General features: G+C 64.1%; 59 protein-coding genes, 1 tRNA gene and 2 pseudogenes (1 of these 62 running past the window's edge). 33 read left to right on the top strand and 29 right to left on the bottom strand.

Going from position 1 to position 54,348, the window contains the following annotated elements; translation table 11 throughout:
- Window positions 1–465, bottom strand: the 5' portion of a protein-coding gene (locus QQL24_RS05205) for a hypothetical protein (RefSeq protein WP_284310842.1). Its footprint begins 420 nt before the window's first position; only the first 465 of its 885 coding nucleotides appear in the window; it begins with the start codon at window positions 463–465; its stop codon lies beyond the left edge, outside the window.
- A 353-nt stretch (window positions 466–818) separates the two neighbouring features.
- Here QQL24_RS05205 and QQL24_RS05200 point away from each other — a divergent pair, with 353 nt between their 5' ends.
- The 3 genes from QQL24_RS05200 to QQL24_RS05190 are packed head-to-tail and all read left to right on the top strand — an operon-like array spanning window position 819 to window position 2,918.
- Window positions 819–1,808 (top strand): phospholipase D-like domain-containing protein, encoded by a 990-nt coding sequence (locus QQL24_RS05200; RefSeq protein WP_284310841.1) that lies wholly within the window; start codon window positions 819–821, stop codon window positions 1,806–1,808.
- Complete coding sequence (locus tag QQL24_RS05195) at window positions 1,801–2,367, top strand: chromate transporter (protein WP_284310840.1); 567 nt, start codon at window positions 1,801–1,803, stop codon at window positions 2,365–2,367. The genes QQL24_RS05200 and QQL24_RS05195 overlap by 8 nt, the downstream gene beginning before the upstream one ends.
- A complete protein-coding gene (locus QQL24_RS05190; RefSeq protein ID WP_284310839.1) occupies window positions 2,364–2,918 on the top strand; it encodes a chromate transporter in 555 nt (184 codons plus the stop codon). The genes QQL24_RS05195 and QQL24_RS05190 overlap by 4 nt, the downstream gene beginning before the upstream one ends.
- A 63-nt stretch (window positions 2,919–2,981) precedes the next feature.
- Here the strand turns inward: QQL24_RS05190 and QQL24_RS05185 are convergent, their stop codons facing one another.
- Both QQL24_RS05185 and QQL24_RS05180 read right to left on the bottom strand, forming a co-directional pair.
- Window positions 2,982–3,638 (bottom strand): outer membrane protein, encoded by a 657-nt coding sequence (locus tag QQL24_RS05185; protein WP_284310838.1) that lies wholly within the window; start codon window positions 3,636–3,638, stop codon window positions 2,982–2,984.
- A gap of 358 nt (window positions 3,639–3,996) precedes the next feature.
- Window positions 3,997–4,575: a 2-hydroxyacid dehydrogenase gene (locus tag QQL24_RS05180; RefSeq protein WP_284310858.1), complete on the bottom strand. Its 579-nt coding sequence runs from the start codon at window positions 4,573–4,575 to the stop codon at window positions 3,997–3,999.
- Between the two features lie 213 nt (window positions 4,576–4,788).
- Between QQL24_RS05180 and QQL24_RS05175 the strand changes: the two genes are divergently transcribed.
- The 3 genes from QQL24_RS05175 to QQL24_RS05165 all read left to right on the top strand — a co-directional run bounded on the left by QQL24_RS05175 (window position 4,789) and on the right by QQL24_RS05165 (window position 5,634).
- Window positions 4,789–4,932, top strand: coding sequence for a hypothetical protein (locus QQL24_RS05175; RefSeq protein ID WP_284310837.1), 144 nt, complete (start codon window positions 4,789–4,791; stop codon window positions 4,930–4,932).
- 105 nt (window positions 4,933–5,037) lie between these two features.
- The gene (locus QQL24_RS05170; protein WP_284310836.1) at window positions 5,038–5,322 is read left to right on the top strand and encodes a hypothetical protein; all 285 of its coding nucleotides are present in this window, start codon (window positions 5,038–5,040) and stop codon (window positions 5,320–5,322) included.
- Window positions 5,323–5,508: 186 nt separating this feature from the next.
- Window positions 5,509–5,634 (top strand): hypothetical protein, encoded by a 126-nt coding sequence (locus QQL24_RS05165; protein ID WP_284310835.1) that lies wholly within the window; start codon window positions 5,509–5,511, stop codon window positions 5,632–5,634.
- A gap of 801 nt (window positions 5,635–6,435) precedes the next feature.
- On the opposite strand, the gene QQL24_RS05160 is transcribed toward QQL24_RS05165, so the two are convergent.
- Window positions 6,436–8,133 carry a heparinase II/III family protein gene (locus QQL24_RS05160; RefSeq protein WP_284310834.1) on the bottom strand — a complete coding sequence of 566 codons (1,698 nt, stop codon included), beginning with the start codon at window positions 8,131–8,133 and terminating at the stop codon, window positions 6,436–6,438.
- A gap of 374 nt (window positions 8,134–8,507) precedes the next feature.
- Window positions 8,508–9,833, bottom strand: coding sequence for an RsmB/NOP family class I SAM-dependent RNA methyltransferase (locus tag QQL24_RS05155; RefSeq protein WP_431310641.1), 1,326 nt, complete (start codon window positions 9,831–9,833; stop codon window positions 8,508–8,510).
- A 131-nt stretch (window positions 9,834–9,964) separates the two neighbouring features.
- On the opposite strand from QQL24_RS05155, the gene QQL24_RS05150 reads away from it, so the two are divergent.
- A complete protein-coding gene (locus QQL24_RS05150; RefSeq protein WP_284310857.1) occupies window positions 9,965–10,441 on the top strand; it encodes a YaiI/YqxD family protein in 477 nt (158 codons plus the stop codon).
- Between the two features lie 214 nt (window positions 10,442–10,655).
- On the top strand, window positions 10,656–12,017 hold the full coding sequence (locus QQL24_RS05145; RefSeq protein ID WP_284310832.1) for an ABC1 kinase family protein: 1,362 nt from the start codon (window positions 10,656–10,658) through the stop codon (window positions 12,015–12,017).
- Between the two features lie 199 nt (window positions 12,018–12,216).
- Here QQL24_RS05145 and QQL24_RS05140 read toward each other — a convergent pair whose 3' ends face one another.
- A complete protein-coding gene (locus QQL24_RS05140) occupies window positions 12,217–12,492 on the bottom strand; it encodes a hypothetical protein (RefSeq protein WP_284310831.1) in 276 nt (91 codons plus the stop codon).
- Between the two features lie 346 nt (window positions 12,493–12,838).
- Between QQL24_RS05140 and QQL24_RS05135 the strand changes: the two genes are divergently transcribed.
- The 6 genes from QQL24_RS05135 to QQL24_RS05110 all read left to right on the top strand — a co-directional run bounded on the left by QQL24_RS05135 (window position 12,839) and on the right by QQL24_RS05110 (window position 20,143).
- Window positions 12,839–13,636, top strand: coding sequence for a chorismate mutase (locus QQL24_RS05135; protein ID WP_284310830.1), 798 nt, complete (start codon window positions 12,839–12,841; stop codon window positions 13,634–13,636).
- A 262-nt stretch (window positions 13,637–13,898) separates the two neighbouring features.
- Window positions 13,899–14,990, top strand: coding sequence for a histidinol-phosphate transaminase (gene hisC, locus QQL24_RS05130; protein ID WP_284310829.1), 1,092 nt, complete (start codon window positions 13,899–13,901; stop codon window positions 14,988–14,990).
- Window positions 14,991–15,069: 79 nt separating this feature from the next.
- On the top strand, window positions 15,070–15,774 hold the full coding sequence (locus tag QQL24_RS05125) for a glutathione S-transferase N-terminal domain-containing protein (protein ID WP_284310828.1): 705 nt from the start codon (window positions 15,070–15,072) through the stop codon (window positions 15,772–15,774).
- Window positions 15,775–15,986: 212 nt separating this feature from the next.
- Complete coding sequence (locus tag QQL24_RS05120; RefSeq protein WP_284310827.1) at window positions 15,987–16,913, top strand: prephenate/arogenate dehydrogenase family protein; 927 nt, start codon at window positions 15,987–15,989, stop codon at window positions 16,911–16,913.
- Window positions 16,914–17,102: 189 nt separating this feature from the next.
- Window positions 17,103–18,011 (top strand): methyltetrahydrofolate cobalamin methyltransferase, encoded by a 909-nt coding sequence (locus QQL24_RS05115; RefSeq protein WP_284310826.1) that lies wholly within the window; start codon window positions 17,103–17,105, stop codon window positions 18,009–18,011.
- A 125-nt stretch (window positions 18,012–18,136) separates the two neighbouring features.
- Window positions 18,137–20,143 carry an ASKHA domain-containing protein gene (locus tag QQL24_RS05110; RefSeq protein ID WP_284310825.1) on the top strand — a complete coding sequence of 669 codons (2,007 nt, stop codon included), beginning with the start codon at window positions 18,137–18,139 and terminating at the stop codon, window positions 20,141–20,143.
- Between the two features lie 19 nt (window positions 20,144–20,162).
- Here QQL24_RS05110 and QQL24_RS05105 read toward each other — a convergent pair whose 3' ends face one another.
- Window positions 20,163–21,245 (bottom strand): DmpA family aminopeptidase, encoded by a 1,083-nt coding sequence (locus QQL24_RS05105; protein ID WP_284310824.1) that lies wholly within the window; start codon window positions 21,243–21,245, stop codon window positions 20,163–20,165.
- 201 nt (window positions 21,246–21,446) lie between these two features.
- Here QQL24_RS05105 and QQL24_RS05100 point away from each other — a divergent pair, with 201 nt between their 5' ends.
- The 3 genes from QQL24_RS05100 to QQL24_RS05090 all read left to right on the top strand — a co-directional run bounded on the left by QQL24_RS05100 (window position 21,447) and on the right by QQL24_RS05090 (window position 23,240).
- Window positions 21,447–22,154, top strand: coding sequence for a DUF2461 domain-containing protein (locus QQL24_RS05100; RefSeq protein WP_284310823.1), 708 nt, complete (start codon window positions 21,447–21,449; stop codon window positions 22,152–22,154).
- Between the two features lie 640 nt (window positions 22,155–22,794).
- On the top strand, window positions 22,795–23,025 hold the full coding sequence (locus QQL24_RS05095) for a BrnA antitoxin family protein (protein WP_284310822.1): 231 nt from the start codon (window positions 22,795–22,797) through the stop codon (window positions 23,023–23,025).
- Window positions 23,026–23,163: 138 nt separating this feature from the next.
- A tRNA-Arg gene (locus QQL24_RS05090) sits at window positions 23,164–23,240 on the top strand.
- 49 nt (window positions 23,241–23,289) lie between these two features.
- Here QQL24_RS05090 and QQL24_RS05085 read toward each other — a convergent pair.
- Window positions 23,290–24,174 carry a LysR family transcriptional regulator gene (locus QQL24_RS05085; protein WP_284310821.1) on the bottom strand — a complete coding sequence of 295 codons (885 nt, stop codon included), beginning with the start codon at window positions 24,172–24,174 and terminating at the stop codon, window positions 23,290–23,292.
- A 230-nt stretch (window positions 24,175–24,404) separates the two neighbouring features.
- Between QQL24_RS05085 and QQL24_RS05080 the strand changes: the two genes are divergently transcribed.
- Entirely contained in the window at window positions 24,405–24,866 is a 462-nt protein-coding gene (locus QQL24_RS05080) for a VOC family protein (RefSeq protein ID WP_284310820.1), read from the top strand.
- Window positions 24,867–24,910: 44 nt separating this feature from the next.
- On the top strand, window positions 24,911–25,744 hold the full coding sequence (locus tag QQL24_RS05075) for an oxidoreductase (RefSeq protein ID WP_284310819.1): 834 nt from the start codon (window positions 24,911–24,913) through the stop codon (window positions 25,742–25,744).
- A gap of 172 nt (window positions 25,745–25,916) precedes the next feature.
- On the opposite strand, the gene QQL24_RS05070 is transcribed toward QQL24_RS05075, so the two are convergent.
- Window positions 25,917–27,464, bottom strand: coding sequence for an FAD-dependent monooxygenase (locus QQL24_RS05070; protein ID WP_284310818.1), 1,548 nt, complete (start codon window positions 27,462–27,464; stop codon window positions 25,917–25,919).
- Between the two features lie 233 nt (window positions 27,465–27,697).
- Window positions 27,698–29,671 carry a BTAD domain-containing putative transcriptional regulator gene (locus tag QQL24_RS05065; RefSeq protein ID WP_284310817.1) on the bottom strand — a complete coding sequence of 658 codons (1,974 nt, stop codon included), beginning with the start codon at window positions 29,669–29,671 and terminating at the stop codon, window positions 27,698–27,700.
- 146 nt (window positions 29,672–29,817) lie between these two features.
- Between QQL24_RS05065 and QQL24_RS05060 the strand changes: the two genes are divergently transcribed.
- The 4 genes from QQL24_RS05060 (at window position 29,818) to QQL24_RS05045 (ending at window position 31,883) form a co-directional block, all read left to right on the top strand.
- Window positions 29,818–30,090 (top strand): DUF4242 domain-containing protein, encoded by a 273-nt coding sequence (locus QQL24_RS05060; protein WP_284310816.1) that lies wholly within the window; start codon window positions 29,818–29,820, stop codon window positions 30,088–30,090.
- 233 nt (window positions 30,091–30,323) lie between these two features.
- Window positions 30,324–30,794: a YHS domain-containing (seleno)protein gene (locus QQL24_RS05055; protein WP_284310815.1), complete on the top strand. Its 471-nt coding sequence runs from the start codon at window positions 30,324–30,326 to the stop codon at window positions 30,792–30,794.
- Between the two features lie 291 nt (window positions 30,795–31,085).
- Window positions 31,086–31,277: a hypothetical protein gene (locus QQL24_RS05050; RefSeq protein ID WP_284310814.1), complete on the top strand. Its 192-nt coding sequence runs from the start codon at window positions 31,086–31,088 to the stop codon at window positions 31,275–31,277.
- 195 nt (window positions 31,278–31,472) lie between these two features.
- Window positions 31,473–31,883, top strand: coding sequence for a (R)-mandelonitrile lyase (locus QQL24_RS05045; protein ID WP_284310813.1), 411 nt, complete (start codon window positions 31,473–31,475; stop codon window positions 31,881–31,883).
- 41 nt (window positions 31,884–31,924) lie between these two features.
- On the opposite strand, the gene QQL24_RS05040 is transcribed toward QQL24_RS05045, so the two are convergent.
- Window positions 31,925–32,464, bottom strand: a complete 540-nt coding sequence (locus tag QQL24_RS05040) for a GNAT family N-acetyltransferase (protein WP_284310812.1) — start codon at window positions 32,462–32,464, stop codon at window positions 31,925–31,927.
- A 432-nt stretch (window positions 32,465–32,896) separates the two neighbouring features.
- On the opposite strand from QQL24_RS05040, the gene QQL24_RS05035 reads away from it, so the two are divergent.
- The 6 genes from QQL24_RS05035 to QQL24_RS05010 all read left to right on the top strand — a co-directional run bounded on the left by QQL24_RS05035 (window position 32,897) and on the right by QQL24_RS05010 (window position 37,922).
- On the top strand, window positions 32,897–33,556 hold the full coding sequence (locus QQL24_RS05035) for a methyltransferase family protein (protein WP_284310811.1): 660 nt from the start codon (window positions 32,897–32,899) through the stop codon (window positions 33,554–33,556).
- A 77-nt stretch (window positions 33,557–33,633) separates the two neighbouring features.
- Window positions 33,634–34,638 carry a LacI family DNA-binding transcriptional regulator gene (locus QQL24_RS05030; protein WP_284310856.1) on the top strand — a complete coding sequence of 335 codons (1,005 nt, stop codon included), beginning with the start codon at window positions 33,634–33,636 and terminating at the stop codon, window positions 34,636–34,638.
- A 77-nt stretch (window positions 34,639–34,715) separates the two neighbouring features.
- A complete protein-coding gene (locus QQL24_RS05025; protein ID WP_284310810.1) occupies window positions 34,716–35,507 on the top strand; it encodes a 3-methyl-2-oxobutanoate hydroxymethyltransferase in 792 nt (263 codons plus the stop codon).
- Between the two features lie 11 nt (window positions 35,508–35,518).
- The gene (locus QQL24_RS05020) at window positions 35,519–36,532 is read left to right on the top strand and encodes a sterol desaturase family protein (protein ID WP_284310809.1); all 1,014 of its coding nucleotides are present in this window, start codon (window positions 35,519–35,521) and stop codon (window positions 36,530–36,532) included.
- 10 nt (window positions 36,533–36,542) lie between these two features.
- A complete protein-coding gene (locus tag QQL24_RS05015) occupies window positions 36,543–36,857 on the top strand; it encodes a MocE family 2Fe-2S type ferredoxin (protein WP_284310808.1) in 315 nt (104 codons plus the stop codon).
- A gap of 99 nt (window positions 36,858–36,956) precedes the next feature.
- Window positions 36,957–37,922: a DMT family transporter gene (locus QQL24_RS05010; protein ID WP_284310807.1), complete on the top strand. Its 966-nt coding sequence runs from the start codon at window positions 36,957–36,959 to the stop codon at window positions 37,920–37,922.
- A 75-nt stretch (window positions 37,923–37,997) separates the two neighbouring features.
- Here QQL24_RS05010 and QQL24_RS05005 read toward each other — a convergent pair whose 3' ends face one another.
- The 14 genes and pseudogenes from QQL24_RS05005 to QQL24_RS04940 form a co-directional block, all read right to left on the bottom strand.
- Window positions 37,998–38,336: a restriction endonuclease subunit S domain-containing protein gene (locus QQL24_RS05005; protein ID WP_284310806.1), complete on the bottom strand. Its 339-nt coding sequence runs from the start codon at window positions 38,334–38,336 to the stop codon at window positions 37,998–38,000.
- Window positions 38,323–38,763 carry a hypothetical protein gene (locus QQL24_RS05000; RefSeq protein WP_284310805.1) on the bottom strand — a complete coding sequence of 147 codons (441 nt, stop codon included), beginning with the start codon at window positions 38,761–38,763 and terminating at the stop codon, window positions 38,323–38,325. Before QQL24_RS05000 ends, QQL24_RS05005 begins: the two co-directional genes overlap by 14 nt.
- A gap of 19 nt (window positions 38,764–38,782) precedes the next feature.
- Complete coding sequence (locus tag QQL24_RS04995; protein ID WP_284310804.1) at window positions 38,783–40,405, bottom strand: phage tail protein; 1,623 nt, start codon at window positions 40,403–40,405, stop codon at window positions 38,783–38,785.
- Entirely contained in the window at window positions 40,405–40,998 is a 594-nt protein-coding gene (locus tag QQL24_RS04990) for a phage connector family protein (protein ID WP_284310803.1), read from the bottom strand. Before QQL24_RS04990 ends, QQL24_RS04995 begins: the two co-directional genes overlap by 1 nt.
- A gap of 160 nt (window positions 40,999–41,158) precedes the next feature.
- Window positions 41,159–41,989, bottom strand: coding sequence for a hypothetical protein (locus QQL24_RS04985; protein ID WP_284310802.1), 831 nt, complete (start codon window positions 41,987–41,989; stop codon window positions 41,159–41,161).
- Window positions 41,986–42,186 carry a hypothetical protein gene (locus tag QQL24_RS04980; protein WP_284310801.1) on the bottom strand — a complete coding sequence of 67 codons (201 nt, stop codon included), beginning with the start codon at window positions 42,184–42,186 and terminating at the stop codon, window positions 41,986–41,988. The genes QQL24_RS04985 and QQL24_RS04980 overlap by 4 nt, the downstream gene beginning before the upstream one ends.
- A 157-nt stretch (window positions 42,187–42,343) precedes the next feature.
- Window positions 42,344–42,643, bottom strand: coding sequence for a hypothetical protein (locus QQL24_RS04975; protein ID WP_284310800.1), 300 nt, complete (start codon window positions 42,641–42,643; stop codon window positions 42,344–42,346).
- Between the two features lies 1 nt (window position 42,644).
- Window positions 42,645–43,088 carry a Bbp16 family capsid cement protein gene (locus QQL24_RS04970; protein WP_284310799.1) on the bottom strand — a complete coding sequence of 148 codons (444 nt, stop codon included), beginning with the start codon at window positions 43,086–43,088 and terminating at the stop codon, window positions 42,645–42,647.
- Between the two features lie 318 nt (window positions 43,089–43,406).
- Window positions 43,407–44,408, bottom strand: coding sequence for a major capsid protein (locus tag QQL24_RS04965; protein ID WP_284310798.1), 1,002 nt, complete (start codon window positions 44,406–44,408; stop codon window positions 43,407–43,409).
- A 24-nt stretch (window positions 44,409–44,432) separates the two neighbouring features.
- Entirely contained in the window at window positions 44,433–45,266 is an 834-nt protein-coding gene (locus QQL24_RS04960; protein ID WP_284310797.1) for a hypothetical protein, read from the bottom strand.
- Window positions 45,266–45,592: a Bbp19 family protein gene (locus QQL24_RS04955; RefSeq protein WP_284310796.1), complete on the bottom strand. Its 327-nt coding sequence runs from the start codon at window positions 45,590–45,592 to the stop codon at window positions 45,266–45,268. Before QQL24_RS04955 ends, QQL24_RS04960 begins: the two co-directional genes overlap by 1 nt.
- 9 nt (window positions 45,593–45,601) lie before the next feature.
- Window positions 45,602–45,829 carry a hypothetical protein gene (locus QQL24_RS04950; RefSeq protein ID WP_284310795.1) on the bottom strand — a complete coding sequence of 76 codons (228 nt, stop codon included), beginning with the start codon at window positions 45,827–45,829 and terminating at the stop codon, window positions 45,602–45,604.
- 94 nt (window positions 45,830–45,923) lie between these two features.
- A pseudogene (locus QQL24_RS04945) lies at window positions 45,924–46,343 on the bottom strand (phage terminase large subunit family protein); the annotation flags it as partial.
- Window positions 46,282–46,650 (bottom strand): hypothetical protein, encoded by a 369-nt coding sequence (locus QQL24_RS04940; protein WP_284310794.1) that lies wholly within the window; start codon window positions 46,648–46,650, stop codon window positions 46,282–46,284. The gene QQL24_RS04940 and the pseudogene QQL24_RS04945, both read right to left, overlap by 62 nt.
- Window positions 46,651–47,325: 675 nt before the next feature.
- Here QQL24_RS04940 and poxB point away from each other — a divergent pair.
- Together poxB and QQL24_RS04930 are read left to right on the top strand one after the other, a co-directional pair.
- Window positions 47,326–49,059 carry a ubiquinone-dependent pyruvate dehydrogenase gene (gene poxB, locus QQL24_RS04935; protein ID WP_284310793.1) on the top strand — a complete coding sequence of 578 codons (1,734 nt, stop codon included), beginning with the start codon at window positions 47,326–47,328 and terminating at the stop codon, window positions 49,057–49,059.
- Window positions 49,060–49,255: 196 nt separating this feature from the next.
- Window positions 49,256–50,056 carry an endonuclease/exonuclease/phosphatase family protein gene (locus QQL24_RS04930; protein WP_284310792.1) on the top strand — a complete coding sequence of 267 codons (801 nt, stop codon included), beginning with the start codon at window positions 49,256–49,258 and terminating at the stop codon, window positions 50,054–50,056.
- Between the two features lie 43 nt (window positions 50,057–50,099).
- Here the strand turns inward: QQL24_RS04930 and copC are convergent, their stop codons facing one another.
- Complete coding sequence (gene copC / locus QQL24_RS04925) at window positions 50,100–50,471, bottom strand: copper homeostasis periplasmic binding protein CopC (RefSeq protein WP_284310791.1); 372 nt, start codon at window positions 50,469–50,471, stop codon at window positions 50,100–50,102.
- 87 nt (window positions 50,472–50,558) lie between these two features.
- Complete coding sequence (locus tag QQL24_RS04920) at window positions 50,559–50,933, bottom strand: hypothetical protein (RefSeq protein WP_284310790.1); 375 nt, start codon at window positions 50,931–50,933, stop codon at window positions 50,559–50,561.
- A gap of 181 nt (window positions 50,934–51,114) precedes the next feature.
- Here QQL24_RS04920 and QQL24_RS04915 point away from each other — a divergent pair, with 181 nt between their 5' ends.
- Window positions 51,115–52,164, top strand: coding sequence for a HoxN/HupN/NixA family nickel/cobalt transporter (locus QQL24_RS04915; RefSeq protein WP_284310789.1), 1,050 nt, complete (start codon window positions 51,115–51,117; stop codon window positions 52,162–52,164).
- Window positions 52,165–52,181: 17 nt separating this feature from the next.
- Here the strand turns inward: QQL24_RS04915 and QQL24_RS04910 are convergent, their stop codons facing one another.
- Entirely contained in the window at window positions 52,182–52,769 is a 588-nt protein-coding gene (locus QQL24_RS04910) for a hypothetical protein (protein WP_284310788.1), read from the bottom strand.
- Between the two features lie 896 nt (window positions 52,770–53,665).
- Here QQL24_RS04910 and QQL24_RS04905 point away from each other — a divergent pair.
- A complete protein-coding gene (locus QQL24_RS04905) occupies window positions 53,666–53,905 on the top strand; it encodes a hypothetical protein (protein WP_284310787.1) in 240 nt (79 codons plus the stop codon).
- A gap of 237 nt (window positions 53,906–54,142) precedes the next feature.
- Here the strand turns inward: QQL24_RS04905 and QQL24_RS04900 are convergent.
- Window positions 54,143–54,348, bottom strand: a pseudogene (locus QQL24_RS04900) (hypothetical protein); the annotation flags it as partial.

Here is a 54,348-nt window from a genome sequence, read left to right as displayed (position 1 = left end):
AACGTGCCGGAAGGCAGCGGGTTTGAAGTAGATCCGGATACCGCCCCCCTCCGCGTCCGTCTTCAGCAGGGTCTGCGCCGTCGGCTCATCCCATGTCGGAGGAATGATGTATATTTTCGGATCCGGCTTCATCATGCCCAGCAGCTTGTTTCCGATGCTGGTATGCGAAATTATTCTCAAAATATGGTCGACGGTCGATTCGTATTGGTGGATTTCCTTCCGGTATTTCGGATCCAGGTCCTCGATGAGCTGCCATTGCATAATGGCACTGATCTGATCGTCCTTCTGCTGCGCGATCTGCTGGAATCTCTTCATAGCCTCCAAATGGTGTTTCTGAAGCTGATCTTTGGCATTGTCCTGCGCCCTTTTCATTTCCGAATAATATTGGCTCCACAGGGGATCGACGGCCTTCTGCCGGTGCAGGGAATACAGGATGTAGATTGGGAATTTCTGGAACTGAAGCATGAACGAGAGCTTCCTTGCTAAAGCGTTTTGCGATTTGCCGGACTTGGCAAGAATCGCAAAGACGCGTCGAAACAATGAGTTAGAGCAAGGCAGCGTTTGCGCCTAAACGCGCTTTGCTCTAGCGATCAAATCCGGCCAACGGTTACCAGAGGCGCCCTGCAGCCCTACGGTTGGAGCTGGCCCGATAAACCGCGCCGTGCGACGCGGCCGCCCAGCTTGCATAGGGGCCGTAGAGCCGTTGTGACGCCGCAGGCTTACCATGCGGGCCCTGCCGGCGGCGACAGCATGCGTCGCTAAAGCATTGTCAACGCGCTCTGAAAGTACTACTGGACATTAAAACTTGCGAGTTCCCCATGTCGAAAGCTATTGGTCACCTCATTGTCCAGCCTAACGATGGTATCGCGCCCGTCGTCGACCTCATTAGTCGCGCCAATCGCTCACTTTACATCAAGCAATTCAGCTTTACCGCGCCCTCGATTCAGCAAGCGGTGATCGCCCGCGCCAAGGCAGGCGTCGATGTTCGCGTGATGCTGAATCCGCAGCGATCGTCGGGCAGCCGCGCCAATGACGAGGCCTTCAAGCTCCTGGAGGCCGCCGGCATATCGGTGCGCTGGGCGAGCCCGCATTTTGCGGTCACGCACGAGAAATCGATCGTCGTGGACGAGGCCGTGGCGCTCGTCGCCACCTTCAACCTGTGCGAAAAATACTTCACGCTGACGCGCGACTATGGCGTGATCGTCGAGAATGCCGCCCAGGTCGCGCAGATCGTCGAAGGCTTCAACGCCGACTGGGAGCAGAAGATCTGGCACCCGGCGCCCGACACCGGGCTCCTGTGGAGCAATACCAATTCCCGCCAGCTGATGTCGGACTTCATCGATGGGGCGGAGGAAACGCTGGACATCCAGCATCCCAAATTCGTCGACGCCACCGTCACCGAGCGCATTGCGGCTGCCGCGCAGCGCGGTGTGCATGTGCGCGTGCTCTGCGGCGGCAAGCACGGCATCAGCGAATGGGACATTCTCGATACGTTTTCATCGCTCCGCCTCCTGCATTATCTCGGCGTGCACGTGCACAAGCAGAAGGACCTGCGGCTCCACGCCAAGCTGATCCTGGTCGATGGCAAGCGCGCCCTCGTCGGCTCGATGAATATCGACCGCAGCGCCTTCGACCTGCGCCGCGAACTCGGAACCACGCTGGCCGACCGCGAGATCATCGCCGGGCTTTCGCAGGTCTTCGAATCGGATTGGGCCCTTTCGCACAAATACGAGCCTCCTTTGCCGTTGAGCGCGTTCCACCACGTGGAGGACGACTTCCCGCACGATCCGGACCTGGACCATGAGTGACGAGGCAGCCCAGGAGCGGCCCGGGTTGCTGGAACTGGCCTTGACCTTCAACAAGATTGCCCTGGCGAGTTTTGGCGGCGGGCTCTCGGCCTGGTCGCGCGAGATCGTGGTCGTCGAGCGCAAATGGATGACCGAGGAGGAATTCCTCAGCGCGCTCACCATCTGCCGCATCCTGCCGGGTGCGAACCAGATCAACCTCGCGGTGTTCGTCGGTGTGAAATTTCGCGGCATCGCGGGCGCGGTCGTCTCCTGCCTCGGCCTCATCTTCGTTCCCCTGCTCATCGTGCTGGCCATGGGCTGGTTCTATTTCGCCTACAGCAAGGTGCCGGCGATGAAGGACGTGCTGCATGGCGTGACGCCGGCCGCGGTCGCCATGACCTTTGCCATGGCCATCAAGACCGGCCAGAAATGCCTGCGGGCCCCGATGGCGATCGCCCTGTTCGTGGCGATCTTCGTGCTCAGCGCGATCCTGCGCATGCCGCTCCTGGCGGCGCTGGCAATCTGCGGCCCCGTCGCCTTCTGGTGGGGCTGGCCGCGCAAGCCCAGGGAGCCGGCATGAGCCTGGACAATCTGTGGAAGATCGTCTCGCTGTTCGGCATGCTCTCGATCCTGTCGATCGGCGGCGGCAACACCGTGGTCCCCGAAATGCACCGCCAGGCCGTGAGCTATGGCTGGCTCGACGGCAAGCAGTTCGCGGATCTCTTCGCGATCGCGCAGGCCGCGCCGGGACCGAGCGTGCTGCTCGTCAGCCTCGTCGGCTACAAGGCCGGCGGCGAAGGCCTGGGCGGCATCATCGGGGCGCTTCTCGCCACCATCGCGATGGTGGCGCCGGCCGGCCTCCTGGTCTATTTCACCGCGCGCTTCTGGACGGCGGCGAAAGAGGCGCCCTGGCGCCGCGCCATCGAAGTCGGCTTCGCGCCGCTCACCGTCGGCCTCGTGCTGGCGAGCGGCGTGATCGTGGCAAAGTCCGCCGACCACGGCTATCGGGAGTGGGCCCTCACGGCCGTGGCGACGATCATCTTCACCGCCACGAAGATCAATCCCCTCATCGTGGTCGGCATCGCGGGCGTGATCGGCTGGCTGGGCTGGCTGGGTCCGGTGCCGATGTGAGGCGGGGTCGGCGGTGATGGCAGGTCAATGACGAAGGACCGGGCCATCTGCCGATCCGCGAGATCAGAACCTGTAGCTCACGCCCAGCGTCGCATTGACGGAATCAAAGCTGGTTTTGACCCTCACTGCCCCCGGAACGATCGAGCCCTTCTCTCCAAGATCGACGTAGCGCACTTCGCCGCGTACCAGCCAATTCTGGTCGATGGCATATTCGAGACCGCCACCGACCGTCCAGCCGACGCGGGTGTCGCTGATCGCAGTAACGCCATTGCTGACGAATTTCACGTCACCAAACGCAACGCCGCCTGTCACATAGGGTAGAAGATTGCCGAAGGCATAGCCGGCACGAGCGCGGACAGAGCCCTGCCACTCGTTTTTGAAATTGACCCTCGACCCGATATTCCTGGTTTTCGACAGGCTTGAATAATCGATGTCCCCCTCGACACCGAGAACAAAATCCCCGTCGAATTGTTGATTATATCCAACATGGGCGCCGCCGAGGAAACCCGTTCCACTGAACGTGGCATGAATCGGGACGATAGGCACTTTGACCTTGGCCGAGCCGAAATCGGCCCCGGCATGGAGGCCGACATAAAAGCCGGTCCAGCTGAATGGCAGGACCACCGGGGCAGCCGGTTCGGCGGCCTGCGGTGCCAAGTCAGCGGCAAATGAACTGGAAGATATTGCGAAGAAAGCAGCAGCAAGCAGAAGATTTTTCACAAGCACTCCCCCCGAGTGAGCGAATCAGTATTGATATACCCAACCGCCCAATAAAGCTGTTACTGCCTGGCAACACGTTCAATATATTTTGATTGTTCGTCGAGGCGCAGGGAATGGCGACGTTCAAACCTGGCGATGCGGAAATAGTAGAAAGCCAAAGACAATTGCGATCTGCCCCGTGGAATTACGGCGACAGTTTACCAATTGCATGCTGCCCCTATGTTCCCGCGCATGCTGCTGAGGTGGCTTTGATTCCACATCCTGCCGATCAAGTTATTCCGTGGAGGAAGGCATGGTTAAGTAGACTGTCGCCGTAATGCCGTAATTCAAAATTCCAAGCCGGCAGCGGACCTCGCCATCACCCGACGATGTTGGACACCGCGCGTCCATCAAGAAATTCTCCGATTGAGCGCATGGCATAAAGCTGCGCTTGGAGGTCCGCCTCGAAGGTCCGCCAGCCAATATGGGCCGTGGTCAAAAACCTGTCAGGACCAAGCTCGAGGATGCTGCGTTCCACGGAGCTCAACTGGCGCGTGCCATCGCCATAAAATCCATCGAAGGCCGCATAGGCCAGCCGGCCCGAAGATAGCGCCCAATATAGCGCCTCCGCATCGACGAGTTGCGAACGCGCCGTGTTGATGAGAATCGCACCCGGCTTCATTCGCTCGAATTCGGATCGATGGAGTATGACGCCCGCGTCCTGTGGAAGGTGAAGAGAGATCAGGTCGGATTCTGCGATTAGATCTGCTTTGTCCACATAGCGAATTCCAAGTGTCTGTTCGAACCCTGGCTTGCTACTCCGCGACCAGTAGTTCACCTCGGCGTCAAACCCGAGCCGCAGGAAGCTCGCAACAAGTTGGCCAATGTGGCCCATGCCAATCAAGGAATTGCGGTGACAGTTTACCAATTGCCTGCAGCTCCATATGTTCCCGCGCATGTTGCTGAGGTCGCTTCGATTCCTCATCCCGTCGACCGTGTTACTCTGTACGGGAAGGCATGGTTAAGTAAACTGTCGCCATAATTCAGGAAGGAGATCGTGGCCGCATACTTGCGTGCGGTCTCCACCTACGCGAAGCACCTGGCCCGGGCCGTCGACCCACGCCTGGACGCTCTACCTCCACGTTAATGACACCAACGTCCGAAGACGATCATGGCCGAATACAACGTCATCCTGAAAGATCGCGACGGCTATGAAACCGTAAACTACCCAATTGGTGGGATGTCAGCCTCGAGAAAGCATGCGAAATACCTGCTGAGTGAAGAATTCGCCAAAAGCTTCGGGTTCAGACCATGACACACGCCGCATCCATAAGGTCGAAGTCCAGGCCGTCCACACAGGCGAGGGCCTATGGGACGCTTTGCGCCAATTCCGCCAACCTCCCCACCGGTAAAGTCTGCAATGCCCAAGACATCATCTCAAACCGACCTGCTGCTCCGTAAAGGCACCCTGGCGTTGAAGGCAATCGGTGGCGCACTCGACAGCGTCGCCCATGCGTTATCTCCAACGACGGGCCCTAATGCAGCCGGCGCGTTCCTTGACGGCGCCGAGCTGTCGCTCAAGCGCGCAATCTCACTGATCGCAGAGGCTGACGATCTCGCTCCTCATAAGCGACTTGATGACGATCACGCCTGCCCGATGACAGAGGCGTTGAATTGCGTTGAACATAGAATGAACAGATCTTGATTTTTATTCGGTCCCATGCTTTGATCCCTCTTGGAACGAAGCGTCAGCGGCCGGCGAAGGAACAACCCGGCTCCGAACGCCTCCATCCACCCCGAGAGCCTATCCAAGCGATAGGTGCGCGGCGGTCCTGCTTCTCTCGAAGCCGGCTGCCAGGGTGACGAGCGGGACAGACGGGATCGGCACCCCATGGAAGTGCCCTATGATCCCTGGACGGAGCGTGAAGGGCTTGAGCCCGGCAGCGCCTTCGTCCCATCTCCCGCCGATGCGGTGAAGACGGTTCATGCCACTGTCCGGCCAGGACTGCAGCGCTGAGCCCCTTGACCGAGCCGGCTGGTCAGGTTCGGATGGTCCGTGCCGTCCGCTCCCGGCCCGCCTCCGCCCTTCAATAGGCGGAAAAACAGGTGGCCTTGCGCGCCTTGTCAGCGCGCCAGGCAACCGGAACGGGGCGATGGCGGCCTGCACCGACAGTGCGGCCTGCATCTTCCATGATCCTGCTTTCACGGCTGCTCCGCAGCCGCCATCGCCCGGTTTCTCCTCATCAACCCAGCCGGAAAGGGCGTGGGAACGAGAGCGTTTGCGCATTGTGGTGAGAAGGCGGTGCAGGCGAGAGAGCCTGGCGCTGGGGGCGCTGAGAAATCAGTGCTTGAAGCGCGACGCGAGCATCTTCCCTCTCCTTGCGGCTATCGGGTTCACATATCCCAGCTCGAGAAGAATAGACGCAAGTCATTCGGCTGAGCGAGATGAGACGGTTGAGGATAGAACGCGCCGTCGAAGTCCCCTCGCCCCGTTCTTACGGGGAGAGGATAGAGGTGAGGGGCTGCGCAACGATCTGAGATCAGCGTTCTACAAGCCACGACGATCTGGGTGGCGGTTCGTTGTCTTACTGTATCCATTTGATTTATTTAAGAAAATAGTCCTGTCCAAGTCGCGCTGCCCCTCACCTCTATCCTCTCCCCGTAAGAACGGGGCGAGGGGGCGCAATCGGCTCTTCCTTTTCTCAAACCGACTCTTCTCGCCCGACTGCCGAGTGTAATCCGCTCAATACCGAAATGTGTGGATCATACACCCGTCTGCGGGGAAGGATACGCGCGCCCATCCAAGCAGCCCCGCACCTCACACCGGATCCGCCGGCAGGAAGGCCCAGCTCATCGTGTGCTCCCCATCCGGCAGCGTCATCACGATCTGCACCGAGCGCCGCGGCCCTTCCGGGTTCGCCAGATGCGCCGTCTCCGCCAGCGTGAAGGGCACGTCCGCCAGGAACAGCCATTCCTTGCCGTTGGGCAGGGTGATCACGATCTGGGTGTCGCCATTGGCGGGGCGCGCGGCCACCGCCGGGTGGAGGTGGAAGCGCAGCAGCGCGGGGTAACGGCCGAGCCAGGGTTCGTTCCTGGAGTCGAGGAAGCTGTCGCGGCCTTCCAGGGCGCCCGTGATCTGGCTCAGCGTCAGCTCGCGCTTGTGGATCAGGCCGAAATCGTGGCGGTAGCCGTCATGGCTCGCCGTCAGCGTCACGGCGGTGGGCGTGGTGTCGCGTGCTACCTCCACATGCTTGGGGCCGGAGAGGATGGCCCGTCCCCCCATGCCGGGCTTGCGGGTGCCGCCGGCGAAATGGCTGGAGGAGGCGTCGTTGACGATCGCGGTGGAATGGGCGCCGGTGGAGCGGGCGAGGTGGCGCCAGTTCTCGCGGCCGGCCGCGGGGGCGCCGCAATTGACCACGATGCGGAAATTGTCGGCCGAGAACTCGAAGGAGAGCGTGCCAGCATGGGCTTCCTGCGAGACGCTGATCGGCGGCGGCGTGCCGGTATCGACCAGCAGCACGGCGCCATGGCCCTCGACGCGCTGGTAGCCGCCATGGGGGGCGTTCTGCACCGGCTTGCCGCGGGCATCGTCATAGGCGAGCAGGGTGGCGATCAGATGGCTCTGCGTGTAGCCCATACCGTTGAAGGCGGCGAAGGCGCCGTCCGCGTGGCGGAAGAAGCGCAGCATCGGCATCATGCGGTCGATGGCGCCGAGAAGTTCGGGCGGGGCCACGGCGTTGCGTGCCGAGAAGGATTGGCGCAGCGGCAAGAGGTCGAGCAGCAGCTCGATATTGGCCTGCGGGTTGCGGCTGATATGGATGCCGTCCGAGAGGATCTGGCGGGTGAGCTCGCTGATCAGCCAGCGCTGGGCCGGGCGGCGCAGACTGACCTTGTCCGTCAGGCACAGGCTCACCTGCATCACCGCCACGGCGCAGAGCAGGCGGGGCATGCCGTCGGTGGTGTTGCGCCCGGCATGCAGGAGATAGCTCGCCTGCCAGGCGATGGCGCGGATGAAGGCCTTGTAGAAGCCGCGGTCAGCGCCATCCAGCACCATCGGCGCCATGCTCACCCAGGAGAGCAGGCGGCGGGCCGTGAGCAGCGGGTCGAGCGCCTCGGGCTGGAAGCGCAGGTTCGAGCGCACGAAATCGGAGACCAGACGGCGCGCCGCCTGCTTGCCGGCCAGGCCGTCGGCGGCGCGCAGGTGCCTGAGCCAGGTGAAACCGAGCAGCGTCTCGCGCCAGGCCGGGGAGGGCGGGGCCACCGCGAAGGGCGAGACCTCGTTGAGCACGATGGTCTTGCCGGCGAAGGTGTAGCGGCCCGCGACGAACTCAGCGGCGCGGGTGGGATCGGAGGCGCGCAGGTCCTGCGGCGCCAGCACGAGCTTTTCCGGCTCGCTGCGCCCGAAGCGCCAGCGCATGAAGGGCGAGAGGTAGACACGCGTCAGCAAGGCGCGGCCGGTTTCGCCGGCTGCATGCATGGAGAGACGGAGCTTGGGGCCCAGAGTGCCTCGGCTCATCCTTGATGCATACCTCCAGGAAAGAGACGGGGCAGGCGCCCGCCTGTCTACAACTGCCCCTTGTTGAACGTTGCACGAGCTTCGCGCAAGCCTTTGGCGGTGAAAACGGGCGGTTGGGTTAAGTTTTGGGGGGAGGGAGAGGGGGGACGTATGGGGAACTGCCAAGCGGAGCAGAGCGCGACAACCTCCCCCACGAAGCTGGGGGAGGTGGCCGAACGAAGTGAGGTCGGAGGGGGTGTGGGCGGAGTGGAGCGCGAGAAACGGGTTCAAAAGCTATGGTTCCGGTACTTTATCCTGACCACACCCCCTCCGTTACGACTTCGTCGTGCCACCTCCCCCAGCTTCGTGGGGGAGGCTGGCGCCGCGCTCTTCACCTACCCCAGATACCGCAGCCGCGCGGCGAAGAATCCGTCCATCCCCGCCATCGCCGGATCCTCGTCCGGCAGCAGGCTCGGCAGCGTGCGCAGCGCGCCCTCCGGCGTTACCGCGCCCTCGAGCCCGCCGATCTCCGCCGCCGTCACCGGCTCCAGGCGGAAGCGGTCGTTCCTTTCCAGGAACTGCGCGATCTGCTGCTCGCCTTCCTCCGCTTCCAGCGAGCAGGTGCAGTAGACCAGCAGGCCGCCGGGCTTCAGCAGTCCCGCCATGCGGGAGAGCATGCGGCGCTGCAGGTCGGCCACCGCGCCGATGTCGTGGGCCGACTTGCTCCAGGCCACGTCCGGATGGCGGCGGATGGTGCCGGTGGCGCTGCAGGGGGCGTCGAGCAGGATGGCGTCGAAGGGCTCCGCCTTCCAGGCGAGCACGTCCGACACCACCACCTCGGCGGAAAGATCGAGACGCTTGAGATTCTCGGTGAGGCGCTGCAGGCGGGCCTCCGACCTGTCGACGGCCGTGACCCTCGCGCCGGCCGCGGCAAGCTGCGCCGTCTTGCCACCCGGCGCGGCGCACAGATCCGCGACGCGCAGGCCCTCGACCGTGCCGAGCAGGCGCGCGGGCAGGGCTGCGGCGGCGTCCTGCACCCACCAGGCGCCCTCCTCATAACCCTCCAGCGCCCGGATCGGGCCGGCATGGGACAGGCGCAGCGACTCCGTCGGCAGCACGCGACCGCCGAGACGCGCGGCCCAGCCGGCGGCATCGGCCTTCACGGTGAGGTCGAGAGCCGGCTCGACGCGCTGGACGGCGATGATGGCCTGCGCCGTCGCCTCGCCATAGTGCCGGCGCCAGCGCTCGAACAGCCAGGCGGGGGTGTCGGCCTCCGCCGGCAGCGCGGCGAGGCGCTCCTCCTTGCTCGCCGAGACCTTGCGCAGCACCGCATTGGCGAGGCCCGAAAAGGCCTGGGCCCGGTCGTCCTGGCGGGCGAGGCGCACGGCAAGATCGACGGCGGCATGGTCGGGCACGTCGAGGAAGAGGATCTGCGCCGCGGCGGTGATCAGGATCGCCTCCAGCGGCCCGGATTTGCGCGGCATGCCCCGGGCGAGCAGGCTGTCGAGGATGGTGCCGATGCTGCCATAGCGGCGCATGGAGACGCCGGCGATCATGCGCGCCAGCGCCAGGTCGCGCGGCTCCAGGCTGGCGCCCTCGAAGGCGTCTTCCAGCGCGATGTCCTGGCCGAGCACGCCGTCGACGGCCTTGACGGCAAGCGCGCGGGCGGCAAGGCCGGGGGCTTCGAGGCGGGCGGCCGCGGCGCCGCGGCGCGTGGGAATGGGAGGTGTGTTCAAGGTTTCAGCAATCCAATGTCGCCGCCTGCATAAAGGATTTTGCCATAAGCGGGGAATTGTTTTTGGGAAAGTGCTGCCATGCGCCTGCGCCGCGAGGGCTCGCTTCCAGCGTGCCGATGCGCTATCGCCTCGCCATGACCATCGAAATCTTCGTCGACGCCGACGCCTGCCCCGTCAAGGACGAGGTCTACCGCGTGGCCGGGCGGCACGGGCTGAAGACCCATGTCGTCGCCAACAGTTTCATGCGCGTGCCGCGCGACCCCCTGGTGGAATTCGTGCTGGTGAGCGCCGGCCCGGATATCGCCGATGACTGGATCGCCGAACGCGCCTCGCCCGCCGGCGTGGTCGTCACCAACGACATCCCGCTCGCCGCCCGCTGCGTGAAGGCCGGTGCGAGCGTGATCTCGGCCACCGGCAAGCCCTTCACCGAAGCCTCGATCGGCATGGCGCTCGCCACCCGCAACCTGATGGACGAGCTGCGCTCCACCGGCGAGATCACCGGCGGTCCCCGGCCGTTTTCCCAGAAGGACCGCTCGGCCTTCCTGCAGGCGCTGGAGACGGTGATCGTCAGGCTGAAGCGGGCGGGGATGTAGCCTGGGAGCGCAGGCGGCATTCGGTGTGCCGGCGCCGGATAACCAACCGCTTCCAAGAGCGGACGGGACGTCCGCGCTCCCAGGTGCGCCACCGCGCCGCTTTGCACTTCGCCCGCGCCGCCCTATCTACAGTGCGCAACCAGGGCGTTCTAGCGTCGGATCAAAGCGCCGGGAATCGCAAAATGCCACCGCATTTTGCTTGAGGGAGTGCAGCATGGCCGAGCGTGATGATGAGGCGAACCGGCTTTCGGCGCGGGCCAGGCGGTATGCCAAGGTGGGCGTGAATGTCGGCGGCGTGGCGGCGCGCATGGCCGGCGCAAGGCTGGTGGGAGGCGGCTCCTCCGGTTCCAACGCGGCGGCGCTGGCGCAGGCGCTCGGCGGGCTCAAGGGGCCGCTGATGAAGGTCGGCCAGCTCTTGTCCACCATTCCCGATGCCCTGCCGCCCGATTATGCCGCCGAGCTCTCCAAACTGCAGAGCCAGGCCCCGCCGATGGGCTGGGCCTTCGTCAAGCGGCGCATGATCGCCGAGCTCGGTCCCGCCTGGGCGGAGCGCTTCGGCAGCTTCGAGCACGAGCCGGCGGCGGCCGCCTCGCTCGGCCAGGTGCACCGCGCCACCGCCAAGGATGGCACGCCGCTCGCCTGCAAGCTGCAATATGCCGACATGCAGTCCGCCGTGGAGGCGGATCTTTCCCAGCTCCAGGTGCTGTTCGCGCTGCACCGGCGCTTCGATGCGGCCATCGACACCCGCGAGATCTATCACGAGATCAGCGAGCGCGTGCGCGAGGAGGTCGATTATCGGCGCGAGGCCAAGCACACCGCGCTCTACCGCAACGCCTTCGCCACGCTCGGCATTTCGGACGTGCGCGCGCCGCGCGTGTGGCCGGAGCTTTCCACCGGGCGCCTGCTCATCATGGACTGGCTTACCGGCGAGCGCATCCTCGCTTTCAAGGATGCGGAGCTCGCCGTGCGCAACCGCCTCGCGGCAGCGATGTTCGGCGCCTGGTGGCAGCCCTATGCCCATGTCGGCATCATCCATGGCGACCCGCATCTGGGCAATTACACGGTGTTCAGCGAGGGCGGCGAGGCGGCGGGCATCAATCTCCTGGATTATGGTTGCATCCGCATCTTCCCGCCCGCCTTTGTCGGCGGCGTGGTCGATCTCTACCGCGGGCTGTTGCAGGGCGAGCCGGAGCGCATCGTCTCCGCGTATGAGACCTGGGGCTTCCACAACCTCTCGAAGGATTTGATCGAGACGCTGAATGTGTGGGCGCGCTTCATCTTCGGCCCCCTGCTCGACGACCGCGTGCGCACCATCGCCGACGGCGTTTCGCCGGCGGAATATGGCAGACGTGAGGCGTACACCGTGCACCAGGCGCTGAAGGCGAAGGGCCCGGTGACCGTGCCGCGCGAATTCGTCTTCATGGACCGCGCCGCCATCGGCCTCGGCGGCGTGTTCCTGCATCTCAAGGCCGAGCTCAACTTCCACCACCTGTTCGAGGCGGCGATCGAGAATTTCTCGACCGAAGAGGTGGCCCGGCGGCAGAAGGCAGCGCTGGCGGAGGTGGGATTGGAGTAGGGGAATGCGCTCTGGATTGCCCGCGCCTCCTCTTGCCGGTGTTCGACGGCTGCCCCATGGACAAGATTTCCGTGTCATGCCTTCCATAGCAAATGTGGCCCCGCTCCCCACAAAAAAGCGCCCCGCAGGGCGCTTCATTTTGCTCAACAAAAAGGGGCGGCACAAGTCTCCGCCCCCCCAAGCTCCATGAGGCTCGATATCAGCCGTGGGTCGGCTCGATCACCTTGCCGTGGCGGGTGTGGCGCAGGGTGGCGTGGTGAATGGTGGTGGGCTGGGCGGCCGTAGCGGGCGTCGGCTCCGGGCCGAGCCACTTCTGATAGAGCGGCCAGCCGGCGGGCGCGGCAGGGGTGGTGGCGGAGTCGTAGCCATAGCCCTTCTGGAGCGACCAGAAATCGGTGATGCCATCGGCATAGGCGCTGGAAGCGGCAATAACCAAACCAGCGGCGGCAATGGCTGTCGTGATCAAAATTCTCATGAGCAGTTCCTCTAATATAACTAGCCCCTCCGATGCCACGATGGCGCTCTGATTTTGCCGAAATTATGAAAATTAGACCTGGTAAAGCGTTCGTGATAAGTCGTGAAGTAACGAATACTCGTGAGTCTTATGGCAAAATACTGATTAATTTATGCAACTAACGCGTGAGATGGTAGGCGCTCCGGTAGATTGTTTTTTGAGAATACTACACGAATGGCGTGTCGCTCCCGAGCGTTGCAAACCGTTACTTTAAGATTGGGCAATCCGCTACCTATGCGCGAAGGTTGCCATCCCCTGCCTTGCCGCCTATGACAGGCTCCCCGCATCCGATCTCCCGATTGCAGCCATGACACAGACGCCTGCGCCCAGCCTTGCCGATCTCCGCCAAGAAATCGATCGCATCGACGCGGGCATGCACAAGCTCCTGATGGAGCGGGGCGATATCATCGACAAGCTCATCGCCATCAAGCGTTCGCAAGCGTCGGGTTCCGCTTTCCGGCCCGGGCGCGAGGCCTCGATGATGCGCGAGATCGTCGGCCGCCATCACGGCATCCTGCCTGTCGATATCGTGGAATCGATCTGGCGGGTGATCATCGCCACCTTCACCCATGTGCAGGCGCCCTACACGGTGCATGGCGACATTTCGCTCGGCAATGCGGCGATGCGCGACGTGGCGCGCTTCCATTTCGGTTTCGTGGTGCCCTATGAGACGCATGACGATGCCGGCGACGTGATCCACGCGCTCAGCCATTCGCGCGGCGATCTCGGCCTGGTGCCGGTGGCCGCTCCCGGCGCCTGGTGGCGGGCGCTGGAGGGCGAGACGGCGCCGAAGATCATCGCGCGCCTGCCCTTCGTCGAGCGTGCCGACCATCCCGCCGCCCTGCCGACTTATGTGCTGTCGAAGCCGATCGACGAGCCCCCTTCGTCGAGCGACGTGCGTCTCGTTTCCGCCGTGCTGCCTGTGGCGCCGGCCAAGCTGCCGCAAGGCTGGAGCGTTCCCGCCCATGCCGGCGCGGCGCTGCTGGTGGCACTCCATCCCGGGCAGACCGCGGTGGCGCTCGCCGAAGCCCTGCCGGCCGGCACCAGCCTCGAGCCCATCGGCTCGCATGCGCTGGCCTTCGTGTTGCCGAAGGCGGGGGGGTGATCATCGTGCGGCGAAGGGCGCGACGCGAGCGCACACAAGTTGTGTGCGCGGCCTCCCCCACGAAGCTGGGGGAGGTGTCATTGCGACGCAATGACGGAGGGGGTGTGATCAGGATAGAGCGCGGGAAGCGCGGTCCTGGGTTTCCGCTTCAAGCACCTCATCTTGACCACACCCCCTCCGAGCCGGCTTCGCCGGCCCACCTCCCCCAGCTTCGTGGGGGAGGCTTCCCGCGCCCATCCATCTCCACTTGCGGAACATCCCCATGAACGGTCCTGTCCCCCGCCCCGGCGTGCTTACCATCGATGCCTATGTGCCGGGCAAGTCGAGTGCGCCCGAGGGCGTCAAGGTCTGGAAGCTCTCCTCCAACGAGACGCCGCTCGGCGCCAGCCCCAAGGCCAAGGCGGCTTATGTCGCCGCCGGCGAAAAGCTGGAGCTCTATCCGGAAGGCTCTTCCAGCGCTTTGCGCGCCGCCATCGCCGGCCGCTACGGGCTCGATCCGGCGCGCCTGCTCTGTGGCGCCGGTTCGGACGAATTGCTCTCCCTCCTCGCCTATGCCTATCTCGGTCCCGGCGACGAGGCCCTCTATAGCGAGCACGGCTTCCTGGTCTACAAGATCGCCACGCTCGCCGCCGGCGCCACGCCCGTCGCCGCGCCCGAGACCAATCACACGGCCGATGTCGATGCCCTGCTTGCCAAGGTGACGGACAAGACCAAGCTCGTCTTCCTTGCCAATCCTAACAACCCCACCGGCACCTATCTGCCCTTCGACGAGGTCAAGCGCCTGCATGCGGGGCTGCGGCCCGACATCCTGCTCGTGCTCGATGCCGCCTATGCCGAATATGTGCGCGCCAACGACTACGAATCCGGCCTCGAATTGGTGGCGACATCGGCCAATGTCGTGATGTGCCGCACCTTCTCGAAGATCCATGGCCTGGCCAATCTGCGCCTCGGCTGGATGGTCGGCCCGCCCGCGGTGATCGAGGCGCTGAACCGCATCCGCGGCCCTTTCAACGTCTCCGGCCCCGCCATGGCCGCCGGCATCGCGGCGATCGGGGACGAGGCGCATGTCGCCGCCGCCATCGCCCATAACGACAGATGGCTGGCGTGGCTGATGCAGGAACTCACAGCCCTCGGGCTGACGGTGACGCCCTCCGTCGGCAATTTCGTGATGGTGAGCTTCCCGCCGGAGCCCGGACGGAGCGCCAAGGATGCCGACGCCTTTCTCACTCAGCGCGGCCTGGTGCTGCGCCGCATCGACGCCTATGGCCTGCCCAACGCCCTGCGCCTCACCGTCGGCCCGGAAGAGGCGAACCGGCTGGTGGTGGAAACGCTGAAGGAATTCTTGACCCGTTAGTCTGTGTATCACCCCCTTATCCGTCATTGCTTGGCTCCGCTCGCAACGACGGCACCGTTGATTTTTCGAGGAAATAAGCATGTCCGATCTGTCCGCTTTCCCCGTTGCCAGCCGCTGGCCGGCCAAGAATCCCGACATCATCCAGCTCTATTCCCTGCCGACGCCAAATGGCGTGAAGGTCTCGATCATGCTGGAGGAGACAGGCCTGCCTTACGAGCCGCATCTCATCGATATCGGCAAGAACGAGAGCTGGACACCGGAATATCTGGCGCTCAACCCGAATGGCAAGATCCCGGCGATCATCGATCCGCATGGTCCCGACGGCAAGCCCTTCGGCCTGTTCGAATCCGGCGCCATCCTGCTCTATCTCGCCGAGAAGACCGGCAAGCTCATCCCCGCCGACGCGGCGGGGCGCTACGAGACCATCGAGTGGGTGTTCTTCCAGATGGCGTTCATCGGCCCGATGTTCGGCCAGCTCGGCTTCTTCCACAAATTCGCCGGCAAGGACATCGAGGACAAGCGCCCGCTGGAGCGCTACCGCGCCGAATCCAAGCGCCTGCTCGGCGTGATCGAGACGCGCCTCGAAGGCCGCGACTATATCATGGGCGCCGACTACACCATCGCCGACATCTCCATGCTCGGCTGGGTGCGCAATCTCATCGGCTTCTATGGCGCGGGCGAATTGGTGGACTATGCCAGCTTCAGGCGCGTGCCCGGCTGGCTGGAACGCTGCCTCCGGCGGCCGGCGGTACAGCGCGGGCTGGAGATCCCGAAGCGGGGATAGGCTGGGAGCGCGGACATCCTGTCCGCTCTTGAAACATATGCGATGCGGATTGAACGACGCGGTTGGGAACAGCCGTGTCGTTTTCTTTTCGGAGGTCGAGGTTCCAAGAGCGGATCGTCCGACACTCACTTGAGTGTCGTAGGACGTCCGCGCTCCCAGGTTGCCTTCCCCCGCCCCATCGTGCACAGAAGGCTGGATACCCAAGGGTTCCCATGTCTGACGCCTCCATCCTCTTCGACCGTCTCTGCGTGATCGGCATCGGCCTGATCGGCTCTTCCATCCTGCGCGCTGCCCGCGAGCGGGGGCTGGCGCGTACGCTGGTGGCGGCCGATCTCAGCGAGAAGGTGGTGAAGCGCGTCGAGGAACTCGACATCGCCGATATGGTCACGCGGGATCTTGCCGCCGCCGTGGAAGGCGCTGATTGCGTCATCCTCTGCGTGCCCTCGGGCGCCTTCGGGTCCGTCGCCGAGGTGATCGGGGCGCATCTGAAAGCGGGTGCCGTGATCTCCGACACCGGTTCGGTGAAGGGTGCGGTGGTGGCGCAGATGACGCCCTTCCTGCCGCAGGGCGTGCATTTCATCCCCGCCCATCCGGTGGCCGGCACCGAGCATTCCGGCCCCGATGCCGGCTTTGCCGCCCTGTTCGGCAATCGCTGGTGCATCTTCACCCCGGCCGAGGATATCGACCCGGCCAAGCTCACGCTCTACCGCGAGTTCTGGGAGAAGCTCGGCTCCAAGGTCGAATGCATGACGCCCGAGCACCATGATCTGGTGCTCGCCGTCACCAGCCATGTGCCGCATCTCATCGCCTACAACATCGTCGGCACGGCGGATGACCTCGAGACGGTGACGGAATCGGAGGTGATCAAGTTCTCCGCGGGCGGCTTTCGCGACTTCACGCGCATCGCCGCCTCCGATCCCACCATGTGGCGCGACGTCTTCCTCAACAACCGGAAGGCCGTGCTGGAGGTGCTGGGGCGCTTCTCGGAGGACCTCGCCTATCTGCAGCGGGCGATCCGCTGGGGGGAGGGCGACAAGCTGTTCGAGCTGTTCACCCGCACGCGGGCGGTGCGCCGCTCGATCATCGATCTCGGCCAGGAGACGGCGGAACCGGATTTCGGGCGCAAGCACGGGGAGTAGCCTGGGAGTCCCTGGGAGCGCGGACATGCTGTCCGCTCTTGGAAACGTCACGCTCTACGACGAGGGCAAGAGCGGACAGGATGTCCGCGCTCCCAGCAGCGCCAAATCCTGTCGCTTGCAGGCTAGCGGCTATCGTTTCAGCGACCCTAATTAGACGATCACAATTCCTCTGGGCGGAACGGACAGACCATGACCGAAACGGTTATCACTTCGGACAAGAAAAAGGTGGTGTTGGGCTTTGACAAGCGCTTCGTGATGATCGGCGAGCGCATCAACCCCACCGGCCGCAAGCTCCTTGCCGCCGAGATGGCCGCCGGCGATTATTCGCGCGTGGTTTCCGACGCGCTGGCCCAGGTCGAGGCCGGTGCCCAGATGCTTGACGTCAATGCCGGCATTCCGCTCGCCGATGAGCCGAAAATCCTGGCCGAATGCATCAAGCTGGTGCAGGACACCGTCGACGTACCGCTGTCGATCGACTCATCCATCGTCGAGGCGCTCGAGGCGGGCCTTGCCGTTTACAAGGGCAAGCCCCTGGTCAACTCCGTCACCGGCGAGGAAGAGCGCCTGGAGCGCGTGCTGCCGCTGGTGAAGAAGTATGGCGCGGCCGTCGTTGCCATCTCCAATGACGAGACCGGCATTTCCGAAGATCCCGATGTCCGCTACGAGGTCGCCAAGAAGATCGTCGAGCGCGCCGCCGATTACGGCATTCCGCGCGAGGACATCGTGGTCGATCCGCTGGTCATGCCGGTCGGCGCCATCAACGATGCCGGCCTGAAGCTGATGCATCTGCTGCGTCGTCTGCAGGGCGAGCTCAAGGTCAACACCACCTGCGGCGCCTCCAACTTCTCCTTCGGCCTGCCGAACCGCCGCGGCCTCAACGCCTCCTTCCTGCCGATGATGATCGGCGCCGGCATGACTTCGGCGATCATGAACCCGCTGCACCTCGAAGACATCCAGGCGATCCTGGGTGCCGACGTGGTAATGGGCCACGACCCGAACTGCATGAGCTGGATCAAGAAGTTCCGCGAGCCGCAGCCGGAGGCCGCCGAAGGCGCTGCCGGTGCCGGCCGCCGCGAACGCCGCCGCGCGCGCGGGTAAGTTGCCGGGTGCGCGGACATCACAGCGACATGCAAGCATGTCGCGATGTCCGCATCTTGGAAACGACTCGCTTATAGGATGGGGAAGTGCGGACAAGATGTCCGCGCACCCGGGAATACCTGCCGATGACCAACCCTCTCGTCTTCTTCGCTCCCTCCGGTAAACGCGGCCGTTTCCCGGAAGGCACCTCCGTACTCGAAGCCGCGCGCAAGCTCGGCGTCGACCTTGATTCGGTCTGCGGTGGGCGCGGCATCTGCGGGCGCTGCCAGATCGAGGTGGGCGAGGGCAAATTTCCCAAGCTGGGCATTGTCTCGGCGCCTGACAATGTCACCGAGTGGAATGCGGTGGAGGCGCGCTACGTCTCCAAGCGCGGGCCGCTGCAGGAGGGCAGGCGCCTCGGCTGCCAGGCCAGGGTCTGCAACGACGTCGTCATCGACGTGCCGCCCGACAGCCAGGTCCATCGCCAGGTGGTGCGCAAGAGCGCCGCGATCCGCGACATCGCCATCGAGCCGGTCGTGGCGCTGCATTATGTCGAGGTGCGCGAACCCGACATGCACGATCCCTCCAGCGACTTCCGCCGCCTGCAGGAGGCGCTGGAGGAGCAATGGCAGCTGAAAGACGTCACCGCGCCGCTGGAATCGCTACGCCTCCTGCAGAAGGCCCTGCGCGACGGCAAATGGTCGGTGACCGTGGCCATCCGCCACAAGCGCGAGATCGTCGGCGTCTGGCCGGGCCTGCATGAGCAGGGTGTCGGCCTTGCCGTCGACATCGGCTCCACCACCATCGCCGCGCATCTGTGCGACCTTGCCAGCGGCGAGGTGCTGGCCTCCTCCGGCATCATGAACCCGCAGATCCGCTTCGGCGAAGACGTGATGAGCCGCGTCTCCTATGTGATGATGAATCCGGGCGGCGATGTCGAGCTCACCAATGCCGTGCGCGAGGCGATCGGCGAGATCGCCACCGCGGTGACGAAAGAGGTCGGGCTGATCTCGAACGACATCCTCGAGATGACCGTGGTCGCCAACCCGATCATGCACCATCTCTTCCTCGGTCTCGACCCGACCGAGCTCGGCGGCGCGCCCTTCGCGCTCACCATCGATGGCGCCTACCAGACCCGTGCGGCCCACCTCAACCTGCCGCTCTCGAGCGGCGCCTATGTCTATGTGCTGCCCTGCATCGCCGGCCATGTCGGCGCCGACACGGCAGGCGTGGTGCTCTCCGAAGGGCCTTATCTGAAGCCCGAAGTCTCGCTGCTCGTCGATGTCGGCACCAATGCCGAGATCGTGCTCGGCAATCGCGAGCGCCTGCTTGCCTGCTCCTCGCCCACCGGCCCGGCCTTCGAGGGCGGCCAGATCTCCTCCGGCCAGCGCGCCGCGCCCGGCGCCATCGAGCGCGTGCGCATCGATCCCGCGACGCTGGAACCGCGCTTCAAGGTGATCGGTTGCGACCTCTGGTCGGACGAGCCGGGCTTTGCCGAGGAAACCGCCAGCCTCGGCGTCACCGGCATCTGCGGCTCCGGTATCATCGAGGCCATCGCCGAGATGCTGCTCGCCGGCCTGATCACGCCCGATGGCGTGGTGGATGGCGCCTTGGCCGCCCGCTCGCCGCGCGTCGAAGAAGATGGGCGCACCTTCCGCTATCTCATCCGCGAGGGCGAGCCGCGCATCTCCATCACCCAGAACGACGTGCGCGCCATCCAGCTCGGCAAGGCCGCGCTCTATGCCGGCGTGCGCCTGCTGATGGACCATTACGGTGTGGCTACGGTCGATCGCATCACGCTGGCCGGGGCCTTCGGCAGCCATATCGACGTCAAGCACGCCATGATCCTCGGCCTGGTGCCGGATTGCGAGCTCGACAAGGTCGGCTCGGCCGGCAACGCCGCCGGCACGGGTGCCCGCATCGCCCTGCTCAATTCCTCGGCCCGCAAGGAGATCGAGGAGGTGGTGCGCAAGATCGAGAAGATCGAGACGGCGATCGAGCCCTCCTTCCAGGCGCATTTCGTCGGCGCCATGGCGATACCGCACAAATCCGACCCCTTTCCGCATCTGGAGGCCGAATTGGGCATTACCTTCAAGCGCGGCGGGGACGGAGAGACGGGCCGTGGGGGTCGGGAGAGACGGCGGAGGGGGTAATCTCCCTGCGATCCCAGGGCTACCCCCGCATCGCCCTCAGCAGCGCCTCATGGTCGATCGCCTCGACCACGCGCCCCTGTCGGCCCTTCATCGTCTCGGCTGCCAGCATGGCGTTCACCACCGCCTCCTCCACGCCCTCGACCACCGCGAGGAACAGCCCGTCGAGGAGATCGTTCGACACGGCTGCGAAGCTCATCCGCGCCGGTTCCGGCAGCTTGCCCTGACCGTTGGCGGTGGTGAAGGCGAGGAAGATGTCGCCCGAAGAATTGCTTGCCGGCGTGCCGCCCCGCCCGACCCCGAGGCCCGCGCGACGGGCGAGGCGCTTCAATTGCGTGGGAAGCAAGGGTGCGTCGGTGGCGATGACCACGATGATCGAGCCCTGCTCGCGCGTGCGGAAGGCGCCTTCGGGCAGGCGTTCGCCGACCGGCACGCCGGCGATGCGGAACCAGGGCCGGCGGCCGTGATTGGCCTGCACGAGCACGCCCACGGTGAAGACGTCGACGCCGATCGTGACCAACCGCGAGGCGGTGCCCGTGCCGCCCTTCCACTCATAGGCGATCATGCCGGTGCCGCCGCCGGCATTGCCCTCGGGCACCGGGCCGGAGGCGGCACCATCGAGCGCCGCGGTGACATCGGCCTGCGTCACCGCAAGCCTAGCGATGTCGTTGAGATAGCCGTCATAGGTCTCGGCCACCACCGGCAGCGGCCAGAAATCATCGGCGAGCTCGGCCGGAAAGCGCCGGGCCAGCCAATGCACCATGCCGTGATGGGCCATGCCAACCGACATGGTGTTGGTGATCAGCACGGGCCCGGCGAAGCAGCCGGCTTCCTCGATCCAATGCGAGCCCGTCATCTCGCCATTGCCGTTGAGGGCGAAGAAGCCGGCCCAGACCGGCTCCATCAGATCTGCCGCCGGGCGGGGCAGCACGGCCGTAACGCCGGTGCGGATGCTCTGGCCCTGGATCAGCGTACTCATGCCGACAGCGATCCCTGGTACGTCGGTGATGGCATTGCACGGTCCAGTCGGGCTCACGAACGGCAATCCAAGCCCGCGCGCCCGCGCCTTGCCGCTGGGGCCGTGGGTGATCGGATCAAGGGACATGGCGCACACCTGATGCTGAGGGATGCTCCTCTATAGCGGGATTCTGTGTCGGGCAGGATGCGGCATACTTCCTGGGAGCAGGCGGACAAGATGCCATCAGTCCCGGAGCGGACGTCCGCGCGCCAGGCCCCCGTGACGCAGAGACGCGCGCATGCAATCTAGAACCTGCAAACCTTACGCTGATTCGCCCTGGTATCTCCCATGTCCAAGCCCGCCTCCTCCTTCACTGGCTTCGGCGACAAGGCGCTGCCCTTTTTCCGAGCGCTCGATTTCCACCAGGACCGGGCCTGGTTCCAGGAGAACCGGGACCTCTATGAGGCCCATGTGCTCGGTCCGCTCGGTGCCTTCATCGCCGCGCTGAACGAGGCCTGCATCGCCCAGGGACTGCCGATGCGCGGCACGCCCAAGAGCTCGATCTTCCGCATCCATCGCGATGTGCGCTTTGCCAAGGACAAGCGCCCCTTCAAGACCCATGCGGGTGCGGTGATGACGCGGTCCGGCACCAAGAGCGATCCCGGCCTCTTCTACATCCATATCGCCCCGGAGGGCTGCTTTGCCGCTGCCGGCTTCTACGATCTCGAGCCGAAGCAACTCGCCGCCTTCCGGCAGGCCATCATCGCTGCGCCCGAACGCTTCCGCGCCATGAGCGCCAGTCTCTCCGAGGCAGATCTGGCCTTCGACCCGCAATGGAGCCTCAAACGGCCGCCGCGCGAGGCGGTCGGCATCGACGATGCCGATCTGCTTGCCGCGTTGAAGCTCAAATCCATCGTGGTACGGCACCCTCTGACGGAGACCTCCATCCATGGTCCAGGCCTGGTAAGCGAATGCACCGGCTTCATCGCATCGGCGCTGCCGCTGCTCGACTTCGGCTGGGCGGCCCTGGCGGCGCTGGAGCCAGAACGTAGTTGACGCGTGCGTCAACTCATATTGGAGAATCGGCGATTGCGTAACCGTTATCGGGTTAACGCCTGTGTCGGAGGCCTCTCGGACCGATGCGAATCATGTCTGCAAGCAAGCTTCCTTCCGCAACGGAATATATTCGGCATGTCGTAAAGACGACAGAAGACGGCGGAAACGCCAAAGAGGAGAGTCGCTTGCCGAAACGCCAGACAACCTTGCGCAAAGGCCGATAATCGCTTTCCGATTTCGGACTATGTAGTCGATCCAGCGGCCGCCGAGGCGGTGCGCATTTGCACCAGATGAATGTAAATGACACCAGCGTACCTTACGTTAAGGTCAAGCAAAGCATTTTTTACCCGACGGTATAATTTGCAGGACTGAATTAGCCAAACCTCACAACGCTTAGTATAAATATTGAATATTGAAGTTTCTATTGTCGTTAATTTATCTATATCGAGGCGTGAAACCGGTTTCTTGGAGTTTTCCTATCCGTTTTCCTGAGTGGTTTACCATATATTGCGGCGCAATAGGCGGAACGGGTAAATCGTTTTATCACCTTAACAAGTGTTGCCCCAGATATCGACCGGCGCTACGGACTATGATACCTTACGTAAGTACTGGTGATCAGTTCAGGCAACGAGAGACAAGAATGAGTTTCGAACAAGTTGGAATTGCCGATTCGGCCCCCCCTGCCGCCTCGGCAGAAGAGTTGGAACGCAACGTAACGGCGCGCCTGCGCCCGAGCATGAAATCGAAGGAGCGCATTACGCTCCAGCTCGATATCGACGTCATCTCCATGTTCCGCGCCACCGGCCGCGGTTGGCAGACCCGCATGAACGCGGCGCTGCGCGAATGGCTGGGCCCGCCGTGGGCGGTGTGAGCCGCGTCCGCAGGCCAGAGCTTCGGGAGCGAGCCTGGCGCCGTCTCCCGTTTCGGGAAAGAAAGCCCTTCCCGGATATCATGACGACAAAACCCCTTGACCTTTCCACCCCGAACAGGCTTTCGTCCTCCCTGGCCTGTCCCGGTAGCTCAGCAGGATAGAGCAACGGTTTCCTAAACCGTAGGTCAGGGGTTCGAATCCCTTCCGGGACGCCAGTTTTCCGCCACTGCAGAACAGAGCGGGCATCCGCGCGAGAGACTACGGTCAGATACGCAGCGCTTCGATGATTGCGCGCAGGCCTGCCGAGAGATATTTCCGCGTGGGGTAGTAGAGATAGAGCCAGTCCTCCGGCGCGCGCCACGACGCCAGACATTCGACGAGCCGTCCGTTCTCCAGGTATGGGCGGGCCCGATCCTCCCAGACATAGGCGAGTGTTATGCCGGACAGGGCAGCTCCGACCATCAATTCGTGGTCGTCGAGGGATAGGGGCCCTGTCGGCTCGAACTCTATCGCTTTGCCATGGTGACGGAACTCCCACGGATAGGCCGCGCCACTGGGATAGATATTCCGAATGCACACGTGATCCTGCAGGTCTGCAGGTTTCATGGGCTGGGGATGTTTCTCGAAATATGCCGGCGACCCAACGACCACGAGCCGCAGGCTTGGCTTGATCTTCACCGCGGTCATGCCGTCCCGCAGGCTTTCGCCCAGACGGATACCGGCGTCGAAGCCTTCGTCGACAATATCGACGAGGCGATCTGTCGCGACGATTTCCAGTTCCAGATTGGGATTCGCCTCGATGAGCTGCCCCATTACCGGCCCGAACACGAAAGGCGCGACGGAATTGGGTGCATTGATCCGCACCTTGCCGAAAGGCGTGTCACGAAACTGGTTGAGCGCGTCAAGCGCGGAACCGATGTCGCCAAAGGCCGGCGACAAACGGGCGAGCAGCATCGCGCCCGCATCGGTTAGGGACACGCTTCGCGTTGTGCGGTTCAGCAGGCGAATACCGATCCGCGCTTCAAGATTGCTGACCGCGTGGCTGATCGCCGATGCGGTGACACCCCGCTCATCGCCGGCACGTCGAAAGCTGCGATGCCGCGCGACCGCATCGAAGGCCGCGAGTTCTGACAGATCGGTGGTGCGCATTACTGAATTACACTCATTATTAAATGAAGCATTCCGCCGCTTATCCCATCAATATAAAAAGCGCAGTCTTGCCCTCAGGGACTAACGCCGGTGCCGATCCCCTGAACCAGCGAACCCTGGAGCAAAGCGCGTTCAAGCGTGAACGCGTCCTTGCTCTCACTCTTTGTATCGACGCGTCTTTGCGATTCTTGCCGATGCCGGCAAATCGCAAGACACTTAAGGAGAGACCCGTGGCTGATTTCATTGCGCCCCCTCAGAACAGCGCTTCCCCCTTTGCCGATATGCGCGGCCACCATGTCGCCGTGCGTACTCCCGACCTCGACACCGCCAAGCGGTGGTATGTCGAAAAGCTCGACTTCCGCGTCATTGCCGAATGGGATTATGCCGACGAGAAGCTCGCCTATCTAGCACCAGCAACCGACGACCATTTCTATGTGGAGGTCCTTGGCGGTGGCGAGTCCGCCCCGAAGGAAGTGCGGCCCTACACCGATCTTGGCGATAGCCTGAAATATCGCGGCTACCACCATTTCTGCCTCAACGTGACCAGTGTTGACGAGACAGTCGAGAAGCTGCGGTCGCGCGACGTGACCATCGTGACCGAGCCGTTCGAGCTTGCCGCAATCAGCCGACGTCTGGCCTTCTTCAGCGATCCGTTCGGTAATTTGATCGAACTCGCTGAAGTGCTGGCCTAAGGATTCCCCCGAGCCGCCACAGTTTTGATCTGGAGGAATGTGTCATGAAGACCTGGTTCGTTACCGGTGCATCACGCGGTTTCGGCGCCCTGATAACCGAACGCGCGCTCGCCAAGGGCGCCGCGGTTGTTGCGACAGCAAGGGATCCGCAAGCGGTGACCGATCGTTTCGGCAGTCACGCCAATTTGCTTGCTGTAGCCCTCGATGTCTCGAACGAGGATCAGGCCGCTGCCGCTGCCAAGGCTGCGATCGATCGCTTCGGTCGGATCGATATTCTGCTCAACAATGCAGGGTTTGGATTGATGGGGGCTGTGGAAGAGGCATCCGCGGCCGAGGTCGAGGCGGTCTACCGCACCAACGTCTTTGGGCTGCTGACTGTCACCCGAGCCGTATTGCCTTACATGCGCAAAGCGCGGTCTGGACGTATCCTGAACATCTCGTCGATCGGCGGATATCGTGCTGGTGCCGGGTTCGGCATCTACTCCTCGACCAAGTTTGCGGTCGAGGGGCTGAGTGAATCGCTTCACGCCGAACTCGAACCTCTGGGTATCCACGTCACCGTGGTCGAGCCTGGCTATTTCAGGACGGACTTTTTGGACTCCTCCTCCCTGTCGGTCAGCCCGACGCGGATCGCCGACTATGACGGAACGGCCGGCAAAGTCCGGACGATCGCTGCCGGTCTCAGCCACAATCAGCCGGGCGATCCCGCGAAGCTGGCGGATGTGCTGATCGCATTCGTTGATGCGCCCAATCCGCCAGTGCGCCTGCCGCTTGGCAGCGATACCGTTGCTGCAATTGAAGCGAAGCATGTGTCTGATGCCGCCATCTTGTCTGAATGGCGCGCGGTGTCAGTCTCGACCGATTTCCCTGCGAAGTGACGATCAAGGCGAGCAGCATGCTGGTTCAGTCGGGGGTCGGCAGGCTGCTTCACGCAAAGTGATTTCCAAAAGAAAATGGGTACTGCTGGGCACCAGAATCCGCATTTGATTCAAAGCGGCCCTCCCGGCCTGTGCGAAAGTCACGGAGTATGCCCGAGCCAGATTCACGCAGCTATCCGGGTTCGCCGAACCATCGCGATGCGGCCTGAGCGGCTTCCTTGAGGTTAGGGGCAGCGTCAGCAGCCCAGGCGACGAAGCCATCGGGACGTATGAGTACGGCGCTCAAACCCAACGGTTCCTTGGCGTCGCCTGCACTATAAGGAATTCGCCCACCCCAGCGGCTTGCAAGTGCTCGAAGGGGAGAGCGAGGGTCAAAGTCCAGAACTAGGCCTCGCCCTTTCCTGAGGAGTTCGCCGAGCTTCGTCCCATCGGCCAACTCGAAGTCGGGAGCGCTGCGGCCCACCAGCGGATGACTGCCGCCGAGGTCATAGCGGAGAGAAACACCCCACACGCGCTCGGCGAAATATGTCGCGCCGTCGCGTGTGTCGATGAGATCACGGATGATGGCTTCGAGCGCGCGCGAACTCCGGCTCGGCCGCATGAGTGCGACCTGGGCGCGCGACCAGTCAAGGATCTGCGCTCCCACCGGATGCCGTTCGCTAAAATAGCTGTCGAGCAGATCAGCCGGCGCGTCGCCACGGATGGTGGCGGCGAGCTTCCATCCCAGGTTCATCGCGTCGCCAAGCCCGAGATTGAGCCCCTGGCCGCCCAAGGGAGAGTGGATGTGCGCGGCGTCGCCGGCGAGCAGCACCCGCCCCTTGCGGTATGCGGTCGCCTGATAGGCGCGATCCGTCCAGGTCGTGGCAAGCTGGAGAGCTGTCAAGGTGACGTCGGCACCGGAGACGCGGCGCAATACCGCCTGCACGTGCTCAAGCGTGATTGGCCGGGTTCTGTGGAAAGCGCCCCCGTCGAACTCGACCATCGCGATCGTCCCGGGCCGTGAGTAAGTATACATGCCTGTCGGCGTGTAGTGGCGACCCAGGCGCAGGCTATTCGGATCGGCCATGGCGACTTCAACGGAATAGCCGGTGAACTCGGCATCGGTGCCGACGAATTCAAAGCCGCCAGCCTTGCGAACCGTACTGCGGCCGCCATCACATCCAACGAGCCAGCGTCCGCGAAAGGTCTCACCATCAGCGCGAAGGGTCACGCCGTCGTCCGACGGGTCGAGGTCTTCGACGCCGAAGCCGCGCCTGATCTCGACCCCCATCGCGCTGGCGCGAGCGGCCAAGGCGGATTCAAGGTGCTCCATCTCGACCACCATGCTGTTGCCGGCTGGACCGGGCAGGCGATATGGCCACGTCGAGGCGTCGATGTTGTCGTGGTAGAACTGGATGCCGGCGAAATGGCCGCCCGGGCGGCGCGCCTGTTGCATCCAATGCGGGGTAGCTGAAGCGCTGCTGCTATCGGGATCATCGTTCGCGCGTTGCGGCGCCGCGATGTCGTCCAGCAGCCCGCGACGGTAAAGGGCCTCGATGGTGGGCACCGAAAGGCCGCGCATGCCGAAGGGTAGCCGCTTCAACGCAGAGCACGGGTCCTCCGCCTGCTCCAGCACCAGGACCGAGAGGTCTGCGAGGCGCAGCTCACAGGCGAGAAACAAGCCGACGGGGCCGGCGCCGGCAATCACGACATCATAGAAAGACGGGTGGCGGTTGTGCACGAACTACTCCTGTGTCGATGTTCGACCGGAGCGTTCCTCAAGTTTGAGAACCACACGGACGAACAATTGGACGCCCGGGGGCGTCCGATGTTCGTCGTGGGGATCTCATGCACGAGGCCAGAGACCAGAGCTTTCGTTACCGAAAGGACTTGGGCTTACCAAACCAAGTCTGCCTTTTCCGACGCGGGCTCAGTAGCATTGTGGCGATTGGTCCGCAACCGCTCCTCGTCAGGTCAAGCTGGTAACCCGGCCATCTCAAGACATTCGGCGATGTGCGCGGCGTCGGCAGGGTTCTTGAAGGGCTCCTTTGCCAGCAGCATGCTGATACGGAATCCGGGCCGCAAGGCCAAGCATTCCCCGATGAGGGCTGCCGCCTGCTTCGCATCTCCCAGCCGGGCATGGCAACCGGCCATGAGCGCCGCTCTTCTATAGGTGCGAATCGGGGATCGATCGAAGGCAATGATGGCCTCTCGGTAGCGATGCAAGAGCATGTTGGCCATGCCAACGCCGAACCAATACCATGGCGGATCGAGATAGGGGTCGATCTGCCTCGCCCGATCGAAATATACCAAGGCAGCCTCGGGCTGCTCGGAATGCATGAGAAGGGTGCCCATATCCGCGGTATTCCACTGATTGTTTGGATTTAGCTCGAGGGCTCTCCGCAAATGCTGCAGGGCAATGTCGAACGACCGCTTGAACAGGCAGACTATGCCAAGAGTGGCAAAACAAGTACTCTCACTGTTGTCAAGCTCCACGGCCTTTCTTGCGAGACGGTAGGCTTCGTTCAGGCTCGCGTCGTCCTCTCCGGGCTCGTTTTTCCACCACTTCAAGCGGATGCACGCCAGCAGGGCATGGGCAAGTCCATAGCCGGGATCGATTTCGATCGCCTTCGAGAACAGGCGAATTGCTTCGGCGGCGCCCGTGGGATCGTCCCACGGCAAGGCATTGCCTTGCAGGACACATTCATGTGCAGCCAGGCTTGCTGGCGCTCGGCGGTTCGCGCGCTCGGCGGCTGCGACTTCGGTCCGGCCGACCAGCGTACCGACAATTCTGCTCACGAGCTGGTCATGGGCCCTTGAAACGTCAGCCGTTCCGCAATCGAAATGCTCGGCCCACACGTGATGCCCGGCCTCGGTATCGATCAGCTTCACCGCGATACGAATGAAGCCGTCCATCCGCCGCACGCTGCCCTCTACGATGTATCGCGCCTTCGGATTCACCTCGATGGATTGCCCGAGGGTCTCCGTACCGTTCGCCTGGAGCGACGCGGTGCGCGATTGAACAGAAAACAGCTGCCAATGTGTAAGCGTGGCAATGATATCCTCGGACAGCATGCGGCTCAGGCAGTCCAGTTCGGCATCGCCGTTCAGGCTGACAAAGGGAGGAACGGCAATCGTGAGCCTCTCTCCATGTGCTGGCCCGGCCAAGGCCGAATCTTTGAGAGTGAGCGCGCCTTCAGCCTTGTCCTGATCCACGCCGGAGGGCGCTTCCCTCCGCGTTGCCAGCCGCCGCGCCCGTACCTCCGAGGCCAGTTTCCGGGTTTGCATGTCCGGCTCGATGCCAAGCTCCCTGGCCAGGATTTTTTGGCATCGTTCATACTGCGAGAGGGCCTCGTCCGCTCGGCCCTGCGCGACCAGAGCCTGCATCAGATCCCGGTGCATTTTTTCCTGAAGCGGATCCATCGCAAGCGCTGCGGATAGATGCGCAGCCGCGGCCGAGTATTGACCCTGTTCGGAGGCGCTGCCAGCCGCTTGTTCCAGTCGCGATATCAGCCGCGACTGAATCATGCTGCGCTGGGAAATCATCCAGTTCTCGAATTCCGGCGCCGATACGAAAAACCCCTCGAGGAATGCCGGCCTGGCTGCCAGCGCACCCAATTCCTGATCGCCCAGGCCATTCAGGACGGCGCGGGCGTCAATCTGGATGCCTTCGGAATGCAGAACGACCTTGTCGAACGGGACCATGATGGGGTCTCGCCCCGCGTCCTGGAACAGCTTTCGAAGCTGGCTGAGCGTTTGACGCAGGTTTGCGCGCGCCTGCTCTTCGCCACTATCGCCCCAGAGGAGGGTGGCCAGATGTCCGCGGGAGATGTGTTCGTCCGCGCGCATGGCGAGATAGGCGAGCAGCGCCATCGCCTTGCGCGAGGGATGTTCCAACCGCCGGTCTCCAGCCAGTATTGCCGGCGAACCGAGGAGCCGAATTTGCATGCCCGCCGCTTCCCTCTGGCTGGTTACCAACGGAATTACGATTTTATCACGCTTTGACCTACGCGTCGTGAGCGGTCGGCGTGCTTGGTAAGAGCGCACAAGACGTCAGTCCAAAGCGACTGCGCTCAAGAAAAGGACACCGGAACATGAAACGCTATCTTATCGAGCGCGATATCCCGGCGGTGGGAACATTCGAGAAAGAGCAACTCAGGGACGCCTCGAGAACTTCGAACAACGCCCTGTTGCAGCTCGCTCCGCGTGTCCAGTGGGATCACTCCTACGTCGCCGATAACAAGACGTTCTGCATCTACTTGGCGGAAGACGAAGCAGCCATTCGTAAGCATGCCGAGCTCAGCGGGTTTCCGGCAAACGTCATAACCGAAATCTCGACGATCATTGATCCGACGACCGCCGGCTGACGGTTCTGAACCGGTCGACCGCGAATTCTGACGTTCGGCCGAAGGAGCGCTCCCGGCGCCAGGACCGGTAGGCATTATTCGACATCATCATGAAACACGGTGCGGAGCCGGCGGCTGCCGTCTCGCCGGACGGACGGGCTTTTCCTCAGAACGGAGATCACCATGAACACCTAGCTTGCAGGCCCGAGGACGTGTCGCAGAGATCCATCAGGACGTTTCATAGGGAGCAGAAAATGCGTACGATCGCGAAAACGTTGGCTGCGTTGACACTGGCCATGTTCACCATCCCCGCTTTGGCTGACACAGCACCGGAGATGAGCGGGATGCCAAGACTGGCAATAGGCGGCTATGACTCTGTTGCCTACTTTACCGCTGGAAAGGCAGTGCCAGGCAGGCTTGAATATCAGACCGTCTGGCACGACGCGCGCTGGCAGTTTGCCAGCAAGGAGGATCTCGATCTCTTCACCGCAAATCCGGAGAAATATGCGGCCCAATATGATGGCCATTGCGCGATGGGCGTTGCCTACGAGAACGGCCACAAGGATACGGTCGATCCCGAGGCTTTCACGATCGTCAACGGCAAACTGTATGTAAATCATACGAAATACTGGACGACGGAGTGGCGAAAGAATGAGCTCGAAAATATCGGTCGAGCCGACAAGAATTGGCCGACGGTAAAGGACGAACCCGAGCCAACAAAGTAAAGCGCAAGAAGGCGACGAAGCGCGATCAACAAGTTCGGCGGGTTTGTTTGTCCAGCCCGATCCCGCCGATCAGGGCATGGGGGCGCCGTCTCAGTTGGGTTCGTCATCGGGTGCGCTGAGGCGCTATCTATCGCGATTGCCGTTGACAGGTCCACCCGCCTCAAGCCCATCGCCGGATTCCGCCGCAGCAATGGCAATAGCCCGGCGATCGCGGCTGTGTGCCGCCAGTTTTATCGAGCTTTAGACGGGGCGAGACCAATTGGACCGGTGCCACTCGTTGGAGGACCTCGCATGTACGTCTTCGTGCTGATCACGATGTTCAGCGGGCACGCTGTCATTCCCGAGCCCTTGCCACGCTTCGATACCGAGCAGCAGTGCCATGCTTTTGGCGACCCACTGTTGGAGAAACTCCGGAAACGTTGGGGCGCGGTTGTTGGCCAGTGCGTCAAGCTGCGCGAACGCATCGAGGGCATCCCAAGCTAAAGCGTTTTGCTCTTATAGGGAGGGGTCGTGAGCAGGGCGTTATATTTGCGTCAATCGGATTGCAGCCAGGCCCGGATCGCTGTCCGTCTGCGGCGAGGCGGGACACTCTTCCCATCTTATCGTCGGCACTTGATGTCTCTAGACTGGCGCCGAATGGTGGCCCACCGGGCGCCCGCGCAGTCGAGGAGAATGGCCATGAAGATCACCAGGAACGGTTCCCAGCCTTCGGCCAAGGGGCCGGTTGATTATTTCACCGGCACGGTGCGTCTCGACATGCCGTTCAAGGCCAGCGAGCCGGCTCGGGTGGGTGGGGCGATCGTCACCTTCGAGCCGGGCGCGCGCACGGCATGGCACACCCATCCGCTCGGCCAAACGCTGATCGTCACCGCCGGCTGCGGGCGGACCCAGCGCGAGGGCGGGCCGGTGCAGGAGATCCGGGCCGGCGACATCGTCTGGTTCGAGCCCGGCGAGAGGCATTGGCACGGCGCCGCGCCGACCACGGCCATGACCCATATCGCCATCGCCGAGGCGCTTGATGGCAAGGTCGTCGACTGGCTGGAAAAGGTGAGCGAGGAGGACTACCAGGCGGCGCCGCAGGAAGGGTGAGTTGGAGTGGTGGAGACCGCCACTCCGCATCCGGTCATTGGCTACTGGTGCAACCGCGCCATGGTGAAGGCGTCGACGTAAGTGCCGGCCCGGAAGGCGTAGTCCCGGAGAATGCCCTCTCGCACGAAGCCGGACTTCTCGTAGAGATGGATGGCCGCGGCGTTGTCGGTATAGACCGTCAGCTCCAGCCGCCGGATCGCCAGCCAATTGTCGGCGGCATCGATGAGGGCGGCGAGAAGGGCCGTGCCTATGCCCTTGCCGACATGCTGGTCATGCACGCCCATGCCGAAATGCGCGGCGTGCCGGCGGCGTCCCTTGTCGCGGAACAAGCCGAGATTGCCGACGATCGCCCCGTCCAGCACGGCGACCAGGCTGAGGCCGTCATCCCCCTGCTGTTCCAGCCATTTGCGCGTGCCCTGGACGCTCTGGAAGGGCAGGCGCAGGGTCCCGAAACGATAGCCAGGCAGGTTGACGAGCGCCGTGACAGCGTCGGTGTCGTCGACCCGCGTTGTCCGGATGAGGAGCTCGGACAGGCCGCCTTCGGGAAGCGATAGGATCGGGGATCGGGTGGCTTCGCTCATGATGCTCTCCACGGGATGCGAGAAGAGCAGTTTCGGTGCGAACCCTGCTCACCTCGGCAGGGTTTGGGTATGATCAGCGCGTTACCGCGGCGCCATGCTCCCGCACCCTCGTGGAAGTTCCACGACAAGCATGGTGCAGGTTGAGGCGGCGCTGGTCATGGCAGGACGTTACCACAGCATCCCCTTGGGTCAAGGCAGTCGAGGCAGAAGCCCTAGAGCAAAGCGCGTTCAAGCGTGAACGCTTCTTTGCTCTAACTCTTTGTTTCGACGCGTCTTTGCGATTCTTGCCGAGTCCGTCAAATCGCAAAACGCTTTAACGGGTGTCTTTCGCCGCTCGCTGTTTGATCTGCTCTGTCGCCGGGCCGGTCGCAAAAAATTCGCCTTTGCCGCCGAGGATGGCGGCATCGATTCCCTTCTCTCAGGGAGGTGTTGATGGCTGTGAACTTCAAGATGGCAGCGGCTACCGTCGTCGCGGTGGCCGCCTATCTGGCGCTGGCCGTGCTGGGGGAAGGCGGCTGGCGGAGCTATACCGCCCATCCCGCCTTGATCGCTCTCGCGCTGGTGACGATCGCCCTCGGTATCGCCGCGCTGTTCACCAAGGGCAATCTGAGTTCCGGCGAGCGGGAGGACCGCGGCAATCGCTGGGTGCTGGCCGTGTTCGGCGTGGTGGGCCTGCTGCTTGGCTATGTGCCGGCGCTGACGGACCGGCTCGGCTTTCTCACCTTCGGCGGCGAAGGCGTGCGCTGGCTCGGTGTGCTCCTCTTCGCGCTGGGCGGGGCGCTCCGCATCGCGCCGGTCTTCACGCTGGGTGAGCGCTTCAGCGGCCTGGTGGCGATCCAGCCGGACCATGAACTCGTGACGGACGGGCTCTATGGCGTGGTGCGCAACCCCAGCTATCTCGGCCTCCTCGTCTCCACGCTGGGCTGGGCGCTGGCCTTCCGCTCCGGCGTCGGCATCCTGCTCGCGGCCTGCATGGTGCCACCGCTGATCGCGCGCATCCATTCGGAGGAGGCGCTGCTCGGCGAACGCTTCGGCACGCAATACCAAGCCTATCGCGCCCGCACCTGGCGGCTCTTTCCCGGGCTTTATTGACACGTCCCAGTGCTTGGCTGGTGCCTTGTCCTGCACTATAGGTTTGATCAAATCACATCAAACTGCTGGAGCCTGCCATCGCCAGGACCACGTTCAAGCATATTGCCGACAAGGCCGGCGTTGGCACCGCCACCGTCGAGCGGGTGCTGAACGGGCGGGGTGGTGTGCGGCCGCAGACCGTCGAGAAGGTGATTCTGGCGGCCCGGGCGCTTGGCTATCCGCGCGAGATGCCTGAGGTTCATCGCGGGCTGATCCGCATCGAGGTCATGCTGGTGCGGCCGGAGACGACCTTCTTCTCCCGCCTGTCACAGGCCTTCGAGCGCATCGCCGCCACGCTCGACCCCAGCATCACCCTGCACCGCACCTTCCTGGACGAGGCGCGGCCCGAGGCCATAGCGTCGCGCATAGCCCGCCCACCGGCGCGACGCTCCGCGCTGATCTGCGCCATCCCGGATCATGGCGCTATCCGTGCGGCGCTGACGCAGATCACCGATGCCGGTATCCCCGTCGTGCAGGCGGTCAGCCGGGCGCCCGTGAGGGCCGATTATGTCGGCATCGACAATCTGGCAGCCGGCCGCACCGCCGCGCTCCTGCTCGCCCGCATGCAGCCGCACGGCGGGAGGGTGGTCGCACTCTGCCACAGCGGTATCTACCAGGTGCACCGCGAGCGCATTCGCGGCTTTTCCGAAGGTCTCGCCCGGCAGGGACGCGCGGATTTCCGCTTCGATGCGGTGCTGTTCCACCACGACGACGCGCTGGCGGCCAGCGAGGCGCTGGGCGACGCCCTGGCCCGCTGGCCGGATCTCGTCGGGCTCTACAATGCAGGCGGCGCCAATGCCTCTCTCGCGGCGGTTCTGCGCGGGCCGGGACGTGGCCGCGGCATCTTCTTCGTCGGCCATGAACTCACCGAGCGCAGCGCCGCCGCCTTGCGCGAGGGCGTGATGTCGATCGTGCTCGACCAGGCGCCGGAGGAACAGGCGCGCCGGGCCGTCGATCTGGCTTTGTCGCGGCTCGGCATTCTCACTACCCCGGTTGCCAATCCGCCGATCCGCTTCACCACCATCACCGCCGAGAATATCTGATCAAATCTGATCAAGAATGCCGTGGCTCCCGAGCACGCTCTCGCCTAACCCTTGTCGGATAGAGGGAGCAACGGGTCATGAGCCGCAGGACGAGTGTCTACGATCTCGCGAGCCGCAAGGGGCAGCGCAAATGGCTGCAGCTCCATGTCGACAACGCTGCCGAGGCAGCGGCGGCCGTCGAAGCCGGCATCGAGATCCTGTCCTGCGAGCCGGACCACCATCTCGAGTTCATCCGCAAGGCCGCACCCATGGCTTTTCTCTCAGTCGGCATGCCGCATGGCGCCGTCGCTTCACGGGAGGAGGCCATCCGCCTCGGCTTTCGCATGCTGGAGCGCGGCGCCGACGCCGTCTATTGCTCGCATTCCCCGCGTTTCATCGAGGCGATGGCGCGAGAGGGCATTCCGGTCACCGGCCATGTCGGGCTGGTGCCGAACCGCGCGACCTGGACCAATTTCCGCGCCGTCGGCCGCAAGCCGGAGGAGGCGGTTGCGGTGATGCGCGCCGTGAAGGCGCTGGAGAACGCCGGCGCTGCCGCCATCGAGGTGGAGGTGGTGCCTGTTGAGCTGGCCGACCACATCACCCGCAACACGCCGATGATCACCATGGGCATGGGCTGCGGCTCGGCCTGCGACACGCAATATCTGTTCTCGTCCGACGTGCTCGGCACGCATGCCGGCCATTATCCGCGCCACGCCAAACGCTATGCCGATTTCATGGCCCTGGAAGCGGCTTTGCAGGAAAGGCGCGTGGAGGCCTTCCGCGCCTTCGCCGCCGACGTCGCCAGCGGCGCCTATCCCGAGGCCGGCCACCAGGTCGCGATGGGCGAGGCCGATTTCGAGCGTTTCCTCACGCTCAGCCAAGCGCCCTGAAGGAGGCCGCCATGGACGATCTGCAGTTTGGAAAGCGCAACAAGCGGGGCGACTGGGCCCCCAATGCCCGCCTCGAGATCGCCCCAGTCTTCACTTTGCCGCCGAAGCCGGCTGCCTTCCTGAAATGGCTGCCGCATTATTTCCTGCCCTGGAACCTGCTGTTTGCTCTTTCTGCCGTGCTCTACTGGCGCTTCGTCATTCCCGATGAGGCCGTGCTGCAGACGCTGGAATGGGGCTGGGTGCTGCGATTGCTGGCAGTGAACGCCGTCGCCGTCTTCCTGTTCTATGGGGCCTTCGAGCTGCGCCTCTATATCCTGCGCGCCCAGGGCAACCGTTTCAAATATAACGGCAAATTCCCGGCCGAGCACAAGAGCCCGGCCTTCCTGTTCGGGCGTCAGAACCTCGACAACATCCTGCGCACCTTCGGCACCGGCCTGCCGATCTGGACCGCCATCGAGGTGCTCTTCCTCTACGCCTCCGCCCATGGCTATGGACCCTGGCTAGCGCTCGCCGACCATCCGTTCTACCTCCTGGCGGTCGCGCTCCTGGTGCCCATCCTGCATGAGGCGCATTTCTTCATGATCCATCGCCTCATCCATTGGGGTCCGCTCTACAAATGGATCCATTCGGTTCACCACAATTCAGTGAACCCCTCGCCCTGGTCGTCGCTGTCGATGCACCCGGTCGAGCAGTTCCTCTATTTCAGCGTGGCGCTCTATCATTTCATCATCCCCTCCCATCCGCTGATTGCGCTCTACCAGCTCAACTATGCCGGGTTCGGCGCGGTGGTCGGCCATATCGGCTTCGACAAGATCGAGATGGGCGAGGAGGCTGGTCTCGATAGCCACGCCTACACCCACTACCTGCACCACAAATATTTCGAGGTGAATTACGGCGACGGCCTCGTGCCGCTCGATCAATGGCTCGGCACCTGGCACGACGGCACCGCCGAGGGCGAGGCCCGCATGCAGGCCCGTTATGAGAAGCGCCGGGCGCGCGCCAATGCAGCCGCAGCGGCAAAATAAGGAGGAGAGGATGGGCAACTGGATCGAGGCCTGTAAGCTCGACGATATCGAACAGGAGGGTGCCATCCGCTTCGACCATGGCGGACGCAGTTATGCGATCTATCGCTCGCCGGTGGACGAGGTGTTCTGCACCGACGGATTGTGCACGCATGAGGCCGTCCATCTCGCCGACGGCCTGGTGATGGACTACGAGATCGAATGTCCCAAGCACAACGGCGCGTTCGACTATCGTACCGGCGCAGCCAAGCGCCTGCCGGCTTGCAAGGACCTCAGGGCCTATGCCGCCCGGGTGGACGCCGGCACCGTGCTGGTTGAGGTCGGCTAGGGGAGAAGCCTCGACACTGCTGACAGAAGGCTGTCAGCAGGGGAGGTCTATGTTGCTTCCCATCGGTCCTCGACCGTTGCGCGAGCGCAAGGCGGCAGCATGTCCAGCATCGAATTTCAGGACGACCCCTGGGGCCGGCGTTGGTGCCAGGCACCCCTGCGGCGCGGAGGCTCTACTGGCGATAAGACCGCCCGTTCTCGTGCTGGGCGGGGCACGCTGGCCGGTGTGCTCTGCATGGTGCTGGCAGCGTTGCTCTTCGCTTTAGGTGCCAGCGCGGCACGCTTTGCGTCCCAGGGGCTCGATGCCTTCGCGCTCGTGTTCTGGACCAATCTGTGCTGTTTCCTCATCATGGCGGCCTGGGTGGCGTTGCGACGTCCGGCCGGCGGCCTTGGCACGAGGAGGCTCGGCCTGCATCTGTTGCGCGCGGTCTTCACCTATGCCGCGCTGCTCACCTATTTCTACGCGATCGCCCATATTCCCTTCGCCAATGCCGTGGTGCTGCAATCGCTCGGCCCGGTCTTCGTGCCGGTGCTGGTCCTGCTCGCACTTCGCCGCCTTGCCGAGCGACGGGTCTGGCTGGGCGTGCTGATCGGCTTTGCCGGCGTGGTGCTGATCGTGCGGCCCACCGGTCTCAGCCTCTCCTTCGGCGAGACCGCGGCCGTGCTGGCAGCCCTCGGTGGCGCGGCGGCCACGCTCGTCATCTGGTCGCTGTCGACGAGCGAGCCGGCACAGCGCCAGATGTTCTATTTCTCGCTCTTCGCCCTGGTGCTCTCGGCCCTGCCGCTGCCCTGGACCTGGCAGGTGCCGGGCGCAGACCAGATTCTGCCCATCGCCCTCACAGCCGCCTTCACCATCGCCGGCCAATATTTCTACGCCCGGGCCTTCGCTTTGGCGCCCGGCGACAGGGTGAACAGCTGGAGCTACATGGCCATTGTCTTTGCCGCCTTGATCGGCTTCATCGCCTGGGGCGAACCCATCCTCCCGCTCACCGCGTTGGGCGCCGCCCTGGTGGTGGTGGGCGCGCATCTAGCGTCGAGGCAAAGGGCGATCCGGCTCTTGATTTGACCAAGCAGCTTCTTCTTGCAACGCAAAAAAGACCCCTCCGGCCCGCAGGCCGGAGGGGTACTCTGTTTCTCCCGCTCACCGCGCCCGTGCCATCATCATGGCGTTGAGCATGCCTTTCAGCTCGGAGAGGGCGCGGGCGTTGGCCGCCGCCTTGTCGTCGAGGTCGGCGAGGCGGGTGATGATTTCCTCGCTGATGCGGGGGATGTCCTTGTTTACGTCCTTCACATGCTGGGCGAAGGCGTCGGAGAGGGCCTCCACCTTGTCGCCAAGGTCCTCCACCGCGCCCGGCAGATTGGCATGGGCGATGGCGGGGCGGTTTTGGCGGCGGCCATAAATCAAGGCGCCGAGGCCGCTCAGCGTGGCGGTGATCAGGCCTGCCGCGCCTGCCCAGAGGACCTGGCTATCCCACCACATGGCGCGCCGCCTCCTTCCTGCCGGCCAGCTTGCGTCGCGTCATCAGCGATTTCGCCGCATCCGCCCCGCAGCGGGCGCAGGCGAGCAGCGAGAAGGCGATGATCACGCCGTAAAGCGATAGGCTCGCCGTAGCGCCCGACAAGGCGATGCCGGCAAACAGGTAACCCCACACGCCCGAACCGAGGATGGCGCAGGCGAGGCGTATCCAGGGTGTGCCGCCCGGCCAGCTGCCATTCACCTTCAGCCCTGCCGTCCACAGCATGCCGACACAGGCCATGCCGGTGCCGAGCGGATCCTCCGGGATGCCCTGGCCGGAATAGCCGGCAAAGAAGGGTGCGAGGAAAGCGTGCGGCAGCAGCACGATGGTGAGGCCGAGGGCGAGGAGGAGCGTCGCCAGCAGCCATTCGATGTCCCGGTTGCGGCTCATCGGCACGCTCCTTTCATGCTCACGGCGCCACCACCTTGGGGGAGGGCTGCGCCTCGGCGGCCGCCCGGCTGGTCATCACCACCTGGGCGACGTCAGGAAGGGCGGCGACCTTGACCGGATTGGAAGCGTAGGTGGAAGCGAGCGACTGGCGGTAATTGTTGGCCGAGAAGGGCAGGTTCGGCGAGTCGCGCCCCATGGTGCGGGCGGCGCCGGCGGTGCCGATGAGCAGGTCCGATCCCTCGGCGATCCACTGGATCTCGTTGACGTCGGTGAGCGTGAAGGAGATGGCGTCGTCGTCCTGCACCGGCACTGTGGTCGAGAAGTCCAGCATCGTGCCGTATCCGCCGCTCTTCGTGCCCCAGATGCCGCTGGGCTGGGCATTGGTGCGGGCATAGATCTTGCGCCCCTCGAAGGTGCAGACATGGGCGGGCCAGCCGGGTGTCGCGCCCCAGGCGCCGAGACGCCATTGCAACGTGCTCTGCACGGTTGGAAGCGGCGCGTCGTCGAGTTTGGCCTGCACGACCGTCGACGAAACGACCGCCGTGATGGCAAAGGCGCGATAGACCGCGTTGGAGCCTAGAACGGCGATGATGCGGCCGACATCACTGGACGAGAAGCCAGCGCCCCCATTGATGCCCACGGTCGACGAGGCCGTCAGCGTCACGGCGGGCGCCGTGTTCGTGTCCTCGGTGAAGGCCATCTCCGCAATGGCGATATAGGCGCCGCCATTGTTTGAAGAGACGTTGATCCGATAGCCGATATAGGCTGTGGGATTGATGAAGCGGAAGAAGCGGATTTCGTTGTCGCTCCAGCTCGTCTGTCCGAACTGGCTGTCGAGCACGATCCAATTGGTTCCGTCAAAGCCTTCGAACGTCCAGGTCCTGGGCGCGCGGTTGGTGTAGAGATCGCCACCGATCGCGCCGGTGCCGCACTGCACGGAATAGCCGGTGATGACCTTGGCGATCGGGAAGGTGTAGGACAGCCACTCCGTGGCCTTGCTGGCGGCTGTCCAGGTTGTGGTGCCATCCCTGTCGAAGGCGCCCCAGGCCGGATAGGTATTGACGGACGAGGCGGCCGCCGTGCCGCTCGGCGCGGTGTTGCCCGTCATCTGCGGGATAGCATTGCCGGTCGCGCTCGGAGTGAGCGAAGTGGCAGTGACGTTCACGGGCAGGTGGGGCCCGAAGCGGAATTGAACCGTGTTGATCGACCAAGACGTATCGCTCTGGCGTGCAATGCGGCGCGGCGCATAGTTCTTGTGCGCCAGGTCCAGCACATCGTTGGTCTGGTCGTAGTCGATCTGGAAGAGATCGGCATCGGCATAGGGGTGCGCCACCTCCACGCCGGCCACGCGGCCGCCCAGGGCATAGGCGCGGAAGACACCGTCGTTGAGCACCAGCACATAGGTCTGGGCGTTGGGGCCGGAATTGTAGATGAAGGGGATCAGCCGCGCCGGCCTGTCCTGGTTGCGCACGGCATCGATATATTGCGTGCCCGGCCGCCTTGCCGCACCGCCCTGGCGCAGCACGGTGAAGTTGAGGCAGGTCTTGAGGCCCATCTTCCACAAATCGAGATCGGCCCGGCTGTGCAGCTTGGGCGTGAGTTCGCCGCGGCCGAAAGTGGCCTGGATCGTGTAAACAGCCATCAGGCGCGCCTCGCATCCAGCCAGAAATCATCGATCGGACCGTCGGGTGCGCCTTCGAGCGCATCGATCATCTGCGCCTCGGCCAGCAACCCGGCGGCCATCTGGCCCAGGGCCTGCGCATAGGATTGCTTGCCCGTGATGAAATGCGCCGCCTTCTGCGCCAGCGTGGCGGCGAGCACGTCGACGAATTGGGCGTCGAACAGGCCTGGCGTGTCGATGCGCCGGATATAGCGCACCGGCCGCGGCGGCGGCTCGTTGGTGAGGATCTGTTGGCCCTCGGCCTTGTACCAGACCTCGCGACCATCCTCGCGGCCGTCGGCGGAAAGCGGCAGCACGCGCAGGCAATCGGGCGGGATGGGATAGGCATATTGCGCACCGAACACCGGAACAGCGGCGTCGGCGGCCAGGTTGGCGCGGGCGAGGGCGAAGTTCCAGGGATGCTTGCGCATCAGGCTCCAGGCCACCGGCCAGAAATTGCGTCGGAACCAGCGCGCGACATGGCCGGTGTCCGTATCGAAGGAGGTCAGCGGCGCCTCGTCGAGAAGATCGAGCGCCAGATTGCTGACCTGGGTGATGTCGAGGGGAGAGGACATGGGGGACTTTCAGAAAAAGGCGGGGCTCCCTCCGCACCAATCGGGGAGGTTGCGCATGAACTCGTCTGCGCTGAGCCGGGAAGGGGATAGGACGGCAGAGGGGTGCCATGCTGTCAGGGCAAGGGCCTCGCCTCACGCGGCGCACCCCACCCGTCGTTCGTCAGCGCTCGACCTGCGTTCGGGCTGAGCGGCGCTGACGCTCGGCGGCACGACTCTGGCGTTTGGCTTTCAGGCGCTCAATGCCGCGGGCGAGTGTCAGTTCGCGATAACGCGGATCGAGCCGGACGTCATCGTGGAAGGCCTCGACGATTTCGAGAGGATCGCAGCCCAGTTCCTCATGCACGCGCCGGCCGAGCGGATTCTTGCCGAGATAGACAAGAATTTGGCTGAGGCATTCCTGCGCTTCCTTGATATCTCCATCCGCCAGAGCGTCCTCGATATAGAGGCGCGCCACAATCAAGGAGGCTGATAGTTGCTTGAAAGCGGTGGCATCGCGTCGCCGGGTTGCACGGTGGAGCATATTGGCGGCCCGGCTGATCATGCACGGGACAGGATGCATGACCTTGAGCTCCAGGCTTGTCGGCCCGGCCGTGGTATCTGCCATGACCGTAATGCCCGAGACGCCGGTTTCCAATTCTTCCCGGCTCACGCCAAGGATGGTGTGAAGAAAATCGACGGTAATGCGGCGGCCATGCAATTCCAGCCGAACCACGGCCGAGTTTGGGGAGTTCATATCCCCAGCCTGGGGCAGGAACAGATCGCCTCCGGCTCTGGCTACAAAGCGCCGGGCGACTTGCGGAAGACCGTAATAGTCGACATCCTGGCTGGTGAAGGGTTCGGCGTCCTTCAGGTGCCGATCGCGATCGCGGTAGAACCAGGCCCAAAGGTTCGTCGCCTGGCCGCCGACGATGAAAGTGTCGTCGTCATGCGCCAGATGCCCGGCCAGCGGGATGACCTCGTCGACACCGAGGGGACGATCGCTTTCATTCACCCGATCTTGACGCGGATCCTGCGCCTCGAAATCTTCATCCTGGCGGGGTCGAAAGCCGAGAACAGGCCATTGCGGCGCTGCAGGTCGTGCACGCTGATCTCGCCGCTGCGCAGGCGCGCCTCGTCCCGCTCGCGTGCTTCTTGCTTCTCGCGGACGAGATCCTCGAACTTGAAATGGGAGATCTTCGGAGCACTCATTGGCCGGTTCGCCTAGGCCGTTTGCCTGAGCCAGCATCTTTGAAAGGCAGGCTTGAGATTTATATGTGGCCAACCACCAGAGCTGTCAACTTTTGGCTCGGATAGATCGGGATGTGGAGGGCGAGGCGCCATCTCCGGCGGCGCCCCGCCCTGCAGTCTAGCCCGTCTGCCGCGCCTTTACCGCCGCGATGGCGAGTTGCAGGCTCTCCAGGCTCTCGCTGCCGTCGACCGGCTGGTCGGTGGGCTTGCCGTCGGCGTCGAGGCGGGTGGCCTTGAGGGTCTTGGCTTCGGTGGCGAGGGCGGCCTTCACCGTGGCGTTGGCGGCCGCCCTCGTCTTGTCATTGTCCTCGACCAGCGTGAGATTGGGGCCGGGCACGCCGGTGAACTCGACCTCCTGGCCCGGTTCCAGCAGCCGCTCGTCGATATAGGAGAGTTCGGTCACGCGGTAACGGGCCATGTCAGAAGCCCGCGGTGTTGAGGCCGGAGGGGTAGACGGCGAGGCCTTCCCGGTCGAGCGTCAGGCCGGCCGTCACCGTGCCGACGGTGAAGGTGCCGTTGATGGTGTATTGGACGCCGATATAGCGCTGGCGGCTGGTGGTGTCGGACAGGGCCGGCACCTGCACGCGCAGCCATTCGGAACCGGCGACCAGGCTGGCGGCCGGTACCGGCGGGGTCTGCACGATGATGCTCGGCGAGGAGAGATCCGCATTGGCCGAGGTGACATAGGCAAACTGCACCGAGGTGCCGCCCGTGAGTGGGGCGATGACGCGGATGAAGAGTTCGAGATTGTCGCCGATGCCGATGTCGCGGGCGCTGGCGAGGTCGATCGTGTTGGTGGAAAAGACAGTGCCCGTGGTCAACGCCTGGGCGTTGGACAGGAGCAGTTGACGGTCGAGGATCATGACCGGGGGTCTCCAAAGGGGGAAAGAGAAAGAACGGTTGGGCGAGACACATGAGCCGAGAATGAGACGCGGCGGTCGCGCCCCCTCTCCCCGCTCTTGCGGGGAGAGGATAGAGGTGAGGGGCAGCTCAGACTTTCGATTTTGATATTGATTCAAGAAAAACTTTAATAATATCAAATATTAAGCTGCTCTCGCCGTTGATGTTGCGCAGCCCCTCACCTGCACCCTCTCCCCGCAAGAGCGGGGAGAGGGGACTTCGAGGGCGAGACTTGCCGTGCGAGGGAGCGTCTCGCCCAACGGGTGTGGGGTTCGAGCGGCTTAGACCACGCGCAGTTCCGTGTTCAGCAGCTGGTCCGTCAGTCGCACGGGAATGCCCCGGAAGCTCAGGAAAGGCTGGCCCTGGGCGTCGTTGATGGTCTGGAAGGCGAGGGTCGGCTTTTCCATGGCCTGGATGTCGGCCCAGGTCTTCACGGCGCGGTTCACGTAGAAGGCGGCCTTGCCCATCTTCATGGAGGGGATCTTGTTCATCGCCCGGACCATGAAGCGGTAGAGGTTGGGCGGCGTCGAGGACTGCAGGCCGCCGGCATTGGCCGTGGTGTCGATATTGGCGATGCGCACGGCATAGCGCCAGTCACGCAGGGTGAGGCCGCATTTCCACTGATATTTGGTCTGGTAGGCCTGGTAGAGGCCGCCATTGCCGTCGGAGATCGGGGCCGGCGTGGTGACGTCCTGATGCGTGAGGCCCGCCGTCGAGCCCTTGGGATAGATGCCGTGGATGGTGTTGGGGCCCCAGACCACCAGCCAGATCGAGGTGTTGTTCGAGCCCGTGCCGCCGGCGTCGATGATGTTGGTGGCATTGCCCGCCGAGAGCGAGGAATAGCGCGGGGAGAGGCCGGTGATGCGTTCGGGATTGGCTGCGGCGGAGGCGTAGAACAAAGCCTGAGTGAACTGCTGGTTCATGCCCTCGATGAAGGCGGTGTCCTCGGTCAGGCGGAAGGCGGCGGTGTTGCCGTTGAGATCGGCCAGGTCCTTGTCGATCACCGAATAGGTTTCCAGCATGCCGCAGACATCGGTGATCTGTGCCGTGGTGCTCTTGCCGGGGATGGCGCCGTAATTGAGCAGGCGCCAGGTCGCCGCCGGGATGCCGGTGCGCACCGTGGTCTTGTGGCCGGTGGGGAGATTCCCTTCGATCCAGGGAATGTCGAGCAGGGGTTCGTTGAGCTGGGAGAGCAGCTCGGCGACGATCGCCGGCTTGCCGTTCGGGTCGAGGCGCTTGGTGACATCCACCAGCGTCGGGTAGTTGTTGCCAATGGTGGCCATTGGGTCTTTCCTTGTGGAGAGAAGTTACCCCCGCGAAGCGAAGGGGTCGTTCGGGTAGAGGGTCCGGGCGGGGTCCTTGGCCGGGTTGGCGTGGCCGCCGGAGACGAACTCGGCCTCGGCGTAGAGGGCGCGCCCCGCCCTCGCCATCGCCTGGGCGAGGACGGGCGAGAGCACGGCGCCGCTCTGGGCGACGAGGCCGCTCGCCTTCAGCTCCGCCATCAGGGCGTCGCCGCCATTGGAGCGGATGAAGCGGTCGGCATGTTGCAGGTTCTCGCTATAGCCGGCCGAGCCCCGGTCGCCCCAAACGCGGGTGAGCGCGTCATGGGCCGCTTGCGAACGCTGTGCGAGAGCCTGGCTTGCGGCCGCATATTGGCCGGCCTGGTGGCGCACGAATTCGTCATGCATGCCCTGCGCCTGGCGCGGGGTGAGCCCGTAGCGATGGGCCCAGCCCTTGTAGGCGGTGGCGGCCTGCCCGTCATAGGGCATGGTTTCCGGCAGGCCTTCCGGCATGCGGAACTCATAGCCCTCGGCCCTGTCGGGTCGGCCGAGGCGGGCATGAAAGGCCTCCCACTCCTCGGCCGTGGCATTGGCCCCGGGCGGGGTGAGCGCCCGGGACCTGAGATCCGCGATTTCCGATTGCAGCCGGTCCGCATGGCGGGCGGATTCGACCAGGGGATCGAGGGCCTTGTAGCCCTTGCTTTCGACCCATTGCCGGCTTTCTGCATTCTGCAGGCCAGCAAAGATGTCGGACGACGGGGCCGCCTGTGACCCGTTGGCGGCGGCGCCGGCGCTGGCTCCCACCGGGGTTCCCGCCGAGGTATTAGCCCCTTCGGCCCCGGCTATTGCCTGATCTGTCATCAGATGATGCCTTCATTGGCGCTGACGAGGGTCTCGGCGCGCGCGGCTTCCACCAGCGCGGCCTTCTCCTCGTCAGTCAGGTTGAGGAAACGAAAAAGCCGCCCGAAAGCGGCGCGCATGCCATCCGAAAACGCACGGTCATCGGGTGGAATTCCAGGGCCGTTCACGCGGTAGAAGCCGGTGAAATCGGCGAGATCAGCCAGCACGAGCTGCGCATCGGCGTGTCTGCTGGCGAAGAGATTGTCATAGGCGAGCGCAAGGCGAAGCTCCGCCTCCTTGCTGCGCGCCTGGCTGCCGAAATGGCGGGAGAGGGAGAGCCAGCGCATGAGGGCCTATCACAGGCCGCCGGCATGGCACTCGCATACCCGCGGATCGGGCCGGGAAGGACCGCAGCCCGGACCCGGGCAGGGGTTGAGGATGACATCGTAGGGCGAGCGGAAATAAGTGGGATCGCTCGCCCAGGAGAGCGCCTGCAGCGCGACATAGAGCTCGCGGCGGCGCTGGGGCGAAGCCTCGGGCATGGCATTGCGGATACGGGTGAGTTCACGGTCGAGATAGGTCATGGCATTTCTCCTTTGGGTTGAGGCATTACAATCGAGAATGAGGCACGGATAACCCCTGGCCCCCTCTCTCAACTCACGAGAGGGGAATCTGCGTTCAATATTCGAACGGGTCGTACGGCACTTCCGGTGCGAACTTCGCCATGGCGTCCGGCGCGATCGCCGCATGGCGCAGCATCATCAGGCCGTAGCGGGTGGCGCTCATCAGATCGTCGCGTTCCTTCACCACCTTGCCGTCCTTGCGGTGATAGAGGCGGAACTCCTCGACCCATTCGACGAGCGTGCGGAACACCTTCAGCCGGCCCGTCTGCATGCGGTCCAGCATCAGCATCAGCCCGGCTTCGACGCCGTTCGTGCCGTCCTCGAACTGGGCGCGCTCCTCCAGCATCCGCAGGCCCTGGCGGCGATATTGTTCGGCGAGCTGCTCGCCCGAGCCCTTGTCGTGCTGCAGCCCGTCATGCGGCCAGGCCCAGGGCAGCCAACTGCCCCAGTCGCGCAGCGCTCCCGCATGCAGGATCCCCGCCATGGCGTTCGGAGAGCTGCAGCACGAGGCGCACGCCGCGCTTGAACTGCGGGCCCGGCGCTTCCGGCCAGTCCTGTCCGAGCGGGAAGAGGCGCATGTCCGGCGGCGTGCCGTGGGCGAAGGCCATCCAGCCGACCTCGATCGCCTCCATGTCGAACACGGCGGCGAAATTGTCGGTGATGTCGGTGGCGCTGACGCTGCGCGCCGAGCGGTCGATGCGCAGGAACTGCGCCTCGCGGGCATGATATTTCACGATGGGCAACTGCACGGCGGCAGGCCTGTAGTCGAAACCGAGAGCCATGGAAACGTCCTGGAACTGGGGAGGGAAAAGCGCGGGACGCGCAGGAGACGCCCTTGCCGGAAAGGCGAAGAGCCGCTGATCCAGACCGTGCCGGTGTGAGCCGGAGCCCAAAAAGCAAGACCCGCCGCGGCAGGGCCGGGCGGGTGACAGGAGTGCGATGGGCCGATGTAGAGGGCTGGCAAAGCGCCGGCCCCGGAATCAAAAAGCCCGAAGCGGCAAGCTCCGGGCACAACAATCCACGGTGGATATGTGACGTTTATGCCAGGGCCGGGAGGGGGCGTCAACAAAGGGGAATGGGGCGGAGGAGTGGGCTGGGGAGTGCGGGGGAGAGAGGTCGGATTTATGAGCCTTAACAGTATGTTGGGCAGGTCGACGCCGAGCGCGTGGCGGTGCTTGTGAGGGCGCAGTGGCTGGGACCGCGGACGTCCTCGTCCGCCTCTCGGAAACGACACGCTTTAGGACAAGGGAAGAGGCGGACGAGGACGTCCGCGGTCCCAGCCACACCGCTTCCCGCGGAAAATCTTCTCAGGCCGTCGGGGCGTCCAAGGGCAGCCAGAAATCCCCACGATCCCAGGCGACCACATTTTCAGCACTCTTCCCCACCGTCACGGCATGGCTCTTCGCCCCCTGCCGTCCTAACCTCCCTCGCGTCCCCGAAGCGAAGGAGCTGATCCCATGACGAATGTTGCCGAACAATTCGCCGAGACCCTGGCTGCCGCCGGCGTGAAGCGCATCTACGGCATTGTGGGCGACAGCCTCAACGGCCTCACGGATGCCATCCGCCGGCAGGGCAAGATCGAGTGGCTGCATGTCCGGCATGAGGAGGTCGCCGCCTTTGCCGCCGGTGCGGAGGCGCAACTCACCGGCACCATCGCCGTGTGCGCCGGCAGCTGCGGGCCGGGCAATCTGCACCTCATCAACGGCCTGTTCGACTGCCAGCGCTCGCGGGTGCCGGTGCTGGCGATCGCGGCGCATATCCCCTCGGCCGAGATCGGCTCGGGCTATTTCCAGGAGACGCATCCCGAGAACCTTTTCCAGGAATGCAGCCATTATTGCGAGCTCGTCTCCAGCCCGCGCCAGATGCCGCGCGTGCTGGAGATCGCCATACGCGAGGCGGTGGGCAAGCGCGGCGTCTCGGTGATCGTGATCTCCGGCGACGTCGCCCTGCAGCCGGCCGAATCCGCCCCCGTGCCGAAGGCCGAGGCGCTGCTGCCTCCCGTGCCCGTGGTGACGCCGGCGCCCGACACGCTCGAAAAGCTCGCCGCTTTGCTGAACGGGGCCGAACGCGTCACGCTGATGTGCGGGGCGGGCTGTGCCGGCGCCCATGCCGAGCTCCTTGCCCTCGGCGACAGGCTCAAGGCGCCGATGGTGCATTCCATGCGCGGCAAGGAGCATGTCGAGGGCAACAACCCCTACGATGTCGGCATGACCGGGCTGATCGGCTTCTCCTCCGGCTATTACGCCATGCTGGATTGCGACGTGCTGCTGATGCTCGGCACGGATTTCCCCTACCGGCAATTCTACCCCAAAGGCTCCAAGACGCGCATCGCGCAGATCGACATCAGCGCCGGGCAGATCGGCCGTCGCGCGCCGGTGGACCTGCCGGTGGTGGGCGACGTCAAGCAGACGATCGCAGCTCTGTTGCCGCTGCTGAAGGAGGGCCGGAGCGGAGCCTTCCTCAGCAAGGCCCAGGAGCACTATGCCCAGGCCCGCAAGGATCTCGACCGCCTCGCCGAAGGCAAGCCCGGCCGCGGCCTTATTCATCCCCAGCAGGTGGCGAAGGCGATCGGGGATCTTGCTGCCGGCGATGCCGTATTCACCTGCGACGTCGGCCTGCCCACCGTGTGGGCCGCGCGCTATCTGGCGATGAATGGCCGGCGGCGCCTGCTCGGCTCGTTCTGGCACGGCTCGATGGCCAATGCGATGGCGCAGGCCATCGGCGCCCAGGCCGCCGCGCCGGGCCGCCAGGTGGTCTCGCTCTCGGGCGATGGCGGCTTCACCATGCTGATGGGCGATCTCATCAGCCTCAAGCAGCTGAAGCTGCCGGTGAAGGTGGTGGTGTTCAACAATGGCGCCCTCGGCTTCATCGAGCTCGAACAGAAATCCACCGGCTTCCTCAGTTTCGGCACGGAGCTGGAGAATCCCAATTTCGCGGCCATGGCCGAGGCGATCGGCATCCGCGGCATTCGCATCGAGGATCCGGGCGAGGTGGAGAGCGCCATCGCAGCCGCCCTTGCCCATGACGGGCCGGTCGTGGTGGACGCGGTGGTCAACCGCACGGAGCTGGCCATGCCGCCCTCGATCACCGCCGAGATGGCGAAAGGCTTCTCCCTCTACATGGTCAAGGCGGTGATGAACGGGCGGGCAGACGAGGTGATCGACCTGGCGAAAAGCAATTTGTGGCGGTAAGCGGGACCCTCTTCGAATTCTTCGACGTCGATACGGCACGCGCCTGAAAGGTGGGCGCTTGCCGGCCTGCGACAACGCCGGCGGCAGCGAGGAAGAGGTCAAGTAGGAGGCTCAATCCGCGGCACAGTTCTCGTCGATGCGCTACTCAGGACCTCCGGCGTGGTTGCGATTCGGCTCGGCAGGGGAGGGTTCCAGCTTGCGTATCATGTGCCTCAACGGCTGGGGCGGGAAGCTTCACGACCGCCTCGTTCCCTATCTCGCCTCGGCCTCCCCCGACATCCTCTGCCTGCAGGAGGTGGTGCACAGCCCTGCCACGGGCAAGGACTGGCTCGACTATCGCGATGGCGACCACCAGCTCCCGCAGCGCGCCAACTTCTTTCGCGATGTCTGCGCGGCCCTGCCGGACCATGCCGCGATCTTCTGCCCGGCGGCGCAGGGCGTGTTGTGGGATGGCGCCGAGGCCGTTCCCTCGCAATGGGGGCTGGCGACTTTCGTGCGCCGCTCGCTCCCGATCATCGGTCAGGCCCAGCTCTTCGTTCACAAGGACTTCTCGCCGGACGGCTATGGCGAGCATCCCCGCTCGCGCAATGCGCATGCCGTGCGGGTTCATGATTTCGAAAAGGGGCGGACGGTCATCGTGGCGCATATGCATGGCCTGCGTGATCTTTCCGGCAAGCAGGATACGCCGGAACGGCTGGCGCAGGCCCACCAGTTCGCCGGGCTCTGCAGCCGGTTCGCCGAACCCGGCGATCGGGTGGTCGCCTGCGGAGACTTCAACGTCGAGCCCGGGAGCGCGACCTTCGGCATCCTGGCCGGGATCGGGCTGTCGGATCTCGTCACCGGGCGCGGCTTTGCCGATACGCGCACCTCGCATTACGCAAAGCCCGGCCGCTTTGCCGACTACATGCTCGTCAGCGGCAATGTCGATGTCCTCGGCTTCGATGTTGTGGCGCAGCCGGAGGTCTCGGACCACCGGCCGCTCCTTCTGGAGATCTGATCCGTCGCTGCGGGAGGCCGCGGCCCGAAGGCGGAATGATCTCTCAGGGCTTCACGGTGAAGCCGTAGCTGCCATGGGTGGCATGCCCGTCCCTGGCGAGGGCGTGCCAGTCCACCTTGTAGCTGCCGGGTTTGAGGCCTGCGGGCAGCGCGACCATCAGCGTGGTGTCGGCGTTCATGAGCATGGCGCCGGTGGTGGCGACGGCGCCGCCGTCGGGCCCGGTGACCTTGACGCCGGAGAGCTTCAGGTTGATGGCCTCGCTGAAGGTGAGATCGAGCTCGCTCGGGGCTGCTGCCACCGTGCCGTCGACGGCGGGCACTGCCGATTTGAGATGGGCATGAGCGAAGGCCGGTCCGGCGAGCCCGAGTGCGAGGAGGACGGCGATGGCGGTCCTGGAGAGGAGGGTCCTGGTCATGGAAATGTCCTGTCATGCCTGCGCCGAGGCGCGCGCATGGTGCAACGCTCTGGCGAGGCTCGTGAAATAATCCGGAAGGTCTGGCGTTCAGGCAAGGGTGCCGATGGCCGGCGGGCCCTGCGCGAGGCGCGGCGTGTGTTGCCGGGGCAGGGCGGGCGCCGGAGCCATGGCCGGGGCGGGCGCCAGGATGTGGATGGCGGGAAGCCGACGCGCCAGCGCCTGGACGGGCGGCAGGATCACCGGTGCATGCAGGGTGCAGAGGTCGCAGCAATCATGAACAGGCTTGCCGGGCTGGCGGCCCGAGCCGTCATCGGTATGGCAGATCGAGATGGCCACGCCGCCGATGACGATCGCAGGCACAGCACCGTCAGTGGTGTTCGCCAGGCCGCGCGCCATGCCCGCCAGGCAAAGCGTCAGCATCACCAGGGCGGCGACGGCGCGTCGGAGAACGGTGCGGTCCATCCAGCTCATGCCTGTCATGCCAGGGTCAGGAAGGCGCCGATGTCAAGCCCGGCGACTTGTCGCATAAGGCTCCGCAAGTGTTAACCCGAGTGCGGCCACCTGTCCTGGCGCCTACGTCATTTGCCGGTGGTGGCGTGATCACTTCCATGGAAAAGTGCATGCGCCCAACCGGAGGCCGTCCGTGCTGCCCAATCCCTTCGACGATGCGCGCTCCGCCGTCCGCACCAAGGCGGCGACGACCTTCGTCCTGCTGGTGGCCGCCAATCTTGCCGCCTGGCTCTGGGCCTGGACGGCCTTTGCCGAGCGGCCGGCGCTGCTCGGCACGGCGTTCCTCGCCTATATGTTCGGCCTGCGCCACGCCTTCGACGCCGACCACATCGCCGCCATCGACAATGTCGTGCGCAAGCTGATGCAGGACGGCAAGGCGCCCTTTTCGGTGGGCTTCTTCTTCTCCCTCGGCCATTCCACCATCGTGGTAGCAGCCTCCGTCGTCATCGCTGCCACGGCGACGGCGATGCAGGGCCGGCTCGAGGCGTTCCACGACATCGGCGGGGTGATCGGCACCGCCGTGTCGACGCTCTTCCTTCTCGCCATCGGCCTCGCCAATCTCCTCATCCTCAAGGGCATCTGGGCCGCCTTCCAGCGTGCTCGGCGCGGCGAGAAGATCGTCGATGAGGATCTCGATGCGCTGCTGGCCGGCCGCGGCCTGATCGCGCGCATCTTCAGGCCCTTGTTCAGCGTGGTCTCGCGCTCCTGGCATATGTATCCGATCGGCTTCCTGTTCGGCCTCGGCTTCGACACCGCCACCGAGATCGGCCTTCTCGGCATTTCGGCCGCCCAGGCGGCGCAGGGCCTGTCGTTCTGGACTATCCTGGTCTTTCCGGCCCTGTTCACCGCCGGCATGTCGCTGATGGACACGGCCGACAGCGTGCTGATGACGCGCGCCTATGGCTGGGCCTTCATCAATCCCATGCGCAAGCTCTGGTACAACCTAACGATCACCGCTGCCTCCGTGGTTGTCGCCGTCTTCATCGGCGGTATCGAGGCGCTCGGCCTGATTGCCGACAAGCTTGGCCTTGACGGCGGCATCTGGGCGGCGATCGCAGCCATGAACGACAACCTCGCCAATTTCGGCTTTGCCGTCGTCGGCATCTTCATCGCAAGCTGGATCGTTTCCGCCCTGGTCTATCGCAGCAGAGGCTATGACCGCCTGCCGGCGAGTCAGTCCTGAAGGGCTGCCGGCGCACCCTACGAATTGGAGGGCTGGCCGCCGGTCGCGCCCTTCCAGGCGGCGAGGCAGTCGGGAGCAGTGTCGCCCTGTCCCGCAGTCGGCACACGGACCACGGCGTTGTGCAGGCCGGGATCGGCGGGGCGTGGCGCATAGGTCACGCCGATGAGCCCGGCGGCGTGGCTTGCCTGTTCGGGCGTCCTGGCGAGGACGAGGGCATATTGCCCCTTCTGCCACGCCGCCGGATCCGGCAGGCCGACGGGCGTTCCGTTCGCGGAGGTGGCCCTTTCAGCATGGCGCGGATAGACGGCAATCACGCCGGGGGCGGCCTGGGCCGCCGCGAGATCCAGCGTGGCGATCCTGCCGGCGGACGGCGCTGAAGCCGCGAACACGCCATAGACGAGGCCGCCGTCGCCGCGACCCATGGCGCGAGGCGTATCGCTCCGTCCCGCGGGCGGCGTGGCCTCGACGACATTCGCGGCGTGGAGGGAGAGCGCCGGCAGGGGTGCAATGCCCTCCATGAAGGAGAGTGTGGCAAGTCCCACGGCCCAGGCGGCCAGGACGATCCCTCTCAGCGCGTCGCGTCGTCCGATCTTGGTTTCCAGCATGTCATGGTCTCCGGCAGCAAACGGGGTCCATAGGGCAGTCTGTGCTCCACTCTCATTTCGGGAAGGCAGGGCTTGCCCGGCCAACCCGTCATTGTCTGCGACCCCCCAATCGCCGCACCCGCATCCCGAACCAGACAGGCGTCGATGAAGCAACTGTACGGGAACTTTCGGTAACCGTCGGCACACGAATGCGTGTGTCATGCGTGAAGAAAGCCGCACCGTTGCCTTCCCGCCTGGGAGATGACGCGGCAGTCATGCCCTTGATTGGGCGGCGTCTGCCCGCCATCCGGCCGCAGAAACGGCTGCCGGCGTCTTCAGTTTGCAGGAACGGGGTGGGGCGGGTTCGTGCAATCATGCTGAATAAAGTCTTACTAGGCCTGGTCGTAGCTTGGCATGAAAAGGCGCTACCGAAAGCTCCACAGGGATCGAATCCAGGGGCTTCCACCGCCACGATCAAGCAGGAATGGAGGTGCTGAGATTGCGTAACGTTTCCCGCGCCATGCTAACGGCACGAAGATTGGCTCGGTCGTACTGTCGCCGAGGTTGCTTCTGCCCCAAAGACAATTCGAAGACGCGACATTCCTTTGATCTGCGATCTGATTGGACGTTAGCGACTTCAATGCAGGCAGTCCGCCGCTTATTATTTGTAATACAAATACCATGTCGATGATATTCTACAATAAAAATATCATAACTCTGGTATAAGTTTCGCTTAGATCGATCGTCATAAATAATCTATCGTCGAGGAAACGCCAACTTAAATCCAGTAAATATATGGAAATTCAATTTCTTATCGCACCAATATCGCTCTTTGTGTTATAAATGGGTTGTAATACGGTGCAAAGAATGGCGACATTCCAATGGAATCAACGGTCGTCTTTAAGGAGGAGGATGGAATGAAGTATTTACTTTTGGCGTTTGGGCTTATCGCTGCCGCCTGGGCGTTTGCACCCACCAAGGCGGATGCCTTCGTTTGCGCTCGTGGCGTCTATCGCGCCGGCTGTGCGGGCCCTAATGGCGCGGTGGTCCGGCGTTATCCTCATGCCTATGTTGCGCCCCGGGCGGTATATGTGGCTCCCGCGAGGCGCTGTGTCTACCGCTGGGTCAACGGCGTGCGTATCTGCCGCTACTACTAGAGCAAAGCGCGTTTAAGCGTAAACGCTGCTTTACTCTAACTCTTTGTTTCGACGCGTCTTTGCGATTCTTGGCGATTTCGTCAAATCGCAAAACGCTTTAGAAGGATTTGGGACACCCGGCATTCTGCCGGATCGGCGCTGCTCAAGGGGTTGTGGCTGGTATCGCGCCGCAGCCCCTTTCTCGTTGGATGGGGCTTTGGCGATTGGGCTTTTTGACCACGTCTTAAAACACGGAACCTAACGTCCGGAGGTCAGGACCTGCTGGCAGGAGGGCGACAGGCGCGCAGCGTTCCGGCGCAGGCAGGCGATGCCGCGACCACCACCGAGGGGAACGGCACCACAATACGCCCGGAAGTCGGGGCCACAGGATTGGCGCACGATGAAGATTTCCTCACGCGGCGAGAAGACCCGCATGGGCATGGCGGGCGCCGCGGCTGGCGCGG

It is taken from the genome of Labrys miyagiensis (genome assembly GCF_030160835.1).
GTDB lineage: Bacteria > Pseudomonadota > Alphaproteobacteria > Rhizobiales > Labraceae > Labrys > Labrys miyagiensis.
This window is presented reverse-complemented; position numbering and strand designations above follow the sequence as displayed.

Bases quoted from the DNA above. Each gene is read 5' to 3' on its own strand.
- QQL24_RS05010 (WP_284310807.1), top strand. From the start codon at position 36,957: ATGTCCAGCATCGAATTTCAGGACGACCCCTGGGGCCGGCGTTGGTGC.
- QQL24_RS04960 (WP_284310797.1), bottom strand. From the start codon at position 45,266: ATGACAGATCAGGCAATAGCCGGGGCCGAAGGGGCTAATACCTCGGCG.
- QQL24_RS05060 (WP_284310816.1), top strand. From the start codon at position 29,818: ATGAAACGCTATCTTATCGAGCGCGATATCCCGGCGGTGGGAACATTC.
- QQL24_RS05100 (WP_284310823.1), top strand. From the start codon at position 21,447: ATGTCCAAGCCCGCCTCCTCCTTCACTGGCTTCGGCGACAAGGCGCTG.
- QQL24_RS05195 (WP_284310840.1), top strand. From the start codon at position 1,801: ATGAGTGACGAGGCAGCCCAGGAGCGGCCCGGGTTGCTGGAACTGGCC.
- QQL24_RS05120 (WP_284310827.1), top strand. From the start codon at position 15,987: ATGTCTGACGCCTCCATCCTCTTCGACCGTCTCTGCGTGATCGGCATC.
- QQL24_RS05015 (WP_284310808.1), top strand. From the start codon at position 36,543: ATGGGCAACTGGATCGAGGCCTGTAAGCTCGACGATATCGAACAGGAG.
- QQL24_RS05005 (WP_284310806.1), bottom strand. From the start codon at position 38,336: ATGTGGTGGGATAGCCAGGTCCTCTGGGCAGGCGCGGCAGGCCTGATC.
- QQL24_RS05150 (WP_284310857.1), top strand. From the start codon at position 9,965: ATGCGCTATCGCCTCGCCATGACCATCGAAATCTTCGTCGACGCCGAC.
- QQL24_RS05020 (WP_284310809.1), top strand. From the start codon at position 35,519: ATGGACGATCTGCAGTTTGGAAAGCGCAACAAGCGGGGCGACTGGGCC.
- QQL24_RS04970 (WP_284310799.1), bottom strand. From the start codon at position 43,088: ATGATCCTCGACCGTCAACTGCTCCTGTCCAACGCCCAGGCGTTGACC.
- hisC (WP_284310829.1), top strand. From the start codon at position 13,899: ATGAACGGTCCTGTCCCCCGCCCCGGCGTGCTTACCATCGATGCCTAT.
- QQL24_RS04980 (WP_284310801.1), bottom strand. From the start codon at position 42,186: ATGAGTGCTCCGAAGATCTCCCATTTCAAGTTCGAGGATCTCGTCCGC.
- QQL24_RS05170 (WP_284310836.1), top strand. From the start codon at position 5,038: ATGCCCAAGACATCATCTCAAACCGACCTGCTGCTCCGTAAAGGCACC.
- QQL24_RS04905 (WP_284310787.1), top strand. From the start codon at position 53,666: ATGAAGTATTTACTTTTGGCGTTTGGGCTTATCGCTGCCGCCTGGGCG.
- QQL24_RS05140 (WP_284310831.1), bottom strand. From the start codon at position 12,492: ATGAGAATTTTGATCACGACAGCCATTGCCGCCGCTGGTTTGGTTATT.
- QQL24_RS05105 (WP_284310824.1), bottom strand. From the start codon at position 21,245: ATGTCCCTTGATCCGATCACCCACGGCCCCAGCGGCAAGGCGCGGGCG.
- QQL24_RS05165 (WP_284310835.1), top strand. From the start codon at position 5,509: ATGGAAGTGCCCTATGATCCCTGGACGGAGCGTGAAGGGCTTGAGCCC.
- QQL24_RS05065 (WP_284310817.1), bottom strand. From the start codon at position 29,671: ATGCAAATTCGGCTCCTCGGTTCGCCGGCAATACTGGCTGGAGACCGG.
- QQL24_RS05190 (WP_284310839.1), top strand. From the start codon at position 2,364: ATGAGCCTGGACAATCTGTGGAAGATCGTCTCGCTGTTCGGCATGCTC.
- QQL24_RS05045 (WP_284310813.1), top strand. From the start codon at position 31,473: ATGAAGATCACCAGGAACGGTTCCCAGCCTTCGGCCAAGGGGCCGGTT.
- QQL24_RS05075 (WP_284310819.1), top strand. From the start codon at position 24,911: ATGAAGACCTGGTTCGTTACCGGTGCATCACGCGGTTTCGGCGCCCTG.
- QQL24_RS04940 (WP_284310794.1), bottom strand. From the start codon at position 46,650: ATGGCTCTCGGTTTCGACTACAGGCCTGCCGCCGTGCAGTTGCCCATC.
- QQL24_RS05000 (WP_284310805.1), bottom strand. From the start codon at position 38,763: ATGAGCCGCAACCGGGACATCGAATGGCTGCTGGCGACGCTCCTCCTC.
- copC (WP_284310791.1), bottom strand. From the start codon at position 50,471: ATGACCAGGACCCTCCTCTCCAGGACCGCCATCGCCGTCCTCCTCGCA.
- QQL24_RS05055 (WP_284310815.1), top strand. From the start codon at position 30,324: ATGCGTACGATCGCGAAAACGTTGGCTGCGTTGACACTGGCCATGTTC.
- poxB (WP_284310793.1), top strand. From the start codon at position 47,326: ATGACGAATGTTGCCGAACAATTCGCCGAGACCCTGGCTGCCGCCGGC.
- QQL24_RS05145 (WP_284310832.1), top strand. From the start codon at position 10,656: ATGGCCGAGCGTGATGATGAGGCGAACCGGCTTTCGGCGCGGGCCAGG.
- QQL24_RS05200 (WP_284310841.1), top strand. From the start codon at position 819: ATGTCGAAAGCTATTGGTCACCTCATTGTCCAGCCTAACGATGGTATC.
- QQL24_RS04920 (WP_284310790.1), bottom strand. From the start codon at position 50,933: ATGGACCGCACCGTTCTCCGACGCGCCGTCGCCGCCCTGGTGATGCTG.
- QQL24_RS05035 (WP_284310811.1), top strand. From the start codon at position 32,897: ATGGCTGTGAACTTCAAGATGGCAGCGGCTACCGTCGTCGCGGTGGCC.
- QQL24_RS04975 (WP_284310800.1), bottom strand. From the start codon at position 42,643: ATGGCCCGTTACCGCGTGACCGAACTCTCCTATATCGACGAGCGGCTG.
- QQL24_RS05180 (WP_284310858.1), bottom strand. From the start codon at position 4,575: ATGCGCGGGAACATATGGAGCTGCAGGCAATTGGTAAACTGTCACCGC.
- QQL24_RS05160 (WP_284310834.1), bottom strand. From the start codon at position 8,133: ATGAGCCGAGGCACTCTGGGCCCCAAGCTCCGTCTCTCCATGCATGCA.
- QQL24_RS05085 (WP_284310821.1), bottom strand. From the start codon at position 24,174: ATGCGCACCACCGATCTGTCAGAACTCGCGGCCTTCGATGCGGTCGCG.
- QQL24_RS04955 (WP_284310796.1), bottom strand. From the start codon at position 45,592: ATGCGCTGGCTCTCCCTCTCCCGCCATTTCGGCAGCCAGGCGCGCAGC.
- QQL24_RS05040 (WP_284310812.1), bottom strand. From the start codon at position 32,464: ATGAGCGAAGCCACCCGATCCCCGATCCTATCGCTTCCCGAAGGCGGC.
- QQL24_RS05175 (WP_284310837.1), top strand. From the start codon at position 4,789: ATGGCCGAATACAACGTCATCCTGAAAGATCGCGACGGCTATGAAACC.
- QQL24_RS05050 (WP_284310814.1), top strand. From the start codon at position 31,086: ATGTACGTCTTCGTGCTGATCACGATGTTCAGCGGGCACGCTGTCATT.
- QQL24_RS05025 (WP_284310810.1), top strand. From the start codon at position 34,716: ATGAGCCGCAGGACGAGTGTCTACGATCTCGCGAGCCGCAAGGGGCAG.
- QQL24_RS04995 (WP_284310804.1), bottom strand. From the start codon at position 40,405: ATGGCTGTTTACACGATCCAGGCCACTTTCGGCCGCGGCGAACTCACG.
- QQL24_RS05110 (WP_284310825.1), top strand. From the start codon at position 18,137: ATGACCAACCCTCTCGTCTTCTTCGCTCCCTCCGGTAAACGCGGCCGT.
- QQL24_RS05125 (WP_284310828.1), top strand. From the start codon at position 15,070: ATGTCCGATCTGTCCGCTTTCCCCGTTGCCAGCCGCTGGCCGGCCAAG.
- QQL24_RS05095 (WP_284310822.1), top strand. From the start codon at position 22,795: ATGAGTTTCGAACAAGTTGGAATTGCCGATTCGGCCCCCCCTGCCGCC.
- QQL24_RS04965 (WP_284310798.1), bottom strand. From the start codon at position 44,408: ATGGCCACCATTGGCAACAACTACCCGACGCTGGTGGATGTCACCAAG.
- QQL24_RS05135 (WP_284310830.1), top strand. From the start codon at position 12,839: ATGACACAGACGCCTGCGCCCAGCCTTGCCGATCTCCGCCAAGAAATC.
- QQL24_RS04910 (WP_284310788.1), bottom strand. From the start codon at position 52,769: ATGCTGGAAACCAAGATCGGACGACGCGACGCGCTGAGAGGGATCGTC.
- QQL24_RS04950 (WP_284310795.1), bottom strand. From the start codon at position 45,829: ATGACCTATCTCGACCGTGAACTCACCCGTATCCGCAATGCCATGCCC.
- QQL24_RS04990 (WP_284310803.1), bottom strand. From the start codon at position 40,998: ATGTCCTCTCCCCTCGACATCACCCAGGTCAGCAATCTGGCGCTCGAT.
- QQL24_RS05115 (WP_284310826.1), top strand. From the start codon at position 17,103: ATGACCGAAACGGTTATCACTTCGGACAAGAAAAAGGTGGTGTTGGGC.